Annotated in this window: 42 protein-coding genes, 1 tRNA gene and 1 other RNA gene; 26 read left to right on the plus strand and 18 right to left on the minus strand. The window is 66.1% G+C overall.

The window, feature by feature from the left end; translation table 11 throughout:
- From ACE039_RS23545 to ACE039_RS23570, 6 genes are all read right to left on the minus strand, one after another.
- The coding region (locus ACE039_RS23545) for a branched-chain amino acid ABC transporter permease (protein WP_485823468.1) at positions 1-968 on the minus strand (968 nt) is incomplete at its 3' end.
- Positions 965-1,843 carry a branched-chain amino acid ABC transporter permease gene (locus tag ACE039_RS23550; RefSeq protein WP_105559082.1) on the minus strand — a complete coding sequence of 293 codons (879 nt, stop codon included), beginning with the start codon at positions 1,841-1,843 and terminating at the stop codon, positions 965-967. The genes ACE039_RS23545 and ACE039_RS23550, both read right to left, overlap by 4 nt.
- Positions 1,844-1,868: 25 nt before the next feature.
- Positions 1,869-3,029, minus strand: coding sequence for an ABC transporter substrate-binding protein (locus tag ACE039_RS23555; RefSeq protein WP_105559081.1), 1,161 nt, complete (start codon positions 3,027-3,029; stop codon positions 1,869-1,871).
- A gap of 31 nt (positions 3,030-3,060) precedes the next feature.
- Entirely contained in the window at positions 3,061-3,906 is an 846-nt protein-coding gene (locus tag ACE039_RS23560) for an alpha/beta fold hydrolase (RefSeq protein ID WP_485823469.1), read from the minus strand.
- Positions 3,903-5,462 (minus strand): benzoate-CoA ligase family protein, encoded by a 1,560-nt coding sequence (locus ACE039_RS23565; protein ID WP_313462707.1) that lies wholly within the window; start codon positions 5,460-5,462, stop codon positions 3,903-3,905. Before ACE039_RS23565 ends, ACE039_RS23560 begins: the two co-directional genes overlap by 4 nt.
- A 106-nt stretch (positions 5,463-5,568) precedes the next feature.
- Positions 5,569-6,045 (minus strand): DUF4863 family protein, encoded by a 477-nt coding sequence (locus tag ACE039_RS23570; RefSeq protein WP_313462706.1) that lies wholly within the window; start codon positions 6,043-6,045, stop codon positions 5,569-5,571.
- A gap of 180 nt (positions 6,046-6,225) precedes the next feature.
- Here ACE039_RS23570 and ACE039_RS23575 point away from each other — a divergent pair, with 180 nt between their 5' ends.
- The 5 genes from ACE039_RS23575 (at position 6,226) to ACE039_RS23595 (ending at position 12,312) form a co-directional block, all read left to right on the plus strand.
- Entirely contained in the window at positions 6,226-7,134 is a 909-nt protein-coding gene (locus ACE039_RS23575; protein ID WP_310030857.1) for a helix-turn-helix transcriptional regulator, read from the plus strand.
- 234 nt (positions 7,135-7,368) lie between these two features.
- Positions 7,369-9,027 carry a 2,3-epoxybenzoyl-CoA dihydrolase gene (gene boxC / locus ACE039_RS23580; protein WP_310030855.1) on the plus strand — a complete coding sequence of 553 codons (1,659 nt, stop codon included), beginning with the start codon at positions 7,369-7,371 and terminating at the stop codon, positions 9,025-9,027.
- Positions 9,028-9,048: 21 nt separating this feature from the next.
- Positions 9,049-10,476, plus strand: coding sequence for a benzoyl-CoA 2,3-epoxidase subunit BoxB (gene boxB / locus ACE039_RS23585; RefSeq protein ID WP_485823470.1), 1,428 nt, complete (start codon positions 9,049-9,051; stop codon positions 10,474-10,476).
- 54 nt (positions 10,477-10,530) lie between these two features.
- Complete coding sequence (gene boxA / locus ACE039_RS23590) at positions 10,531-11,787, plus strand: benzoyl-CoA 2,3-epoxidase subunit BoxA (protein WP_485823471.1); 1,257 nt, start codon at positions 10,531-10,533, stop codon at positions 11,785-11,787.
- An 81-nt stretch (positions 11,788-11,868) separates the two neighbouring features.
- Positions 11,869-12,312 carry a MaoC family dehydratase gene (locus tag ACE039_RS23595; RefSeq protein WP_105559073.1) on the plus strand — a complete coding sequence of 148 codons (444 nt, stop codon included), beginning with the start codon at positions 11,869-11,871 and terminating at the stop codon, positions 12,310-12,312.
- Positions 12,313-12,380: 68 nt separating this feature from the next.
- Here the strand turns inward: ACE039_RS23595 and ACE039_RS23600 are convergent, their stop codons facing one another.
- The 3 genes from ACE039_RS23600 to ACE039_RS23610 form a co-directional block, all read right to left on the minus strand.
- Complete coding sequence (locus ACE039_RS23600) at positions 12,381-13,367, minus strand: TRAP transporter substrate-binding protein (RefSeq protein WP_485823472.1); 987 nt, start codon at positions 13,365-13,367, stop codon at positions 12,381-12,383.
- A gap of 165 nt (positions 13,368-13,532) precedes the next feature.
- Entirely contained in the window at positions 13,533-14,726 is a 1,194-nt protein-coding gene (locus tag ACE039_RS23605) for an acyl-CoA dehydrogenase (protein ID WP_485823473.1), read from the minus strand.
- Between the two features lie 129 nt (positions 14,727-14,855).
- Positions 14,856-16,538 carry a thiamine pyrophosphate-binding protein gene (locus ACE039_RS23610; RefSeq protein ID WP_310030846.1) on the minus strand — a complete coding sequence of 561 codons (1,683 nt, stop codon included), beginning with the start codon at positions 16,536-16,538 and terminating at the stop codon, positions 14,856-14,858.
- 170 nt (positions 16,539-16,708) lie between these two features.
- Here ACE039_RS23610 and ACE039_RS23615 point away from each other — a divergent pair, with 170 nt between their 5' ends.
- Genes ACE039_RS23615 through ybaK form a run of 3 tightly spaced genes read left to right on the plus strand, consistent with a single transcriptional unit; the run spans position 16,709 to position 19,151 of the window.
- A complete protein-coding gene (locus ACE039_RS23615) occupies positions 16,709-17,623 on the plus strand; it encodes a LysR substrate-binding domain-containing protein (RefSeq protein WP_105559069.1) in 915 nt (304 codons plus the stop codon).
- A gap of 5 nt (positions 17,624-17,628) precedes the next feature.
- Positions 17,629-18,609: a site-specific tyrosine recombinase XerD gene (gene xerD / locus ACE039_RS23620; protein WP_485823474.1), complete on the plus strand. Its 981-nt coding sequence runs from the start codon at positions 17,629-17,631 to the stop codon at positions 18,607-18,609.
- Positions 18,610-18,662: 53 nt separating this feature from the next.
- Complete coding sequence (ybaK, locus tag ACE039_RS23625; RefSeq protein ID WP_310030842.1) at positions 18,663-19,151, plus strand: Cys-tRNA(Pro) deacylase; 489 nt, start codon at positions 18,663-18,665, stop codon at positions 19,149-19,151.
- Positions 19,152-19,165: 14 nt separating this feature from the next.
- Here ybaK and ACE039_RS23630 read toward each other — a convergent pair whose 3' ends face one another.
- Positions 19,166-20,059 (minus strand): LysR family transcriptional regulator, encoded by an 894-nt coding sequence (locus ACE039_RS23630; RefSeq protein WP_485823475.1) that lies wholly within the window; start codon positions 20,057-20,059, stop codon positions 19,166-19,168.
- Positions 20,060-20,200: 141 nt separating this feature from the next.
- On the opposite strand from ACE039_RS23630, the gene ACE039_RS23635 reads away from it, so the two are divergent.
- The 4 genes from ACE039_RS23635 (at position 20,201) to ACE039_RS23650 (ending at position 23,701) form a co-directional block, all read left to right on the plus strand.
- Complete coding sequence (locus ACE039_RS23635) at positions 20,201-21,139, plus strand: dihydrodipicolinate synthase family protein (protein WP_448712215.1); 939 nt, start codon at positions 20,201-20,203, stop codon at positions 21,137-21,139.
- A gap of 98 nt (positions 21,140-21,237) precedes the next feature.
- Positions 21,238-22,218: a Bug family tripartite tricarboxylate transporter substrate binding protein gene (locus ACE039_RS23640; RefSeq protein WP_448712213.1), complete on the plus strand. Its 981-nt coding sequence runs from the start codon at positions 21,238-21,240 to the stop codon at positions 22,216-22,218.
- Positions 22,208-22,912: an SDR family NAD(P)-dependent oxidoreductase gene (locus ACE039_RS23645; protein ID WP_448712211.1), complete on the plus strand. Its 705-nt coding sequence runs from the start codon at positions 22,208-22,210 to the stop codon at positions 22,910-22,912. Before ACE039_RS23640 ends, ACE039_RS23645 begins: the two co-directional genes overlap by 11 nt.
- Before the next feature lie 210 nt (positions 22,913-23,122).
- Positions 23,123-23,701, plus strand: a complete 579-nt coding sequence (locus tag ACE039_RS23650) for a DJ-1/PfpI family protein (RefSeq protein ID WP_105559055.1) — start codon at positions 23,123-23,125, stop codon at positions 23,699-23,701.
- A 98-nt stretch (positions 23,702-23,799) separates the two neighbouring features.
- Here ACE039_RS23650 and adhP read toward each other — a convergent pair whose 3' ends face one another.
- The gene (adhP, locus tag ACE039_RS23655; RefSeq protein WP_310030831.1) at positions 23,800-24,825 is read right to left on the minus strand and encodes an alcohol dehydrogenase AdhP; all 1,026 of its coding nucleotides are present in this window, start codon (positions 24,823-24,825) and stop codon (positions 23,800-23,802) included.
- 261 nt (positions 24,826-25,086) lie between these two features.
- On the opposite strand from adhP, the gene ACE039_RS23660 reads away from it, so the two are divergent.
- Positions 25,087-25,476: a ribbon-helix-helix domain-containing protein gene (locus ACE039_RS23660; RefSeq protein WP_448712205.1), complete on the plus strand. Its 390-nt coding sequence runs from the start codon at positions 25,087-25,089 to the stop codon at positions 25,474-25,476.
- Positions 25,477-25,575: 99 nt separating this feature from the next.
- On the opposite strand, the gene pbpG is transcribed toward ACE039_RS23660, so the two are convergent.
- Together pbpG and ACE039_RS23670 are read right to left on the minus strand one after the other, a co-directional pair.
- Positions 25,576-26,787 (minus strand): D-alanyl-D-alanine endopeptidase, encoded by a 1,212-nt coding sequence (pbpG, locus tag ACE039_RS23665; protein WP_485823476.1) that lies wholly within the window; start codon positions 26,785-26,787, stop codon positions 25,576-25,578.
- Between the two features lie 310 nt (positions 26,788-27,097).
- Positions 27,098-27,172: transfer RNA gene (locus tag ACE039_RS23670), tRNA-Arg, on the minus strand.
- A gap of 295 nt (positions 27,173-27,467) precedes the next feature.
- On the opposite strand from ACE039_RS23670, the gene ACE039_RS23675 reads away from it, so the two are divergent.
- The 7 genes from ACE039_RS23675 (at position 27,468) to ACE039_RS23705 (ending at position 34,495) form a co-directional block, all read left to right on the plus strand.
- A complete protein-coding gene (locus ACE039_RS23675; RefSeq protein WP_485823477.1) occupies positions 27,468-28,238 on the plus strand; it encodes an enoyl-CoA hydratase/isomerase family protein in 771 nt (256 codons plus the stop codon).
- A complete protein-coding gene (locus ACE039_RS23680; RefSeq protein ID WP_485823478.1) occupies positions 28,235-29,866 on the plus strand; it encodes an AMP-binding protein in 1,632 nt (543 codons plus the stop codon). Before ACE039_RS23675 ends, ACE039_RS23680 begins: the two co-directional genes overlap by 4 nt.
- Entirely contained in the window at positions 29,863-30,819 is a 957-nt protein-coding gene (locus tag ACE039_RS23685) for a hydroxymethylglutaryl-CoA lyase (protein WP_485823479.1), read from the plus strand. Before ACE039_RS23680 ends, ACE039_RS23685 begins: the two co-directional genes overlap by 4 nt.
- Positions 30,820-30,907: 88 nt before the next feature.
- Entirely contained in the window at positions 30,908-31,444 is a 537-nt protein-coding gene (locus tag ACE039_RS23690) for a MarR family winged helix-turn-helix transcriptional regulator (protein WP_332007531.1), read from the plus strand.
- An 89-nt stretch (positions 31,445-31,533) separates the two neighbouring features.
- Positions 31,534-32,268, plus strand: a complete 735-nt coding sequence (locus tag ACE039_RS23695) for an enoyl-CoA hydratase/isomerase family protein (RefSeq protein ID WP_105559048.1) — start codon at positions 31,534-31,536, stop codon at positions 32,266-32,268.
- Entirely contained in the window at positions 32,265-33,461 is a 1,197-nt protein-coding gene (locus tag ACE039_RS23700; RefSeq protein WP_448712198.1) for a CaiB/BaiF CoA transferase family protein, read from the plus strand. Before ACE039_RS23695 ends, ACE039_RS23700 begins: the two co-directional genes overlap by 4 nt.
- Positions 33,462-33,508: 47 nt before the next feature.
- Positions 33,509-34,495, plus strand: coding sequence for a tripartite tricarboxylate transporter substrate binding protein (locus tag ACE039_RS23705; protein ID WP_485823480.1), 987 nt, complete (start codon positions 33,509-33,511; stop codon positions 34,493-34,495).
- A 55-nt stretch (positions 34,496-34,550) separates the two neighbouring features.
- On the opposite strand, the gene ACE039_RS23710 is transcribed toward ACE039_RS23705, so the two are convergent.
- From ACE039_RS23710 to ACE039_RS23730, 5 genes are all read right to left on the minus strand, one after another.
- Positions 34,551-35,504: an NAD(P)H-dependent flavin oxidoreductase gene (locus tag ACE039_RS23710; protein WP_310030818.1), complete on the minus strand. Its 954-nt coding sequence runs from the start codon at positions 35,502-35,504 to the stop codon at positions 34,551-34,553.
- Between the two features lie 107 nt (positions 35,505-35,611).
- Positions 35,612-36,253, minus strand: coding sequence for a response regulator (locus ACE039_RS23715; protein WP_448712195.1), 642 nt, complete (start codon positions 36,251-36,253; stop codon positions 35,612-35,614).
- Positions 36,254-36,259: 6 nt separating this feature from the next.
- Entirely contained in the window at positions 36,260-38,215 is a 1,956-nt protein-coding gene (acs, locus tag ACE039_RS23720; RefSeq protein WP_485823481.1) for an acetate--CoA ligase, read from the minus strand.
- A 19-nt stretch (positions 38,216-38,234) separates the two neighbouring features.
- Positions 38,235-39,911, minus strand: coding sequence for a cation/acetate symporter ActP (actP, locus tag ACE039_RS23725; protein ID WP_448712192.1), 1,677 nt, complete (start codon positions 39,909-39,911; stop codon positions 38,235-38,237).
- The gene (locus ACE039_RS23730; RefSeq protein ID WP_485823482.1) at positions 39,908-40,219 is read right to left on the minus strand and encodes a DUF485 domain-containing protein; all 312 of its coding nucleotides are present in this window, start codon (positions 40,217-40,219) and stop codon (positions 39,908-39,910) included. The genes actP and ACE039_RS23730 overlap by 4 nt, the downstream gene beginning before the upstream one ends.
- Positions 40,220-40,449: 230 nt before the next feature.
- On the opposite strand from ACE039_RS23730, the gene ACE039_RS23735 reads away from it, so the two are divergent.
- The 6 genes from ACE039_RS23735 to dnaX all read left to right on the plus strand — a co-directional run.
- Complete coding sequence (locus ACE039_RS23735; protein ID WP_310030816.1) at positions 40,450-41,661, plus strand: MFS transporter; 1,212 nt, start codon at positions 40,450-40,452, stop codon at positions 41,659-41,661.
- Between the two features lie 52 nt (positions 41,662-41,713).
- On the plus strand, positions 41,714-41,872 hold the full coding sequence (locus ACE039_RS23740) for a hypothetical protein (protein WP_199196901.1): 159 nt from the start codon (positions 41,714-41,716) through the stop codon (positions 41,870-41,872).
- A gap of 103 nt (positions 41,873-41,975) precedes the next feature.
- Positions 41,976-44,639, plus strand: a complete 2,664-nt coding sequence (locus tag ACE039_RS23745) for a PD-(D/E)XK nuclease family protein (RefSeq protein WP_485823483.1) — start codon at positions 41,976-41,978, stop codon at positions 44,637-44,639.
- Positions 44,640-44,642: 3 nt separating this feature from the next.
- Positions 44,643-48,089, plus strand: coding sequence for a UvrD-helicase domain-containing protein (locus ACE039_RS23750; RefSeq protein ID WP_485823484.1), 3,447 nt, complete (start codon positions 44,643-44,645; stop codon positions 48,087-48,089).
- A 189-nt stretch (positions 48,090-48,278) separates the two neighbouring features.
- Positions 48,279-48,376: signal recognition particle sRNA small type (gene ffs, locus ACE039_RS23755), an RNA gene on the plus strand.
- Positions 48,377-48,527: 151 nt separating this feature from the next.
- Positions 48,528-49,733 (plus strand): DNA polymerase III subunit gamma/tau (dnaX, locus tag ACE039_RS23760; RefSeq protein WP_485823485.1); only part of this gene is annotated, 1,206 nt, incomplete at its 3' end.

Raw genomic sequence — 49,733 nt, forward strand, 5'->3', positions numbered from 1 at the left:
CCGGCCGCCCGCGCTTCGCGGCGCTGGCGCCATTGCGCGGGCAGTCCGGCGATGCCGTCAGGCAACATCGCCACCAATGCGATGATGGCGATGCCTAGCGGCAGGTGCCAGTGACGGGCGTAGTCGCCGAACAGCGCCTGCGACTGGAACAGTTCCTGCATCAGCACCAGCGCCACGGTTCCCATCACGGCGCCGCCCAGGCTGGCCATGCCCCCCAGGATCACCATCAGCAGCACCAGCCCGGATTGTTCCCAGGCCAGCAGCTCGGGCGTGACGAAACCATCCTTCAGCGCGAACAGGAAGCCCGCCAGGCTGGCCAGCGTGGCGCCCACGACATACGCGGTCAGCTTGTAGGGATAGGTGGAATAGCCCGCCGCCCGCATGCGCTGTTCATTGATGCGGATGCCGGCCAGCGCCGCGCCGAATGGCGAGCGCCGCAGCAGCGCCAGGAACCCCCAGCAAAGCGCCAGGCAGGCCAGCACGAAGTAATAGAAGGTCGTTGCATTGCCCAGGTCGAACGGTACCCGGCCGGCGATCGACAGCTCGGGCCGGAAGTACAGGTAGATGCCGTCGCTGCCGCCGCCGATCTTCGTATCGTGGAACACGTAGTAGGCCATTTGCGCGAACGCCAGCGTCACCATGATGAAGTACACGCCGCGCGTGCGCAGCGCCAAGGCGCCGGTAACCGCGGCGTAGATTGCCGCCGCCAGCAAGGCGGCGGGCAGCAGCCACCAGAGGCTGGCCGCCTCGGATTCGGGCGACAGCAACGCCGCCGCATAGGCGCCTATGCCGAAGAAGGCCGCGTGCCCCAGGCTGACCAGCCCCGCGCCGCCGACCAGCAATTGCAGGCTCAGCGCGAAGATGGCGTAGATCATGACCTTGATCGCCAGGCCGGTGTAGTAGTCGCTGCCGCTCCAGGCGAAGGCGGCCAGCGCCAATAGCGTCGCGAAGGGAAGAAGTCTTGTCATGGCTTGAACAGCCCTTCGGGCTTGCAAAGAAGGATGAAGGCCATCAGCAGGTAGACGAGCACCCCCGCCGCCGACGGGAATAGCACCTGTCCGAAGGTCTCGACGAAGCCCACCAGCATCGCCGCCAGGAACGCGCCGCGAATGGATCCGATGCCGCCGATCACCACCACCACGAAGCAGATGATCAGCACGCCGTTGCCCATGCCGGGATACACCGACGACACGGGCGCGGCGATGGTGCCGGCTAGCGCGGCCAACGCCACGCCCGCCGCGAACACCAATCGGTACAGCTTGTTGACGTCGATGCCCAGCGATCCCGTCATTTCGCGGTTGCTGGCGCCCGCGCGCAGCATCATGCCCAGGCGTGTGCGTGAAATCACCCAGTACAGCAGCAGCGCCACCGCGATGCCTACCGCCGAGATGAACAGCCGATAGACGGGATACGTCATCACGCCGCCCAGCGAAAGGCTGCCTTGGAGCCAGGCGGGCAGCGGCACCCCGTGCACGTCGTTGCCGACCAGGATGCTGCGCAGTTCCTCGAACACCAGGATCAGGCCATAGGTCATCAGCACCTGCTGCAAGTGGTTGCGGTGGTACAGGTAGCTGAAGAATGCCGCTTCCAGGAAATAGCCCAACACGGCGGCCAGCGCCACGCAGACGACAAGCGTCGCGACAAAGCCGCCGCCCAGCCAGCGGTCAACCACCGGGCCCAGCGCGAACGCCATGTAGGCGCCAATCATGTAGAAGCTGCCATGGGCAAGATTGATGATGCCCATGATGCCGAAGATCAGCGTGAGTCCGCTGGCCACCAGGAACAGCAGCAAGCCGTACTGGAAAGCGTTCAGGCTTTGGATGAGCAGGATGCTGATGTCCATGGGGCCTCCTTGTGGCGACGTGGCGTCAGAGCTTGCAGCCGCGGGCCGGGTCGGCCAGTTTCTTGATGGCGACGTCGACGACCTTGTTCTCCAGCCCGTCCACGCGGCGCAGGTAGATGTCCTGCACCGGGTTGCCGGCCGCGGACAAGGTGAAGGGGCCGCGCGGGCTGTCCACCGTGGCGCCGCGCATGGCGGTGCGGAAGTCGGCCTTCTTGGCAAAGTCGCCCTTGACGGCGGACAGGCCAGACTGCATCAGCTGCGCGGCGTCATAGCCCTGCACGGCATACACGTCCGGCTGCGCGTTGTAGTTTTTGGCGTAGTCGGCGCGGAAGGCGTTGTCGCGCGGCGTATTCAGGCCGTCGGCATAGTGCAGCGTGGTCAGCAGGCCTTGCGCGGACGCGCCTTGCGCCTGCAACGTGCCGTCCGTCAGGAATCCCGACCCGTACAGCGGGATGGTCTTGCCCAGGCCGGCGGCGTGATAGTCCTGCACGAATTTCACCGCGCCGCCGCCCGCGAAGAAGGTGAACACCATGTCGGGCTTGGTGGCGGCGATCTCGGTCAGCAGCGACTGGAATTCCACGTTGGGGAACGGCAGGCTCAGCTCCTTGACCACCTTGCCGCCCGCCTTCTCGAAGCCTTCCTTGAAGCCCCCGATCGCCTCGTCGCCCGCGGCGTATTTCCAGGTGATGGTGACGGCCGTCTTGTGGCCCTTGGCGAAGGCGACGGGACCCATCGCATACGCGGGCTGCCAGTTGGTGAACGACGTGCGGAAAATGCCGGGGCCGCACAACGGGCCGGTGATGGCGTTGGCGCCGGCGTTCGTCACGATGAGCGTGGTGTCGCTGTCTTTGGCGGCTTTCGCCAGCGCCATCGCCACGCCCGAATGCACGGTGCCGATCAGCACGTCGACCTGGTCGCGTTTGATCAGGCGGTTGGCGTTTTCCGCGGCCTTGGCGGGGTTGGACTCGTCGTCCACCTTGAAGTATTCGATCTCGCGCCCGCCCAGCTTGCCGCCTTGCTCGGCGACGTACAGCTTGAAGCCGTTTTCGATGGCGTTGCCCAGCGCGGCGTAGGTGCCGCTATAGGGCAGCATGAATCCGACTTTAAGCTTGTCGGCGGCTTGCGCGCCGCTGGCGGCGAACGTCAGGGCCGCGGCAATCGCGGCCCGGGTCAGGGCGTGGTTCATGGTTTGTCTCCGTGCTTGTCATGGGCTGGCGTCAAGGCCGGCCGGGTTTGTCCAACGCGCCGATGAAATCGGCGACGGCCTGGATAACAATGGCGGGCTGGTCCTTGTGCGGCGAATGGCGGCAGTCGGGAATTTCCAGCAGCACGGTTTGCGGCGCATGGCGGCGGATGCCGCGTATCTGCGCCAGCGAACCGTACTCGTCGTCCACGCCCTGGATCGCCAGTACGGGGCAGACGATGCGGGGCAGATAGTCTTCGATGTTCCAGCGGCGGAAATCGGGGTTCAGCCAGATGTCGTTCCAGCCCCAGAACGCCGAATCCACGTCCGCGTGATAGCGGGCCAGCCGGCTGCGCAGGTCCGTGTCCAGATAGGCCTGGCGCGCCAGTGCGATGTTCGCGACCGTCACGTCTTCGACGAACGTGTGCGGCGCGGCCACCACCACCCCCGCGACGGCCTCCGGGTGCATGGCGGCATGCAGCAGGGCGATTGACCCGCCGTCGCTATGGCCGAACAGCACCGGCTTGTCGCGGCGCGCGTCCACGCCCAGGGCGGCGAACAAGGCCGGCAGCACGTCACGCGCCTCGCGGTGCATGAAGTCCACCGGCCACTTTTCCTGCGGCGGACGCGGCGTGGACTGCCCGTAGCCATAACGCGATACCGCCAGCCCGCGGCATCCGGCGGCTTCGCAGACCTGCGCCGGCCAGTCCTTCCACATCGCGACCGAACCCAGGCCTTCGTGCAGGAACACCAGCAACGGCGCCGTGGCGCGCTCGGGCGCGATCCACAGGCATTCCAGGCGCAGCGGCCGGCCGGCGGCGTCGACCTCCGCGAAGGCCGGGCGCAGGCTTGGCGTGCTGATGGCGGCCGCGCCGTTCACAGCGTCGCCTCTTCCAATTGGCGCAGACGGAACCGCTGGATCTTGCCCGTAGCGGTCTTGGGAAGCTCTTCGGTGAAATTGATCTGGCGCGGATACTTGAAGGGCGCAAGATGTTGCTTCACATAGTTTTGCAGCGCGGCGCCCGTGCTGGCGTCCGGTTCGAAACCGGGGCGCAGCACGACGTAGGCCTTGGTCTTGACCAGCCCGTCGTGGTCCGGCACGCCGATCACCGCGGCTTCCAGCACGGCCTCGTGCTGCACCAGGATGTTCTCGACTTCGACCGGCGACACGTACTGGCCGCTGACCTTGATCATGTCGTCGCTGCGGCCCGCATAGGTGTAGTAGCCGTCGGCATCGCAGGTGTATTTATCGCCGCTCTTGAGCCAATCGCCCAGGAAGCATTGGCGTGTCTTGTCGCGGTTGTTCCAGTACATCAGTGCGGCGCTGGGGCCTTTGATGTAGAGATCGCCGATGGCGCCGGGTTCGACCGGCGCGCCGTTCTCGTCGCGCAACTGCACTTCGTAGCCGGGCACGGGCTTGCCGGTGGTGCCGTAGCGCAACTGCCCGCTCTGGTTCGAAATAAAGATGTGCAGCATCTCGGTCGAGCCGATGCCGTCCAGGATTTCACAGCCGAAATGCCGCGTGAAACGTTCGCCGATGTCGCGCGGCAACGCTTCGCCTGCCGACGTGCAGACCCGCATTGCCACCTGCGAGCGCGGCGGCAGGTCGGGCGATGCCAGCATGCTGGCGTATAGCGTGGGCACGCCGTAGAACACGGTGGGGCGGTGCCTGGTCAGGCGCTGGAAGACGGCTTGCGGCGTGGGGCGTTCGCCCATCAGCACCACGGTAGCGCCGACCGACAGGGGGAACGTCAGGCCATTGCCCAGGCCATAGGCGAAGAACAGTTTGGCCGCCGAGAACACCACGTCGTCTTCGCGTATGCCCAATACCGGCTTGGCATACAGTTCGGCCGTGTGCCACAGGTTGCCGTGCGTGTGGACCACGCCTTTGGGCTTGCCCGTGGATCCCGAGGAATACAGCCAGAAGGCGATTTCGTCGGAAAGTGTACGGACGGCGGGCGCGATCGGCGCGGCAGCCAACAGCGCCTCGAACTCCTGGGCATGCACGGGCAGGGCGGCCGTGGGCTGAGACACCACGATGTGTTCGGCATCGGCCGGCGCCTGGGCCAGCGCCGTCTGCAAGACAGGCAATAGCGCGCCCGAGACGAACACGGCGCGCACCCGGCTGTGCGCCAGGATGTAGGCGTAGTCGTCCGCGGTCAGCAGGGTATTGACCGCCACGGGCACCACGCCGGCATGCAGCGCGCCCAGGAACACGACGGGCCAGTCGGCCGTGTCTTGCATCAGCAGCAAAATGCGTTCTTCGCGGCGCAGCCCCAATTGGCGCAGGGCGCCCGCCATGCGGGCGACCCGTTCGGCCAGTTCGCCGTAGCTCAACTGCCGGGTGTCGTCGATATAGGCGGCCTTGGCGGCCCGGGGCGCATTCAGCGCGGCCAGGTAACTGGCGAAATTGAGTTCGGCGGGGCAGGTGTTCACGGTTGTCTCCTGATGTCCTGGTGGGGGGCCATGGCGCTGTCTTTTTTCCGCTGCACCGTGTCAAGGCACGGCGCGCGGGGGTTATTGCGCGCGCGGGGGCGAGGGCCTAGCTGTCGGGCCGGGTGAATTCAATGGCGCCGCCGGGCAGCAGGTACAGCACCAGCGCGCGTCCTTGCGTGACAGTCGGGCGATGCGCGCTGCCTGGGCCGTAGACCAGCCAGCCGGCGCCATGCCCATCGAACCGCGCGTCGGCGGTCAGCGGCATGATCAAATCGATTTCACCGTTGGGATGGGCGTGGTGGGGGCCCGCCAGGTCGTCCATGTCGACGACGTCCACCGAACAGCCGGCCAGGTCTTCGGCGGGCTTGATCACGCGGCCATAGCGGATGCCGCCGCCTTCTCGATTGCACATCCAGCCGTCGGCCACGCCCTGTTTACAGGCGGCGAAGATGTTCTGGTACAGGGCGCTTTGCGGGCCGGCTTCGCGGTTCAGCCGCGCCGCCAGCCCATCGTCCAGCGGCTGGCCCGACAGCAGGCGCGTGGCCTCGCGCATCAGGGCATGGAATTGATCTGGCGTGCTCACCGGGACTCCTCCTTTACACTGTCGGCGCCTAAGACGCGGCATGAAATCAAGTGCTGCTTTTTTGCACACCTAGGCGGCTCGGAACTGCTTTGAGGAAAAATAGTGCTTCCATCGAATTGGGTCAAGCACTATAGTGCATAAAACTGGGCTTATCAGGGTATTTGCGGAGTCAGCCAAAACATGAATCAAGCGCTAGACGCGGCGCCATCCGAACCCAGGCGGGAAGCTTTCCTGGTGGCATTGGGCGAGCGGGTGCGCCGCCTGCGGGCCATACGCGGCATGACGCGCAAGGGCCTGTCCCAGGTCACCGGCGTGTCCGAGCGCCATCTGGCCAATCTCGAGCACGGCGTGGGCAACGCCTCGATCCTGGTGCTGCTGCAGATCGCCCGCGCATTCAACTGCGCGCTGGCCGAACTGGTCGGCGACGTCACCACGGAATCGCCCGACTGGCTGCTGATCCGGGAGTTGCTCAGTGGCCGCACGGAATCCGACCTGCAGCGGGCCCGCGAGGCCCTGACCCAGCTGTTCGGCGTGGGGGCGGGCGCGCAACGTCCCAACCGCACGCAACGGGTGGCGCTGATCGGGCTGCGCGGCGCCGGCAAATCCACGTTGGGCCAGATGCTGGCCGACGACCTGGGCTTCCCCTTTGTCGAGCTGAACCGCGAGATCGAACGCGTGGCCGGGTGCAGCATCCTGGAAATCCATAATCTCTACGGTCCCAATGCCTACCGCCGCTACGAACGCCGCGCGCTGGAAGAGGCCGTGCAGATCTATCCGGAAATGGTGCTGGCCACGCCCGGCGGACTGGTCTCGGAACCGGCCACGCTGAACCTGCTGCTGGCGCATTGCTATACGGTCTGGCTGCGCGCGACGCCCGAAGAACACATGGGCCGGGTGATGGCCCAGGGCGATTTCCGCCCCATGTCGGGCAACAACGAAGCGATGTCCGACCTGAAGCGCATCCTGGCGGGGCGCGAAGCGTTCTACGCCAAGGCGGACCTGACCTGGGTGACCAGCAACCTGGAGGTGCAGGAGAGCTTCGCCGGTTTGCGCACCCAGGTCCGCAAAGCCTGCGGCCTGCCGTTATAGCTGCTTGTAGCGGCGAAGCCGCCCTTGCCCGGCGGCCGCCGCACCCACGATGCCCATGAAGGCCGCCCGACGAGGCGGCCTTTTCACGTCCGGCGGCGGATTCGCACCCCGACAGTGAATCTGCACTTTTATGCATGTCTTGCTTGACGCGTATTTTTTCCTGCACTAATCTGCACAATAATTCATGTGATGCAGTATTTTTCCTGTCCAGCAGGGCGTACGAGGAGACACACCATGAGCAGCACCATCAACCGGGTCGATTTCCGGACGCAACCCGAGCGCTACCGCCATTGGCGCCTGACGTTCGACGGCCCGGTCGCCACGCTGGCCATGGATGTGGCCGAAGACGGCGGCCTGCGTCCGGGCTACAAGCTGAAGCTGAACTCCTACGACCTGGGCGTGGACATCGAACTGCACGACGCCTTGCAGCGCATCCGCTTCGAACATCCCGAAGTGCGCAGTGTGGTCGTGACCAGCATGAAAGACCGCATTTTCTGTTCCGGCGCCAATATCTTCATGCTGGGCCTGTCCTCGCACGCCTGGAAGGTCAACTTCTGCAAGTTCACCAATGAAACCCGCAACGGCATCGAAGACGCCAGCCGCCATAGCGGCCTGAAGTTCATCGCGGCGCTGAACGGCGCCTGCGCCGGCGGCGGGTATGAATTGGCGTTGGCCTGCGACGAGATCCTGCTGGTCGATGACCGCTCGTCTTCCGTGGCGCTGCCCGAAGTGCCGCTGCTGGGCGTGCTGCCCGGCACGGGGGGGCTGACCCGCGTGACCGACAAGCGCCGCGTGCGCCACGACCACGCCGACATCTTCTGCACGCTGGTCGAAGGCGTGCGCGGCCAGCGCGCCAAGGACTGGCGCCTGGTGGACGACGTGATCAAGCCCGCGCGCTTCGAGGCTGCCGTGCGGGAACGGGCGCTGGCGCTGGCCGAGGGTAGCGACCGTCAGCCCGGCGAGCAGGGCATTGCGTTGACGCCGCTGCAGCGCACCGAAAGCGCGGACCGTCTTTCATACCAATACGTCGACATCCAGCTGGATCGGGAAAAGCGCCAAGCCACCTGGACCGTGCGCGCCCCGCAAGGTCCCGTGGAATCCGAGTTGGCGGACATCATTGCCGCCGGGGCCGCCTGGTGGCCGCTGCAAATGGCGCGCGAACTGGACGACGCCATCCTGTCCATGCGCACCAATGAACTGGATATCGGCACCTGGGTCCTGAAGACGGAAGGCGATGCGCAGGCCGTGCTGGCCGCCGATGCCGCGCTGCAACGTCATGCCGGCCATTGGTTCGTGCGCGAAACCGCCGGCATGCTGCGCCGCACGCTGGCGCGCCTGGACGTGACGTCGCGCAGCCTGTTCGCCTTGATCGAGCCGGGTTCCTGCTTTGTCGGCACATTGCTGGAACTGGCGCTGGCGGCGGACCGCAGCTACATGCTGGACAGCGAAGACGAATCCGCGCCCGCGCAGATCGTGGTGGGCGAACGCAACTTCGGCGCGTATCCGCTGGTGAACGGCCAAAGCCGTCTGCAGCGCCGCTTTTATGAAGAGGCCGCGCCGCTGGAAGCCGTGCGTGCGCGCGCCGGGCAACGCCTGTCGGCCGCCGATGCGCTGGCCCTGGGTCTGGTGACCTTCGCGCCCGACAGCATCGACTGGGACGACGAGGTGCGGATGGTGCTGGAGGAACGGCGCGCGTTGTCGCCCGACGCCCTGACCGGCCTGGAGGCGAACCTGCGCTTCGGCGGCCACGAAACGATGGAAACCCGCATCTTCGGCCGCCTCACCGCGTGGCAGAACTGGATTTTCAACCGTCCCAATGCGGCCGGCGACAAGGGCGCGCTGAAGCTATACGGCAAGGGCGAACAGGCCGCGTTCGACTGGAACCGGGTCTGATAAAGAACAAGGAGCGAGACAATGTCTGGAATCAACTACACCGATAAGATCCCCAATAACGTCAACCTGTCCGGCGACCGCACCTTGCAACGCGCGTTGGAACATTGGCAGCCGAACTACCTGCAATGGTGGCAGGACATGGGGCCCGACGGCTCGCACGGCTTCGACGTCTACCTGCGCACCGCGGTCAGCGTCGAGCCCGATGGCTGGGCCAACTTCAACCACGTCCGCATGCCCGATTACCGCTGGGGCATCTTCCTGGCGCCGCAGGACGGACAGCGCAAGATCCATTTCGGCGAGAACATGGGACGCGACGTCTGGCAGGACGTGCCGGGCGAACACCGTGCCAACCTGCGCCGCATCATCGTCACGCAGGGCGACACCGAACCGGCTTCGATCGAACAGCAGCGCCACCTGGGACTGACTGCGCCGTCGCAGTACGACCTGCGCAACCTGTTCCAGATCAACGTCGAAGAAGGGCGCCACTTGTGGGCGATGGTGTACCTGCTGCACCGCTACTTCGGCCGCGACGGACGCGAAGAGGCCGATGCGCTCTTGCAGCGCAGTTCGGGCGATTCCGACAATCCGCGCATTCTTGGCGCGTTCAACGAGAAGACACCGGACTGGCTGGCCTTCTACATGTTCACCTACTTCACCGACCGCGACGGAAAATTCCAGCTGTGCGCGTTGGCCGAATCCAGTTTCGATCCCCTGGCCCGCACCACCAAATTCATGCTGACCGAAGAAGCGCACCACATGTTCGTGGGCGAATCGGGCATCTCGCGCGTGATCCAGCGCACCTGCGAAGTGATGAACCAACTGAAGATGGATGACCCGGAAAGCGTGCGCGCCGCTGGCGTGATCGACCTGCCGACCATCCAGCGCTACCTGAACTTCCACTACAGCGTCACCATCGACCTGTTTGGCGCGGACCAATCGTCCAACGCCGCGATCTTCTACGGGTCGGGGCTGAAGGGCCGTTACGAGGAATCCAAGCGCACCGACGACCACCAACTGAAGAACGACACCTATCGCGTGCTGACCGTGAACAACGGCAAGCTGAACGAGATTGAAGTGCCCATGCTGAACGCCTTGAACGAAGTGCTGCGCGATGACTTCATCCGCGATTCCGTGGCCGGCATCGGGCGCTGGAACAAGGTCATCGAGAAAAGCGGCATTCCGTTCCGTCTGCACGTGCCGCACAAGGCGTTCAACCGCCAGATCGGCACCTTGGCCGGCATCCGCATGTCGCCCGAAGGCGAGATCCTGTCGGAAGCCCAATGGCAGGCCAACAGCCACAAGTGGCTGCCCACGCCAGAGGACCGCGCGTTCGTCGCGTCGCTGATGGGACGCGTCACGGAGCCCGGCAAGTTCGCCAACTGGATCGCGCCCCCCGTCATGGGCATCAACCGCCAGCCCGTGAATTTCGATTACGTCCGTTTCAACTAAGGCGACAGGGCGGCGTGCTGGCATGCCGCCCGCCAGCGCATTGGGAAGACTGCGATGAACGCCCCACTACCCGTACAAGTGCTGAAGCAGCATCTGATCGATCCCGAGATCTGCATCCGCTGCAACACCTGTGAAGAGACCTGTCCGGTCGACGCCATCACCCACGACTCGAACAATTACGTGGTGGACCCTGATATCTGCAACGGCTGCATGGCCTGCGTGCCGCCATGCCCCACGGGGTCGATCGACAACTGGCGGCTGGTGCTGCGCGCCGACGCGTATTCGGTGCAAGATCAACTGAGCTGGGAGGAATTGCCTTTGGAAAAGGCGTTGCCGGCAACGCCCGAGACCGGTGGCGGCGTGGAACCCGCCGCGGCCGTGCCCGATGCCGCCGCCGTGTCATCTCTGGCGCCTGCCACTTCGTTTTCGCAGGCCGGCGCGTCGGTGCCGCCGTGGTCCGCGGCGCACCCCTACGTCAACCTGTACACGCACAAGACGCCGATGACGGCCACCGTCGTGGGTAACTACCGCGTGACTGGCGCCGACACCGAAAGCGATATCCATCACATCGTGCTGGATTTCGGTGAGCTGCCGTTTCCGGTGCTGGAAGGGCAATCCATCGGGATCCTGCCGCCGGGCGTCGATGCGCAGGGGCGGCCGCATCACGCGCGCCAGTATTCGCTGGCCAGTCCGCGCGATGGCGAACGCGCGGGCTACAACAACCTGTCGCTGACGGTGAAGCGTGTGACGGAAGACCATGGCGGCGTCGCCGCGCATGGGGTGTGTTCGAACTACCTGTGCGATCTGGCCAAGAACGACACCGTGCAGGTGATAGGCCCATTCGGCCATACGTTCCTGATGCCGAACCATCCCCGCGCCAATCTGATCATGATCTGCACGGGCACGGGCTCGGCGCCGATGCGCGCAATGACCGAACGCTACCGCCGCCGCATCGGCACCGGAGAAAACGGCCGTCTGATGCTGTTCTTCGGCGCCCGCACCGAACGCGAACTGCCGTATTTCGGCCCGTTGATGAAGCTGCCTCGCGACTTCATCGACATCAACCTGGCGCTCTCTCGCGAGCCGGGGCAACCCAAGCGCTACGTGCAGGACCTGATCCGCGAACGCGGCCCCCAAGTACGCGACCTTCTGTCAGACCGCAACACCTGCATTTACGTCTGTGGCCTGAAAGGCATGGAAGTCGGCGTGCTGGACGCCTTGCGCGACGTGACGGTGCAATCGGGGCAGGATTGGTCTATCCTGCATGATGTGCTGCGCCGCGAAGGGCGCCTGCATTTCGAGACGTACTGAATCCTATAACTTGAGCGTGACACACGTGAAAAACGGCGCGCCATGGCGCGCCGTTTGCGTTGGTCAGGGGGAAAACCAAAGATGAAGTTCGCCGATTTCAAGGACGGCATGTTGATCAAGGCTGGCCCGGTCACCATCACCGAGGCCGAAATCCTGGAGTTCGCACGCAAGTTCGATCCCCAATGGTTCCACACCGACCCCCAACGGGCCGCGGAAGGGCGTTGGGGCGGGCTGATCGCCAGTGGCTGGCATACCTGCGCGCTGGCCATGCGCATGGCAGTGGACGCCGCCCTGCATGATTCCGAATCGTTCGGGTCTCCTGGCCTGGGCGAAGTGCGCTGGCGCACCCCGGTGCGGCCAGGCGACACCTTGCGCCTGGAAGCGCGGGTCCAGGGCGCGCGCACGTCGTCCTCGCGTCCCGACCTGGGCATCATCACGTGGGCGTGGACCGTCATCAACCAGCACGACGAAGGCGTGCTGGAATTGGACGCGACGAGCCTGTTCGACTTGTCAGGCGAAAACTAAGCACCGGGGGGGCGCTTGTTCGCCCCGCCCGATCCGCGCCGCCCGCAACCGTAGCGCCTTCAGCGCTTTCAGCGCTTGGCGCCCCGCTTCAAAATGCTTGCCGCGTCGGGGCCGACCGCCGTCTTCCATGCCTGCACCGAATCCGCAGCGGCATCCCGCAGCGCACGGCGCACGGCGGACGGCACCGTGGTATTGATCGCGACGCCGTTCTTGCGCATGTTGGCGTAGTTCTGTTGCAGGCGGCCCTCGATGCGCTTCCATTGCTCGGTTTCCGTCTGCGCCGCGGCTTGGTCGATGGCGCGCCGTGACCGCTCGTCCAGCGCCTGATAAGCCTGCAGATTCATCGTTGCGACGGAAATCGGCATCGCATAGTTGATCTCGGCGAAGTGGGGCAGGTGTTCCCAGAGTTTTCGTCCGGCTCCCCCGTCGCCAGACGAGAGCACGGCGTTCACGTCGCCGGCAACGATGCGCGGCATGGCGTCGGCAAACGAAATGTTCTCCGCGCGGGCCCCGGCCTTTCGCATCACTTCCTGCGACGTCGCGTCATACGTGCGGATGCTCAGGCCCTTCAGCGCCGCCAGGCCATCGATCTTCTGTTTGGACCAGATGCCGGAAGCGGGCCACGGCGTGGTGTAGAGCAGTTTCTGTCCATGGGCCGCCAGCAACTTTTCGTAGGCGGGCCGCGCGGCCTTGTTCAGGTTGCGCGCCTTGGCCAGCGAGTCCGCCAGGAACGGCAGGGACGACACGCCGAACAAGGGATATTTCGTGGCCAGCGCGCCGGCGAACGCATCGCCGGCATCCACTTTTCGGGTTTCCACGGCGTCGATCATGTCGCCGGATTTAATGCCCTTGGACGCGTCGTAGGTGGCGTCGATGACCACGTTGCCTGCCGATTTCGCACGGACCAGCTCCGCGAAGGTAGACACGCCTTGCCCCGGCATGGACGTCGCCGGGTATTCAGTGGTCATCGTCAGGGTAGTGACGGCATAGGCGCCATGGCCGACAAAGGCCAGGGTAAGACCCGCCATCAGGCGGAGGGATGAGCGGACGTGCATTCGCGACTCCAGGTCGGGGAAAGTGCACAAAGCGTACGGCGTGTGCAAGCCCGCGCCTATACGGGCTAACGGCAATGCGCCCCGCGATGTATCGCCGTTCAGTTCATCGAAGGCAAAAAAAACCGCCCCAAGGGGCGGTTTTGTCGGCGATGGCCGGTCAGGCGATCAATAGAACGCCTGGATGCCGGTCTGCGCGCGGCCCAGGATCAGGGCGTGCACGTCATGGGTGCCTTCGTAGGTGTTGACCACTTCCAGGTTCACCAGGTGGCGGGCCACGCCGAACTCGTCGGAAATGCCGTTGCCGCCCAGCATGTCGCGGGCCAGGCGGGCGATGTCCAGCGCCTTGCCGCAAGAGTTGCGCTTCATGATCGACGTGATTTCGACGGCGGCGGTGCCTTCGTCCTTCATGCGGCCCAGACGCAGGCAGCCTTGCAGGGCCAGCGTGATTTCGGTCTGCATGTCGGCCAGCTTCTTCTGGATCAGCTGGTTGGCGGCGAGCGGGCGGCCGAACTGCTTGCGATCCAGCGTGTACTGGCGAGCCGTGTGCCAGCAGGCTTCAGCGGCGCCGACAGCGCCCCAGGCGATGCCGTAGCGGGCGGAATTCAGGCAGGTGAACGGACCTTTCAGGCCGGACACGCCAGGCATCATCTGGTCTTCCGAGATCTCGACTTCGTCCATGACGATTTCGCCGGTGATCGACGCGCGCAGGCCGACCTTGCCGTGGATGGCCGGGGCCGACAGGCCCTTCATGCCCTTTTCCAGGATGAAGCCGCGGATCTTGCCGTCGAACTCGCCGCCGACGCACTTGGCCCACACGACGAACACGTCGGCGATGGGGGAGTTGGTGATCCACATCTTGTTGCCGGAAACCTTGTAGCCGTCGGACGTCTTGACGGCGCGGGTTTCCATGCCGCCGGGGTCGGAACCGTGGTTGGGTTCGGTCAGGCCGAAGCAGCCGATCCATTCGCCGCGCGCCAGCTTGGGCAGGTACTTCTGCTTTTGTGCTTCGCTGCCGAATTCGTTGATCGGCACCATGACCAGCGACGACTGCACGCTCATCATCGAGCGGTAGCCGGAGTCGATGCGTTCGACTTCGCGGGCGATCAGGCCGTAGCTGACGTAGTTCATGCCAGCGCCGCCGTAGGCTTCAGGGATGGTGGCGCCCAACAGGCCGAGTTCGCCCATTTCCGAGAAGATTTCCGGATCGGTCTTCTCGTTGCGGAAGGCGTTCAGCACGCGGGGGGCAAGCTTGTCCTGCGAATAGGCATAGGCGGCGTCGCGCACCATGCGTTCTTCTTCGGTCAGTTGCTGGTCCAGCAACAGGGGATCTTGCCATTGAAAAGAAGGATTCGAGGACATGCTGGGTCTCCGCTATGGATTTCCGTATTCGGAATCTAGAAAGTTTAAACCTAAAATAATTCGGGCGGCAAGTTGGGGTTTGCACGGCAACGCGCAAGCGTGTTGCCGGCCGCGCCGCCCGGTCTGGTATCAGTGCTGGGCTTTGAGCGCCGCGTCGCGGATTTTTTCCAAGGTCGTCGACGGGGTGATGGTTTCCGGATCGATGAAGCAATGCAGAATCGCCGGTTTGCCGCTGGCCAGCGCCCGTTCGAAAGCCGGGCCGAATTGTTCGGTGGTTTCGACCCGTTCGCCGTGGCCGCCGAAGGCGCGCGCGTAATCGGCAAAGTCCGGGTTCTTCAGTTCGGTCGCGGACACGCGGCCGGGGTAGTGCTTTTCCTGGTGCATGCGGATGGTGCCGTACATGCCGTTGTCGACCAGCACCACGATGATGGGCAGGTCGTACTGAACGGCCGTGGCGAATTCCTGGCCGTGCATCAGGAAGCAGCCGTCGCCGGCAAAGCAGACGACGGTCTTGTCGGGCCACACGCGCTTGGCGCCAACCGCCGCCGGCAGGCCGTAGCCCATCGAGCCCGACGTGGGCGCCAGTTGCGTGCCGAAACGGGTGAAGCGGTGGAAGCGGTGCAGCCACGTGGCGTAGTTGCCAGCGCCGTTGGTCATGATGGCGTCGGCCGGCAGCGTCTTTTCCAGATAGGCCATGACCTGGCCCATTTGCAGCGCGCCCGGCGTGGTGATGGCGTCCGGGTTGCTCCATTTCAGGTACGACTCGCGCATGGCTTGCGTGCCTTCGGCCCACACGGGCTTGGCCGGCGCCTTCAGGCCGGCCAGCGACGCGGCGAACGAGGCGGGCGACGTGTTGATGGCCAGGTTGGCGCGGTACACGCGGCCCAGTTCGGCGGTGTCGGGATGCACGTGCACGAGCTTTTGCTTCGGCACCGGGATGTCCAGCAGCGTATAGGCCTGGCTGGGGTTTTCCGACATGCGGCCCCCCACCAGCAGAATCAGGTCGGCGTCGGCCACGCGCTTGAGCAGCGCCGGGTTGATGCCCAGGCCCACGTCGCCGATGAAGCAGGGGTGGTCGGCCGGGAACAGCATCTGGCGGCGGAAAGACACCGCCGTGGGCAACGCATGGCGCTGCGCGAAGTCGGCAAACTGCTGCACCGCGCGGGCATCCCAGCGCGTGCCGCCCAGGATGGCGACCGGATTCTTGGCGCCAGCCAGCAGTTTTTCCAGATCGGCCAATTGGCCGGCCGTGGGGGCGGATTCAATCAATTCGTAACGCGGGGCGTCGGCCACCTTGGCGGCTTCGACCAGCATGTCTTCGGGCAGCGCGATCACGACGGGACCGGGGCGGCCCGACGTGGCAATATGGAAGGCGCGCGAGATCAGTTCGGGAATGCGTTCGACCTGGTCGATCTCGGTGACCCACTTGGCCTGCGTGCCGAACACGGCGCGGTAGTCCATTTCCTGGAAGGCTTCGCGTTCGCGCATGCCGCGTTCGATCTGGCCCACGAACAGGATCAGGGGGGTGGAGTCCTGCTTGGCGATGTGCACGCCGGCCAGCGCGTTGGACGCGCCCGGGCCACGGGTCACCATGCAGATGCCGGGTTCGCCGGTCAGCTTGCCGTGCGCGTCGGCCATCATGGCCGCGCCGCCTTCCTGACGGCACACCGTCACTTTGATATCCGCGTCATGCAGGCCGTCCAGCACCGCCAGGTAGCTCTCGCCGGGAACGCAGAAAACGTGTTTGACGCCCTGGGCGACCAGTTGGTCGACCAGAATGTGACCGCCAAGGCGGGAATCTTGCTGGAGCATGGTGGGGTGTCGTGGGTAGCCGAGGATAAGACTCCCGAGGATATGTGCCCTGGCCGCACAACGCAATTGATAAAATTGCACAATCTATTGATCCCCCGGCACGTAGTGCCCTGTTGCGCCGCCGCAAGCGGCGCGCCCGGCCCAGGCCGGTTTCAGGCTGTCCCCGCCCCATGAGAAACGGCATTCCCAATCTGAGCGCGCTACAGGCGTTCGAAGCATCGGCCCGGCTGGGCAGTTTTTCCCGCGCCGCCGAGGAACTGTCCCTGACGCATAGCGCCGTCTACCGGCAGGTGGCCAGCCTGGAATCCCGGTTGGGGGTGCAGCTGTTCACCCGGGTGCGGCGGCGGATCGTGCTGACGGACCATGGGGCGGAATACGCCGGCCGGATCCGTCACCATCTGGACCAGATCGAAAAAGACACGTTCGGGCTGGTCAGCCGCACCGGCATGGGCCGCAGCATCCATATCGCGGTGGTGCCCACGCTGGCCACCACGTGGCTGATCCCGCGGCTGGCGGATTTCCAGCGGGAACACGCGGACATCACCGTCAGCTTGTCGGTGCGCACCTTGCCGTTCCAGTTCAAGGATCAGCCGTTTGACGGCGCGCTCTACCATGGCGACGGCCTGTGGCCCGGCACCCAGGGCGGGCTGCTGTTTCCCGAACGCGAATTGGTGCCGGTATGCGCGCCCGAGCTTGCGGCCCGGGCGGCGTTGGCGGCGGACACCGGTGTCAGCGCGCTGGCGGGCATGACCCACCTGCATCTGGCGTCGCGGCCGGACGCCTGGCGGCAGTGGTACGGCGCCAACAGTCATCTATATGGTCCGCAGGCGGCGGGCGGGCCCCGCTACGAACTCTTCACGATGGTGATGGCGGCAGTGCAGGCCGGGCTGGGCGTCGGCTTGATGCCGCGCTTCCTGGCGCAACCGGCTCTGGACCAGGGCACGCTCAAGATGCCGGTGCCCCAGTCGTTGACGGTCAGCCAGGGTTACTACTTTGGTTATCCGCAGCGCAGCGAGCGTTCCGACGCGCTCAAGCTCTTCGAAAGCTGGCTGAAGTCCGCCGCCGCGGGCGTTGGGGAAAGGTGAACCGCATGTCAGACGCCCGTCCACCGCTGGCTTCCCAAGCCGATATTGATGCTTTCATCGACGCTGTCTGGCTGGAGGATGGCCTGTCGGCGAACACGCTGGCCGCCTATCGCCGCGACCTGACCGGGTTTGCGCGCTGGCTGGAAGACCCGCAGGCCTACGCCCGTGAAATGGCCGACCGCTACGGCGACGCCGGCAACGCCCTGCCTGCCGCGGGGCCGGCCAAACCTCTGAACGAGGCCCAGAAGGCCGACATCGAAGCCTGGTTTGCTTTCCGCCACGAAGAAACCCGCCCCACCACGGCCAACCGCCGGCTGGCCGCGCTACGCCGCTTTTACGCCTGGGCCTTGCGCGAACATCGCGCCGACCGCGACCCCTGCCTGACGCTCATCGCCGCCAAACAGCCGCCGCGCCTGCCCAAGACCTTGTCTGAACAGCAGGTGGATGCCTTGCTGCGGGCGCCTGATCTGGGCCAGCCGCGCGGCGTACGCGATCGTGCCATGCTGGAAACGCTGTATGCCACCGGCCTGCGGGTCTCGGAACTGGTAAGCGTGCGCGCGCTGGATGTCAGCCTGAACGAAGGCGTGGTGCGCGTCGTGCTGGGCAAGGGCGGCAAGGACCGCCTGGTGCCGCTGGGCGCCGAAGCGGCGCATTGGATCGACCAGTACCTGAAGACCGCCCGCCCCGAGCTGGCGGCCGGGCGTCAAAGCGATGCGCTGTTCATCACCGGCCGCGCCGAAGCGATGTCGCGCCAGGCCTTCTGGCAACTGGTGAAGAAATATGCGCTGCTGGCCGACATCCACGCGCCGCTTTCGCCGCATGTGCTGCGTCATGCGTTCGCCACCCACTTGTTGAATCACGGCGCCGACCTGCGCGTGGTGCAGATGCTGCTGGGCCATGCCGACATTTCCACCACGCAGATCTACACCCATGTGGCGCGCGAACGCCTGAAGGCGCTGCACGCCGCGCATCACCCGCGCGGCTAGCCGCGTTCGCCCGCTGCCTTACACTTTTCGTTTTTTCCGATTGACGCCGACCCATGAGCAAAGCCCGCCACGTTTCTGAAACGCCCGCCACCCAGTTGCTGAAGCAGAACAAGGTGGCCTACACGGAACACACCTACGACTACGTGGACCACGGCGGCGCCGGCGAAGCGGCGCGGCAGCTGGGCCTGGATCCGCATGCGGTGGTCAAGACGCTGGTGATGGAAGACGAATCCGCCAAGCCGCTGATCGTGGTCATGCACGGCGACCGCGAGGTCTCCACCAAGAACCTGGCGCGTCAGGCGGGCTTGAAAAAGGTCGAGCCGTGCAAGCCCGAGGTGGCGCAGCGGCATTCCGGTTACCAGGTCGGCGGCACGTCGCCGTTCGGCACGCGCAAGAAAATGCCGGTGTGGGTCGAAGCCGACGTGCTGACCTACCCCGTGGTCTATATCAACGGCGGCCGGCGGGGTTACCTGATCGGCATCGACCCCAACGTGCTGGTCACGGTGCTGGGCGCAAAGCCGGTGTCGGTGGCGCTGGAATAAAGCGGGCGTGCGGCTCAGGCGCTGACCAGCGCCCACAACGTTTCGGCAACCGGCGCCATGTCGCTCGGTTGCCTGAACAGGCAGATCTCAAGCGGGATGTCCCATTCCGGTCCACCGGCGCGAACCAGCTTGCCGTCTTGCAAGTCTTCATGCACCAGCATGTCCGGAAGCCAAGCGATGCCGCGGCCCTGGATCGCCATGGACCGCAGCAGCGTGGCGTGCGGTCCGACAAAGCCGGTCTGGATGCGATCGGCGTGCATCGGCTTGTATCGCAATTGGCTGGCCACGATGCGGCCCAGCCCGGACGTCGACCCATAGGCCAGGAACGGCACGGCGTCGTCGCCATCCAGGCGATGCGCCGGTTCGCCCCGGGCGTCCAAGGCCGGCGCGCTGACGGGCACCAGCACGTCGGCGCCCAGGCACACCTTGGGATAGGCGAATTCATCCAGTCGGCTGGCGACCTGAGGATGACGGTGGCACAGCAGGAACTGCACGCGACGCTGCGCCATCAAGTCTTCGCAAGCCTGGAAATTGTCGGACATCATCTGGATGGCGCCGACTTCCATGCTGGTTTCCAGCTGCGTCAGCCATTTCGGAAAGAACGACAACGCCAGCAGATGCGTCGCGGCAAAGCGCAGGCTGGCGCCATGCTGCGCGTGGGCGGCCATGGCCTTGATGCGCGCGGCTTCCAGGTCGGCCATCACCTGCTTGAGCAGCGGCAGGAATTTCTGGCCCGCCGCGGTCAGCTCAGTGGGGTGGGTGCTGCGGTCGAACAGGTCGGCGCCCACCCATTCCTCCAGCGCGCGGATGTGCCGGCTGAATGCCGGCTGCGCGATGGCGCGCGCTTCCGCCGCGCGCGAAAAGCTGCCTGTCTCGGCCAGGGCGCAAAAGTCCTCCAGCCAATTCATGTCCAAAGGTCGATTTCCGGGTCCCATGAGGTGTGTGCGCCGCAGCAAAAATAATTCTATGCAATTCGAGTATTGGACGGCCGCAAGGGGCTACCGCGATCATAAAGCCATTCCCCCACGCACAAGACACGGAGACGCAGCATGCCTTCCATCTCGAATTACCGGGGCATCATCCCGGCAATTTCCTGCCCCTTCACCGCCGACCACCGCATCGACGAGCCGGCGCTTCGCCGCGTGGCGTCGTGGCTGGCCGGCCATGATGGCGTGGTTGCCGTCATGACCAATGGCCACACCGGCGAGGTGTTTTCCCTGACTCCGTCCGAACGCACGCAGGTCACCCGTATCGTGGCCGACGAGCTGCGCGGCAAGCTGCCGGTGATTTCGTCGATTGTGTGCGAAGGCATCGCCGAGGCCACGGAACATGCCCGCGCCGCGCGCGAAGCGGGCGCCGCCGCGCTGGACGTCATGCCGCCCCATCATTGGCTGCGCTTTGGTTTCACGCCGGGGCATGCGCTGGATTATTTCGACGCCATTCACCGCGCCGCGCCCGACCTGGATCTGGTGTGCCACGTGTATCCCGCGTGGACGCGCGCCTCGTATTCGTCGCAACTGCTGGCTGACCTGGCCCGCCTGCCTTACGTGCAGGCGTTCAAGGTGGGCCAGCGCGACATGAACAAGTATGCCCGCGACATCCAGGCGCTGCGCGACGCCGATGCGTCCAAGGCCATCCTGACCTGCCACGACGAATACCTGCTGGCCTCGATGGTGCAGGGCGTGGACGGCGCGCTGGTCGGCTTCGCCACCTTCATCCCGCAACTCATCATTGACCTGTGGGAGGCCGTCAAGGCGGGCGACCTGAAACGCGCCCAGCAGGTGCAGGCGCTGATCACGCCGCTGAAAGACGCGGTCTACGGCGGCGGCGAGCCCACCGGCGAAGCGCATGCCCGCATGAAGGCCGGCATGTACCTGGCCGGGGTGCTGGACAACGCCACCGTGCGGCCGCCCACCGAGGCGCCCGGAGATGCGGACATGGACGCACTGCGCGCGGCGCTGTCGAACGCGAAGTTGCTGGCGCGCTAGCACCGATTGCGCGCGTGGCGGCACGCAAGCAGGCGGATGGCCCCGCGCCATACCGCCGCACGATGCCGCAACGGATAATCAATAAGAGGAGACAAGTCATGCAAAAAAGAACCATGTTGCGCGGCCTGGTTGCGCTGTGCGTTGGTCTTGCCGGCGGCGGGGTGCAGGGTCTGGCCCAGGCCCAGGACAGCTATCCGTCGCACCAGGTCCGGTTTGTGATTCCCTTTCCGCCGGGCGGCACGCTGGACATGCTGGGCCGCGATCTGGCCCAGAAGCTCAGCGAACAGACGGGGCAAACGTTCATCGTGGAAAACCGCTCGGGCGGCAACGGCATCATCGGCGCCGACGTGGTGGCCAAGTCGCCGGCCGATGGCTACACCCTGCTGTTCAACGCGTCGACCTTCACCACCGCGCCGATGACGATGAAGTCGGTGCCTTACGACGTCGACAAGAACTTTGTGCCGGTGGCCATGGCGGGCAAGGCGCCGTTGTCCTTGTCCGTGAAAAAAGACCTGCCCGTGACGGACCTGGCCGGCCTGCTGACGTATGCCAAGCAGAACCCTGGCAGCCTGACTTTTGCCGTGGGTTCGATCGGGTCGGCCGGCCATCTGGCCACGGAACTGCTCAAGCGCCAAGGCGGTCTGGATTACACGGTGATCCCGTATCGCGGCACATCGCCCGCGCTGCAAGACCTGGTGGGCGGGCGTATCGACGGCTTCATCGACCCGGTGCTGGGCGCGGTGTCGTACTACAAAAGCGGCATGCTGAAGATACTGGCCGTGACGTCCGAAGCGCGCTTGCCCAACTTGCCTGACGTGCCCACGGTCAGCGAAATCTTGCCGGGGTATCAGTTCTATAGCTGGTACGGGCTGTGGGCGCCGGCCGGCACGCCCCCGGCCGTTGTCGAGAAGTTGAACGCCGAGGTCAACAAGGCCTTGTCCTCGGGCATGACGGCCAAGTACGAACAGCTGGGGGTGACGTTGACGCCGGGCTCCGCCGGTGCGTTCGCGCAATTCCAGAAAGACGACATGGCGCGCTCGCGGAAGATCGTGCAAGAGGGGCGCATCCATGTCGAATGAGCACAGCGCTGGCCTGGCCGTGGTCACCGGCGCCACGGGCGGCATCGGCCTTGCCATCGTGCAGCATCTGCTGAAGGCGGGGTGGCAGGTGGCGGGCCTGGATATCGGGGCAGCCGTGGCGCGGCACGATGCCTATCGCCACATCACGGTTGATCTGTGCGACGAAGCGGCCACGCGGCGCGCGCTGGACACGCTGAAGGATGCGCGCGCGCTGGTTCATGCCGCGGGCATATTGCGGGTCGGACCCTTGGCGCGGATGGCCCCGGCAGATGGCGAGCGCATGTGGAAGCTGCACGTGGATGTTGCCGTTCGCCTGGCGCAGATCCTGGCGCCCGAGATGGCCGCGCGCGGCGACGGCCGCGTGGTGCTGATCGGCAGCCGCGTGGCGCAGGGCATGCCGGGTCGCAGCCAGTACGCCGCGTCCAAGGCCGCGCTGGTGGCATTGGCGCGCAGCTGGGCCGCCGAGCTGGCGCCCCAGGGCGTGACGGTGAACGTGGTGTCGCCGGCGGCCACGCAGACGGCCATGCTGGATGATCCGGCGCGCGCGGCCAGCGCGCCGCGCATGCCGCCGATCGGCCGGCTGATCCAGCCCGGGGAAATCGCGGCGCTGGTGCAATTCCTGATGTCGCGCGAGGCGGCAGCGATCACCGGGCAGGACATCGCGATCTGTGGCGGCGCATCATTGCCGCACTGAATGCGATGGCGGGGGCGCGCATGCCTGCACGGCCTGCCGGGCGCGGCAACATTTGTCGCACTCGCCCCGTTTCCCGCCTGTTCCCCGCGTGGTATCCCATTACCACCATCCGTCTCCCGGGCCCGGGCACAATGGCCGCTAGAACATCAAGAACCGGGGCCCACGACGCTGGGCGCGCAACCGGCCGCCCCTCATCCCAAGGAGATACTCATGAGCAAAAGACTGTTGATGCTGGTCGGCGATTACGCCGAAGACTACGAAACCATGGTGCCGTTCCAGACGCTGCTTGCCGTGGGGCACACGGTGCACGCGGTCTGCCCGGATAAGAAGGCCGGCGACACCATCGCCACCGCCATCCACGATTTCGAGGGCGCACAGACCTATAGCGAAAAACGCGGTCACAATTTTTCGTTGAATTTCGACTTCGACCGCGTGGAGCCTTCGTCTTACGACGGCTTGGTGATCCCGGGCGGCCGCGCGCCGGAATACCTGCGCTTGAATGAAAAAGTGCTGGATATCGTGCGGTATTTCGATCAGGCCGGCAAGCCGATCGCCGCCGTGTGCCATGGCGCGCAGTTGCTGGCTGCCGCCGGTATCCTGAAGGGCCGCACGTGCTCGGCGTATCCGGCCTGCGCGCCGGAAGTGCGCCTGGCCGGCGGCACCTACGCCGAGATCGGCATCGACCAGGCCTACACCGACGGCAATCTGGTGACGGCGCCGGCATGGCCCGCGCATCCCGCATGGCTGTCGCAATTCCTGGCAGTGCTGGGCACGAAGATCACGCCCTGATGGCGATGGCGGTTTCAGGGGTATGAATGACGCAAGGGCCTGGGGCGGTTGCCGCCCCAGGCCCTTGTGGTTGTGGTGCCGTGGCGCCTGTTGGCGGGTCAGGCGAAATCAAGCACGATGCGGCCTTCGATCTGGCCTTGCTTCATGCGGTCGAACACGCTGTTGATGTTCTCCAGGCTTTCCGTGGCGACGGTGGCGTGCACCTTGCCTTCTTCGGCGAACTGCAGGGACTCTTGCAAGTCCAGCCGCGACCCGACGATGGAGCCTCGCACGGTGATGCCGTTCAGCACCATGTCGAAGATCGACAGCGGAAAATCGCCGGGCGGAAGCCCGTTCAATGCGACGGTTCCGCCGCGGCGCACCATGCCCAGCGCCTGCTCGAACGCCTTGGGCGACACGGCCGTGATCAGCGCGCCATGGGCGCCGCCGATTTCGCGTTTCAGGTAAGCGGCGGGATCGGTGGTCCTGGCGTTGACGGTAACTTCCGCGCCCAAGCGGCGGGCAAAGTCCAGTTTGGCATCGTCGATGTCGACCGCGGCCACGTTCAGGCCCATTGCCTTGGCATACTGCACCGCCATGTGGCCCAATCCGCCGATGCCCGAAATCACCACCCAGTTGCCCGGGCGCGTGTCGGTCATCTTCAGGCCCTTGTAGACCGTGACGCCCGCGCACAGCACGGGGGCGATGTCGACGAAGCCGACGCTCTTGGGCAGGAGCCCGACGTAATCAGCGGCCGCCAGTGCGTATTCCGCAAAGCCGCCGTTCACGGAGTAGCCCGCGTTCTGCTGTTGTTCGCACAGGGTTTCCCAGCCGCCCAGGCAATGCTCGCAATGGCCGCAGGCGGAATACAGCCACGGAATGCCGACGCGGTCGCCTTCCTTCACGTGGGTGACGCCCGCGCCAACCGCCACGACGTAACCGACGCCTTCGTGGCCAGGTATGAACGGAGGGTTGGGCTTGACGGGCCAGTCGCCTTCCACGGCATGTAGATCGGTGTGGCAGACGCCGCACGCCTCGATCTTCACCAGCAGTTCGCCAGCACCGGGGCGGGGCACCGCGACTTCTTCGATTACCAGCGGCTTGCCGAATGCCCGTGCAACTGCGGCCTTCATGGTCTTGTTCATCGCATCCTCCGAAGTCTGTTCAGATTCACCATGCTCGAACGTGCGCGCATTCGGCACCATGATTTATATCAACCTGGGCGGAGTGCGGCAGCGGCGGGAAACGTGTGGTTGCAGAATGGCCAGCCCCAAAAGGGCCGGATCGGAGCGGCGTAGCGTGCGACGGGGCCATCCGGTGCCTTGCGGGCGGCGCGCCAAACGTCGTACAGTGGGCCTGGCGTGCCTGCCCAGGCGGACGCCTTGCCCCTTGGCACCGGAGCTCCCATGTGTGAAATCTTCATCCGCGCGAGCGAACAGTCCTACGCGCCTGAAACCCGTTCGTTGCGCTTGCATGGCGTGGCGACCAGCTTGCGGCTCGAGCAATTGTTCTGGCAAGTGCTGGAAGAGATCGCCGGCCGCGACGGCATGCGCGTCACGCAACTGATCGAACGCCTGTACGACGAGCTGGTCGAATATCGTGGCGAGGCCGCCAACTTCACGTCGTTCTTGCGAGTGTGCTGCCTGCGCTACCAACTGCTGCAGGCCGAAGGCAGGATTCCGCGGGATGCCGCGGTGCCGATCCGTTCATTGAATCCGCAAGCCGTGCTGGAAGGGCTGCCCGCGTCGCTCTACGACGTGAAGCCGTTGCGCGCGAAGCGGCCGGTCGCGGCCTAGCGCTTAGGGGGCACCCACCGAGGGTCTGGCGCACGGCAATAAAAAAAAGCCCGATCAGGTTCACCGATCGGGCTTTTTCATTGGCGGGGCGTCGGCTATTCAACCGCCCGGCTGGATCGACGCCAGCGCCACTTCGTTTTGCACGATGCGGCGGATGCGCACGGCATCGCCGATGCGCGACAGCTTGCCTTGCGAGTCCAGCAGCACGATGGCCAGATCGCGGCCATTGATGCGGGCCAGCATGACCAGGCATTCGCCGGCTTCATTGATGTAGCCCGTCTTGGATACCTTGATGTCCCAGTCAGGCTTGCGCACCAGCAGGTTGGTGTTGCGGAAGGTCTGCGTGCGGTTGTTGATCTCGACTTCGTACTCGGTATCGGTCGAGTAGCGGTGGATCAGCGGGCGTTGCGAAGCCGCGCGCAGCAGTCGCGCCAGATCATGCGGCGACGACACGTTGTTGCTGGACAGGCCCGTGGGCTCGATGAAGTGCGTGCTGCTCATGCCCAGCGACAGCGCCTTGGCGTTCATGGCGGCCACGAACGCCGGCAGGCCGCCCGGATAGTGACGGCCCAGCGCGTTGGCGGCACGGTTTTCGGACGACATCAAGGCCAGATGCAGCATGTCGCCGCGCGACAGCTTGGTGCCTACGCGCAGGCGCGACGTGGTGTGCTTGAGGCCGTCGACATCTTCGTCGGTGATCTCAAGCATTTCGTCCATCGGCAGGTTCGCGTCGACCACCACGACCGCGGTCATCAGCTTCGAGATGGACGCGATGGGGCGCACGACATTTTCGTTCTTGGCGAACAGGACGGTCGACGTTTCCAGGTCTTGCACATAGGCGGTGCTGGACCGCAGCGCGGCGGCTTCGGCGCGCACGGACACGGCGGGCGGCGGCATGGCGGCGGAGGCCGCCGCAACCGCGGCGCGTTGCCCGCGCGACGATTTCGGCGTGCCATTCTTGCCGGCCGCACCCTTTTTGGGCGGCGTGCCCTTGGCCGCCACCTGCCTGCCGCTTTTGGGCGGTGCTTTCTTCGCGGTGGACGAGGATTTAGGCGTGGCCTTCTTGGCTGCCGGCGCGGCTTTCTTGGCGGCCGGAGCGGCTTGCTTGCCTGCCGCGGTCTTGCCCGAGCCGGATTTCGCGGCAGGGGTCTTCTTTGCTTGTTGCGCCTTGCAGGCCGCCGACTTGGCGTTCGTCTTGCAAGGGTCGGAATTTTTCGCGGCCAGCGCGGCCGGCGGGAGCAGGAGCGCGCACATCGCCAGCGCCGCTGGCGCTACCGCGTTCGCAATTGCACGTTTCCAGGTAAATGCCATGGTTTGAGCAGGCTTGTCAGTCTGTGAAGAAGTGTTTCTTAAGCCGGCGTGTCGTCGGGTCAGAAAAAATCCAGAGGAATTAGGGGCTTACGCGTCGAATTTAAACAGCACATCAAGTTGTGCGCAAGGCGATTCGCTATCATCGCCGAAAAAAATATGGGTGACATATTGACGTCGCGTCAATTCGTCACAAGACGCGACATGAGACGCTAACGGCGCAACGCGCGTGAGCGTAGCCCGGATTAACCCTCATCCGGCTGAACGTGCGGTGTTTCGGGGAAGGTGCGGCGTCGGAATCGAGGCCGGGGGATGGCCTCGCCGGGTGGAATCGAACCACCAATTGACCCTTAGGAGGGGCCGGTTATATCCATTTAACTACGGCGAGACGGTCAAAACCTGGGTGTCGAAGCGGTCGCGCAGGGGCGAATTTCTTCTCTAGTGCCTTGATATTGCAGGAAAACACCCGGGCGGAGTGTATCACTATTCAAGGCAAATCCTGGCGGCTGACAGGGCGCAAGTCTAGCAGAGGCGCCCGGGGCTTGGGCCCAAAGCGGTGAATGTGCCGCGTCGTCGCTCAGGGGCGGCGCTTCCGGCTACCGCCTTGCTTCGGAAAAATAGTGGATTAAATCAACTATATGCCGTAAAGTTGATTTCAAGACCCAGAACCTTCAGGAGCAGGCATGACCCCGACTTTTCACACGATCTTGCTGGACGTGCAGGACCGTGTCGCCACGGTGACGCTAAACCGACCCGACAGCCGCAATGCGCTGAACGCCCAGATGTGCGCCGAACTGGTGCAGGTGATGGGATTGCTGGCCCTGGATGCCGGGGTGCACGTGGTGCTGATCCGGGCAGCCGGCGTGGCATTCTGCGCCGGCGCGGACCTGAAAGAGCGCAAGACCATGAGCACCTCGGAGATGACCGCAAGACGGGTGCAGGGTTTTGCCGCTTACGGCGCCATCGAACGCATGCCGCAGCCGGTGATCGCCGTGGTGCAGGGGCCGGCATTCGGGTCGGGCTGCGAAATCGCGGCGGCGTGCGACTTCGTGCTGGCCTCGTCCGACGCCATCTTCTGCTACCCCGAAGTGGGGTGGGGCACGGTGGGCGCCACGCAACGGCTGCCGCGGATCGCTGGCGCGCGCAAGGCCAAGGAACTGCTGTTCACGGGCCGCCGCTTCGATGCGGCCGAGGCGTGCGAGATCGGTCTGGTGAATCAAGTGCATGCGCCGGAGGCGTTGCCGGCCGAGGCGCTTGAGATGGCGACGAAGATCGCTGCCGCGTCGCCGTTGACGGTCAGGCTGACCAAACGCAGCATCGATCAAGGCCTGGCCACAACACGCGAAGGCGCCATGGCGATCGAGTTGTTGGCCATCGAAGAAAACTTGCGCGGCACGGATTGGCGGCAGGCGATCGCCGGGTTCGGCGCGCCGGATCAAGGGGGCCGCGCATGATCGCCATGCCGATTACGTTGTCCGAGGCCTTGGAGCGAGTGGCGCTTGAACGCCCGCAAGCCCAGGCGTTCGTCGCGCCGGGCGAACGCCATGACTGGCACACCATGCGCGGGCAGGCGCAGCGTATCGCGCGCGCCCTTCATGCCGCCGGCGTGCGGCACGGCGACCACGTCGGCGTGCTGTTGGGTAATAGCGGCGTGTGGGTGCAGATTTTCTACGCCTGCGCGATGCTGGGCGCCGTGACGGTCCCGGTCAATACGCGCTTCAAGGCGGAAGAGCTGGAATTCTGTTTGAAGCAGGCGGACGTCAAGCTGCTGCTGACCGCGGACACGTTCCTGGGCATCGATTTCCTGGCATTGCTGACGCAAGTGGAACCGGCGCTGGATCGTGCAGGCGGCTTGCCTGGTGAACGCTTGCCGTGCCTGCGCCAGGTGGTCGTGCTGGGTGACCGCTGCCCCTTGGGCGCAACGCCTTGGCATGACTTTCTGGCGGCCGGTGAAACGGTGGACCAGGACAGCTTGCAGGCGTGCCTGCAGGCCGTCGTGCCCGATGACGTGCTGCTGATCCAGTACACATCCGGCACCACCTCGTTTCCCAAGGGCGTGATGCTGACGCACGCCAACATGCTGACCAACGCGTGGGCTGCCGCGCAGCGCATCGGCGTGACGGCCGACGACCGTTACTTCAGCATCCGTCCGTACTTCCATGTGGCGGGCACCACCTTGTCGATCCTGGTCAGCCTGGTGACGGGTTGCTGCCTGCTGACGCTGCCCAAGTTTGATGTGGCGGACGCCTTGCGGATGCTGGATGCCGAACGCTGCACGCTTACGTCCGGCAACGACACGATCTTCCTCATGCTGATGGGCCATCCCGATTTCGACCGTGCACGCATCCATTTGCGCGGCGGCTGGGCGGCGGCGGGGCCGCAGGTCATGCAGAAGATCCGCGATGTCATGGGCGTGCCAGGCATGTGCAATGCGTACGGCCAATCCGAAGCCTCTCCCAACATTACGCTTTCGTCCCACGACGATCCTTTTTCGCTGCGTGCGGCGGGCTGGGCATTGCCGCATCCGGGCATGGAGGTGCGGGTGGTGGACCCCGGCACCGGCAAGCCGGTGGCCGTGGGCGAGGCGGGTGAAATCCAGGCGCGCGGCTGGAGCGTCATGAAGGGCTACTACAAGATGCCCGAGGCAACCGCGCGCGCGCTGGGCGCCGACGGCTGGCTCAGCACGGGCGATCTGGGCGAAATGGATGCCGAAGGGCGGCTGCGCATGGTCGGCAGATTGAAAGACATGTTCCGTGTCGGCGGCGAAAACGTCGCGCCCGCCGAGGTGGAGGAAGTGCTGCACGCACACCCTGCGGTGCGCATGGCCCAAGTGGTGGGCGTGCCCGACGCGCGTCTGGGAGAAGTGCCCGCCGCGTTTGTGCTGCTTAAGGACGGGCAGGATTGCTCGGCAGAGGAATTGACGGCCTGGTGCAAGAGCCGCTGCGCCAACTACAAGGTGCCGCGCCATGTGGCCGTGGTTGATAGCTTTGAACACATCGGCATGACGGGCAGTTCGAAGGTGCAGAAGAACAAGCTGCGCGCGCACGCGATCGCGTTGTTCGGTCTGGAGCAGGCGGCATGAGGGCGCGCGACGTTGTGTTGTGCGAGTGCTTCGCCCGGGACGGCCTGCAACACGAGCCCGACTTTATCGGCACCTCGGTCAAGGCGGACCTGATCGACCGCTTTGCGCGATTGGGCTTCGAACGGGTGGAGGCGACGTCGTATTCCAACCCCAAGGTGGTGCCGCAGTTTGCCGATGCCAGTGAACTGCTTGCGGCGCTGCCGCGCCGCGCGGGCGTCTGGTACAAGGCGACCTGCGCCAATGCCCGCGCCGTGCAGCGCGCGCTGGCGGATCAGGATGCCGGTATCGGTGCCAACGAGATCAGCCTGCTGGTGTCGGCCAGCGCCTCGCATTCGCTGCGCAACCTGAAGCGCGAGCGTGCCGCGCAATGGGACAACATCGCGGAAATGGCCGCTTTGGCCAGCGGCCGTCTTCGGATGGTGGGCACGATTTCCGTGGCTTTCGGATGCCCGTTCGAAGGTGTCGTGGATCCGGATTCGGTGATGGACGATGTGGAACGGTTTGCGCGATTGGGGGTGGGCATCGTCACGCTTGGCGACACCACGGGCATGGCGACGCCGGCTGCCGTGCGCGAGCTGTACGGCCGCATGGCGCGCGAATTTCCACAGTTGACGCCGGTTGCGCATTTTCACGACACGCGGGGCACCGGCCTGGTGAACTACGTGTCGGCGCTGGAAACGGGCGTGCGGCATTTCGACTGCGCGTTCGGCGGTGTCGGCGGACATCCGGCCAAGGTCCGTTATGGCGGCGGCCACACGGGTAACGTCGCCACCGAAGACCTGGTCAGCCTGTTCGAATCGATGGGCGTGTGCACGGGGCTGGACCTGAATGCGTTGGACGAGGTCTCGGGCCTGTGTCAGCAAACGCTGGGCCGGCCGCTGCATAGCCGGGTCGCGCTAAGCGGCATGAATCCGTTGATTCCAGGCGTGCGCCAGGCGCCGGCCGCGCCATGACAAGGGGCCGGCGCATTTGTATATCATGCGGCCAGGGGGGCGCCCGGCGCGCCCGTACGCTTTTTCCTTATCTTTGCAGAGTCCAGCCATGGCATCCCTGAACGCACACAAGCCAGCCTCTCCCGCGCGCGACCAGCCGACTGCCCTGAAAGAGCTGTTCTCGTATCGCCTGAATCGCCTGGCCTACGTCTCCAGCCGCATCGCGGCGGGTCTGAACGAAAGCCGTTACGGCGTGGGGCCCCGGGAATGGCGGATCATCGCGTTGCTGGGGGCGGCGCCCGACATGTCGCTGAACGCGGTGGCGCGCGAGGCGAACATCGACAAGAGCCAGGCAAGCCGGACGGTGTCCGAGCTGATTGAACGCGGATTGATACACCGCAGCGCGGACAGCCAGGACGGCCGCGGCGTGAGCCTGGACCTGACGCGGGCGGGGCGTGCGCTGTACGACGAAATGTTCCCTGCCGCCGTGCAGCGCAACGACGCCATGCTTGCCGTGCTGTCGGCGAAGGAGCGCGATGATATGGAACGCATGCTGGACAAGCTCACGGCCCATGCGCTGGAAATGCTGAACGAATTCAAAGCCGAGGTGCCGGCCCGCCGGGGCCGTGGCGTGCAACCCCGATAAACGGATGGCGCCTGCCCGGCGCCTTTTTTTACCCATATTGTTGATTAAATCAATCAAATGCCTGATCACTATTCAAGAGGACTTGCGCCATGCCGGAACTGATCGTCGAGAACCAGGGCGCCGTGCGCCTGCTGCGCCTGAACCGCCCGGAAAAGCACAATGCGCTGAATACGGCGCTGACCACGGCATTGCTGGACGCGCTGTCGCAAGCAGAGCGAGAGGCGACCGTGCGCGCCGTGGTGCTGACCGGCAACGGCAAGTCGTTTTGCGCGGGGGCGGACACCACCGAGTTTTCCGGTTTGACCATGGAGCAGCCCGAGGCGGTCCTTGCCCGCGCCGATCTGACGACCGACCTGCATCTGGTGTTCTCGCGCATGACCAAGCCGGTCGTGGGCGCGGTGCACGGCAATGCGCTGGGCGGCGGCGCGGGGCTGGCGCTGGCATGCGACCTGACCGTCATGGCCGAGGACGTGCGCTTCGGCTATCCCGAATTGCGCCATGGCATCGTGGCCGCCGTCGTGATGGCGAACCTGGTGCGGCAGGTGGGCCGCAAGCACGCGTTCGAGCTGGTGGCGATGGCCGAACCCATCGACGGCGCGCGCGCGCTGGCGCTGGGCATCGCCAATCGCATCGCGCCAGCCGCCGGCGTGCTGGACGCGGCGCTGGCAATGGCCGGGCGCCTGGCGGGCTGGGAGCCTGCCGCCATGGGATTGACCAAGCGCGCCTTCCATCGCGCGGCGGACCTGGGCCTGGCCGAAGCGCTGGGCGTCGGGCGCGACGCCAACGTGATCATGCGCGGCTTTCGCCAGGGGACGCCGCGATGAGGCCGCTGGATGGCGTGACCATCCTGGACCTCTCGCGCGTGCTGGCGTGCCCGTTCGCATCGATGATCCTGGCCGAGCTCGGTGCCACCGTGATCAAGGTGGAGCAACCCGGCGCGGGCGATGAAACCCGGGGATTCGAGCCGCAGGTGCAGGGCGAGGGCGGAACGGAGTCCGCCTATTACCTGGCCTTCAATCGCAGCAAGCAGTCCATCACCGTCAACTTCCGCAAGCCGGCGGGCCAGGCGCTGATCCGCCGGCTGGCCGAGACCAGCGACGTGGTGGTGGAGAATTTCCCGGTGGGGACGCTGGCCAAGTATGGCCTGGACCGCGACAGCATCGCACCCGGCAATCCCGGTTTGATCTATTTCTCGTGCACGGGCTTTGGCATGACCGGACCCTACGCGCCCCGCAAGGGATACGACACCGTGTTTCAAGCCATGGGCGGCATCATGAGCCTGACGGGGGAACGGGGGGGTGGCCCCGTCAAACCGGGCCTGCCCGTGGCGGACCTGACATCGGGGCTGTGGGCGGCGATTGGAATCCTGTCCGCGCTGGTGGGCAGGGCGCGGTCGGGGCAGGGCTGCCACATTGACTTCTCGATGCTGGACGGGCAGGTCGGCCTGTTGTCGTTGGCGGCGGCGCGCTACTTCGCGCTGGGTGAAGTGCCGCAACGGCTGGGCACCGAACATCCGGGGCGCGTGCCCTCGGCCGCGTTCGAGTGCGGCGATGGGCGCTGGGTGCAGATCACGGGCAGCGACCAGCACTGGAAGCCCTTGTGCGATGCGCTGGAATTGCCGCAATGGGCGGACGACCCGGAACTGGCGCGCAATGCCGTGCGGGTTGCGCGGCGCGACGAAGTCATGGCGGGCCTGGCGGCCGCCGCGCGACGGCTGACGCGCGACGAGCTTTGCCGGCGCTGCGATGCCGTGGGCGTGCCCGCCGGCCCGATCCTGGACGTGGAAGAAATCATGCACGACGAACATGTGCTGGCGCGCGGCATGGTGGCCAGCTACGAGCATCCTTCCATCGGCCGCTTTGGCGCCGTGCCGGTGCCATTCAAGTTCAAGGGCTACGAGGACCCGCGCCTGGAGCGTCCGCCGCTGCTGGGCGAGCACACCGATAGCGTGCTGAAGGCGACGCTGGGCCTGTCCGATACGGAAATCCAGGCGTTGCGCGCAGAGGGCGCGATCTAAGCCATTCATCACCCCATCAAAAAAAAGACATGACAGGAGACAAACCCATGATGACCCCTAAGCGTCTGCTTACCCTCAAGCGCCTGCTGTGCGGCCTGGCCACCGGCGCGTTCTGCGCGGCTGCCGCTGCCGCCGGCTCCTATCCATCCCAGCCCATCACGCTGGTCAATCCCTATGCCGCCGGCGGTCCCGCCGACGTGCTGGGCCGCGCGCTGGCGCGCGAACTGGAAAAGCAGCTGGGCAAGCCCGTGATCGTGGAGAACAAGGCGGGTGGCGGGGCCGCGATCGGGGCGAACTTCGTGGCGCGGGCCAAGCCCGACGGCTACACCTTGCTGCTGGGCACGTCGGCCGCGCATGTGGTGACGCCGCTGATGCAGCGCACGCCCTACGACGGCATCAAGGATTTCGCCTTCGTGTCCATCGTGGCCAATCAGCCGAACATGCTGGTGGCGCGCCCTACGCTGAATGCCGCCAGCGTGGCCGATCTGGTGGCGCTGGCGCGCAAGGAACCCGGCAAGATCAATTACGCCTCGGCCGGCCCGGGCAGTTCGCCGCATCTGGGCGCCGAGCTCTTCCGGCAACGGGCGGGCGTGGACATCGTGCACATACCGTATAGCGGCGCGGCACCGGCCATCAACGACCTGGTGGGCGGGCAGGTGGATATCGCCGTACTCAATCTGGCGGCCAGCCTGCCCTTCATTCGCAGCGGAAGGCTGAAAGCGCTGGCCTACGCCAATGGCAAGCGTTCACCGCTATTGCCGGACGTGCCCACGTTGGCCGAGTCGGGCGTGGCGGGCGCCGAGTCCGCGTCGTGGTACAGCCTGGCGGCGCCCAAGGGGACGCCGGCCGACGTGCTGCAACGGCTGAACGAGGCGATGGGCCGCGTGAACGCGGACGCCGAATACGGCAAGCTGATGCAGGCGCAGGGCGTCGATTTGTGGAACATGACGCCCGCCGAAGCCACGGCTTTTGTGGAAAAAGACCAGCTTGCAATGAAGAAGCTGGTGGAATCCGCAGGGCTGATGAAAAAGTAGGCGCCACGCCGGGGGCGTGCGCCATCGAAGCCGCCCTTGGGCGGCTTCCTTGTTTTCAGCCGGCCAGCGCTGCGGCGCGCGCCAGGGCGTCGCGCGTCTCGTCCACCAGTTGCTGCACCAGTTCGCCTGCGGGCTGCAGACGGTCGATCAATCCCGCACTTTGTCCGGCTTCGACCTTGCCGCCTTCGACGTCGCCGTCATGGGCCGCTTGTTTCAGCGAACTGACCGCGAACAGCGCATCCAGCGCGGCGTCGTCGCTGCCGCGTTCGGACGCCAGATACTGGCGGGCGAACGTGTTGCGCAGCATCCGAACCGGCGACCGTCCGCGGCCGACCAGCGTGGTGTCGGCCACGCCGGCGGCCAGCACGGCGGTTTTGTAGTCTGCGTGCACGCCGGCTTCGGGCGTCAGCAAAAAACGGGTGCCCAATTGCGCACCCGCCGCGCCCAGGCACAGCGCGGCGGCGATCCCGGCGCCATCGGCAATGCCACCCGCGGCCACGACCGGCAACGACACGCGGCGCACCGTGGCGCGCACCAGCACCTGCAGACCGATTTCGTCTGGCCCCGGGTGGCCGCCGGCTTCCAGGCCCACGGCGATGACGGCGTCGACCCCCGCGGCCTGTGCTTTCTCGGCATGCAGCGGGCTTGCCACCACTTGCAGCCATTTGATGCCCGCGTCGCGCGCGCGGCCGATGTGCTTTTGAGGCCCGCCCTGTGACGCGATGATCACCGGCACGCCTTCCGCGATGGCAATGTCCATGTGTTCCTGGGCGCGCTTGTTGTACAGCGGGATGTTGACGGCGAACGGCGCGTCGGTGCCGCGGCGCACCTCGCGCACGGCGGCCAGCAGCGCCTCGGGGTACATCGGGCCGGCGGCGATGACGCCCAGTCCGCCCGCGCGGGATACTGCCAGCGCCAGCGCTGCGTTGGACGATGCCCAGCTCATGCCGCCCTGGATGATCGGATAGCGCGTGCCCAGCAATCGGGTCAGCGGAGTTTGCAGAATCATGGCCTACCTGCCGTGGGGAAAAGCCCATTTTCGGCCAAGTAGTTGATAATATCAACTATATTCGGAGGCGAGAATTTCGGGGCAGCCGGTTGCGGTTCCGATATGGCCTAGCGCCAGGCGCCCAATCCCAGGCGTCCCGCAATCACCACCGCCTGCGTCCGGTTGGTCACGCAGAGTTTTCGCATGACGGCGGTCATGTGGGTTTTGACCGTGGCTTCCGCCACGTTCAGCTCATGCGCGATCTGCTTGTTCAGCAGGCCCGCGCCCACCATCTGCAGCACCCGGTACTGTTGCGGCGTCAGTTCGCGCAGGTTGGCCGCCAGCTGCCTGTCTTCGGGGCCGGCAAAACCGGCTGGCCCGTCATCGAAGGGCAGCCAGACGCCGCCGCGCAACACGTGGCGCAAGGCTTGGCCGATGGTGCCGGCGTTGGCCGACTTCGGGATGAAGCCCGTCGCGCCATGATCGATCGCGCGGCGCATCAACTGCGGATCGTCATGCGCCGATACGATGGCGACGGGCAGCCGCGGCCGCAGGCGAAGCACGTGCGTCAAGGTGTCAAAGCCCGTGGCGCCGGGCATGTCCAGGTCCAGCAACAGCAGATCGGCGTGGGGATGGGCCTGGACAAGATCGTAGAGCGCGCTGACCTGTTCGGCGGCGCGGATCACCGCGTCCGGGAACAGGCGGCCGATGAGCCCGCGCAGGGCTTCGATGTAGAGCGGGTGGTCATCGGCGATCAGGATAACGGGCATGGCCGATCATGCCACACGCCGTTCCTGCACCAGCGCCTGTACGACCGTGGGATCGGCCAGCGTGGTGATGTCGCCCAGGTCGTCGACGCTGTTCTCGGCGATCTTGCGCAGGATGCGGCGCATGATCTTGCCCGAACGCGTCTTGGGCAAGGCGGGCGCCCATTGCAGATGGTCCGGCGTCGCGATGGGGCCGATCTGGCGGCGGACGTGGGCCACCAGTTCCTGGCGCAGCGTGTCGGAGGTTTCCAGGCCCGCTTTCAGCGTGACATACACGTAGATGCCCTGACCCTTGATGTCATGGGCGAAGCCGACCGCCGCCGCCTCGGCGACCTTTGGATGCGATACCAGCGCGCTTTCGAGTTCTGCGGTCCCGATGCGGTGTCCGCTGACGTTCAGCACGTCGTCCACGCGGCCGGTGATCCAGTAGTCGCCGTCGGCGTCGCGGCGGCAACTGTCGCCGGTGAAGTACATGCCGGGGTAGTCCTTGAAGCAACCTTCCACATAGCGGCGGTCGTCGCCGTAGACGGCGCGCGCCTGGCCCGGCCAGGAGTCCCGGATGAACAGGTTGCCTTCGCCGGGGCCTTCGATCAGCTCGCCTGTCCGCACATCGACCAGCTCGGGCCGGATGCCGAAGAAGGGCATGCTGGCGGATCCGGGCTTGCAGGCCTTGGCGCCGGGCAAGGGCGCGATCAGGATGCCGCCGGTTTCCGTCTGCCACCAGGTGTCCACGATCGGGCAGCGGCCCGCGCCCACGATGTCGTGATACCAGCGCCAGGCTTCGGGGTTGATGGATTCGCCCACCGTGCCCAGCAGGCGCAGCGATTTCCGCGAGGTGCGCTGGACGGGCGCGGGACCCTCGCGCATCAAGGCGCGGATGGCGGTGGGCGCGGTGTAGAAGATGGTGACCTCGTGTTTGTCGATGACGTCCCAGAAGCGCGAGGCGTCCGGGTAGCTGGGCACGCCTTCAAAGACGACAGTCGTGGCGCCATTGGCCAAGGGGCCATAGACGATGTAGCTGTGGCCCGTGATCCAGCCCACATCCGCCGTGCACCAGAACACGTCGCTGTCGCGGATGTCGAAGATGGCGGCATGCGTGTAGGCGGCATAGACGAGATAGCCGCCGGTCGTGTGCAGCATGCCTTTGGGTTTGCCGGTGCTGCCCGAGGTATAGAGGATGAACAGCGGGTCTTCGGCGTTCATGCGTTCAGGGACGCATTCGTCGGTTTCCCGGTCCATCAGGCGGTCCAGCCAATAGTCGCGTTCGGCCGTCATGTCGACGGGTGCGCCCGTATGCCTGACCACCAGCACCGTGCGTACCCCTTCCATTCCCGGCATGCGCATCGCGGCATCCACGTTGGCTTTCAGCGCAATGGCGCGACCCGCCCGGCGGCCTTCGTCGGCGGTGATGATCGCCCGGGCGCCGCAGTCGCGCACGCGGTCGGCGATGGAGGCCGGCGCGAACCCGCCGAACACCACGTTGTGCACGGCGCCGATGCGCGCGCAGGCCAGCATGGCGACCACGGTGTCCACGATCATCGGCATATAGATGGTGACGCGGTCGCCGCGGCCGATGCCCACGCGGCGCAGCGCATTGCCCATCTTGCAGACCATGGCGTGGAGTTCGCGGTAGCTGATGCGCCGCGAGGGGGTGCCAGGGGCGTCCGGTTCCCAGATCAGGGCGGCCTTGTCGCCATGGGTCTCTAGGTGGCGATCCAGGCAGTTGACGCTGACGTTCAATTCCCCGTCGGCATACCAGCGGATCCGGAAGTCTTCGGCGGCGAAGCTGACGTCCCGGATCTGCGTGGGCTCGCGGTCCCACTGCACGCGTTGCGCGGCGCGCGCCCAGAAGGCGTCGGGATCGCCAAGCGATGCCGCGTACTGTTCTTCATACTGTTCCTGCGTGATCGTCTGCGGGCTGGCAAAGCCTTCGGGCACGGGATAGAGATCGCGGATGGGTTCCATGGAAGCTTCCTCTGAACGGTTAGTGGCCGACGGCAGTGGTGGCGCCGATGCCGGTCTGGCTGCGGACGGTCAAGGCGTCGAAGGCTGCGGCTTCTTGTCGGGCTCGCGGGCTGCGGTCCAGTGTCGAGAACAGCCAGATCGAGAAGAACGCCAGCGGGATGGACAGGATGCCGGGATTGGGAAAGGGCGTGATGGGCGACGAAAAACCGAAGACGTCTACCCACACGGTCTGGCTCAGCACGACCCAGATCGTGGCGCTGGCCAGGCCCAGGAATCCGCCGATGGTCGCGCCGCGCGTGGTGCAGCCGCGCCAAGAGATCGACAGCACCAGCACGGGGAAATTGGCGCTGGCGGCGATGGCGAAGGCCAGCCCCACCATGAACGCCACGTTCTGGTTCTCGAACACGATGCCCAGCAGAATGGCCATGACGCCCAAGGCGATGGTGGACAGGCGTGAAATTCGCATCTGCTGGTGTTCGGTGGCGCGGCCGCGGGCAATGACGTTGGCGTACAGGTCATGCGAAATGGCTGCGGCGCCGGCCAGCGCCAGCCCGGCCACCACCGCCACGATGGTGGCGAAAGTGACGGCCGCCAGGAAGCCCAGCAGCAGATTTCCGCCCACGGCGTTGGCCAGGTGCACCGCGACCATGTTGGTGCCGCCGATCAGGCTTTTCATCATGTCGAAGCTGCCGTCCGGGCCGGCCGCGAAGTACTCGGGGTGGCGCACCAGCAATGCGACCGCGCCAAAACCGATGATGAAGGTAAGCAGATAGAAATAGCCGATGAAGGAGCTGGCGTAGATCACGGACTTGCGCGCCTCTTTGGCGTTCGAGACGGTGAAGAAGCGCATCAGGATGTGCGGCAGTCCGGCGGTGCCGAAGGCCAGCGCGATGCCCAGCGACAGGGCGTTCAGCGGATTGCTGCTGACCTGCGCGCCGGGCGCCATCAGTTCCAGGCCGGACGGATGCACGCGGGCGGCTTCGGCCAGCAGCGCGTCAGGGCTGTAGTCGAAGGCGGCCAGCACCAGGATGGTCATGAGCGTGGCGCCCACGAGCATCAGCACGGCCTTGATGATCTGCACCCAGGTCGTGGCGGTCATGCCGCCGAAGGCCACGTAGATCATCATCAGCGACCCGACGATCAGCACGGCGACGTTGTAGTCCAGGCCGAACAGCAACACGATCAGCTTGCCGGCGCCGACCATCTGCGCGATCAGGTACAGCGCGATGATCAGCAGCGACGCGCTGGCCGCCAGCACCCGCATGGGGGTTTGCGCCAGCCGGAACGAGGTCACGTCCGCGAAGTTGTAGCGGCCCAGGTTGCGCAGCCGTTCGGCGATCAGGAACATGACTACCGGCCAACCGAACAGGAAGCCGATGGCGTAGATCATGCCGTCGAAGCCGCTGACGTAGACCATGCCCGCGATGCCCAGGAAGGACGCGGCGGACAGGTAGTCGCCCGCGATCGCCAGGCCGTTCTGGAAGCCGGACAGCCCGCCGCCCGCCGTGTAGAAGTCCGACGTGGTGCGGGTGCGTTTGGCGGCCCAGTACGTGATGCCCATCGTGCCGGCGATGAAGGTCAGGAACATGACGATGGCGGAGGTGCTGGCTTGCCCGGTGGCGGCCGCCCGGGCCGACCCTGCCAGCGCGCCGCCCAGCACGAGGATCAACGTGGCGATCGCGGTCTTGCGCTTCATGAGACGTCCTTGATGATGGCGGCCAGCAGCGGGTCGAAAACCGTGTTGGAAAGATGGACGTAGGCGGAAATCAGCACCACCGCGCTGCACACGACGAGGATGCCGGTCAGGACGCCGATGCTCATCGTCATGCCGGGCAGCGGGCGGGCGAAGAATGCGGGGTCGAAGGCCAGGGTCAGGATGAAGCCTGCGTAGATGAGGCCGGTGACGGCGAAGAACAGCAGGCTGGTGCGGCTGCGGCGGCGCAGCAATTCCTGATATTTGGGATGCCGCATGATTGCGGCAACCACGCCATGGGGCGAAGTCATAGGGAGCGTCTCCTTGTTGTTATTGGCGAACGGGCCTCCGCCCAATATAGAGACGCATCAACGCGCGGGACACGCGACCTTAGTCGTAGGGGGAAGGCCCGAGTGACGGATGGCTAAAGTGCGATGCGGCAGCAGGGCTATTGCGGTTGCGTGGCGAGGGAGTTGTATATGATGCGAGGGTCGTCCCGAGGAGGGGGCGCAAACCCATACAACAACGAGACACGGGTTTCATGTCTAGTCAAACCGATACGATTTCCACCCGCACCATCATCCTGGGCACCTTGGTGGTGCTGCTTGCCATGGGCGTGCGCGCGACCTTTGGCCTGTTCATGCAGCCGATGGGGCTGGCGCACGGCTGGGGCCGCGAAGTGTTTTCGATGGCCTTCGCTCTGCAGAACCTGGTGTGGGGCGTGGCCTGCATCTTCATGGGCATCCTGGCCGACCGCTACGGGTCCGGACGCACCATCGCGCTAGGCGCCGTGCTGTACATGCTGGGCATGATCGGCACGCGCTTCGCCACCGACGAGACCACGCTTTACCTGACCGCCGGCGTGCTGGTGGGGCTGGGCCAGGCGGGCACCACCTTTCCGGTGATCCTGCCGGTCGTGGCGCGCGCCGTGCCGCCGGCCTACCGCAGCACGGCGATGGGTATTGCCAGCGCCGGGGGTTCGCTGGGCCAGTTCGCCGTGGTGCCCACCGGGCAGGCCTTGATCACCGGCATGGACTGGTCGGGTGCGCTGTGGGTGCTGTCGCTGTTCGTGGCTTGCGCCGCGCCGCTGGCCTATTTTTTGCGCGGCCGTCCGCAAGCGCAGACGGGGCCGCAGCAGTCGCTGGCCTCGGCCGTGCGGCAGGCGGTACGCCACCCCTCGTTCCACTTCCTGTTCTGGAGCTACTTTGTCTGCGGCTTCCACACCGCCTTCATCACGCTGCACCTGCCGGCCTATGTGACCGACGGCGGCCTGACCGCGGGGCAGGGCGCGACCGCAGTGGCGTTGATCGGCCTGTTCAACGTGCTGGGCTCGTTCTATGCGGGCAAGCTGGGTGGCAAATACAGCAAGAAGCGCCTGCTGGCGGTGGTGTACTTCATGCGCGCCTTCGGCATCTTGCTGCTGTTGGCCATGCCCCTGTCCGCGTGGGTCCTTTATGCCTTTGCGGCGTGGATGGGCCTGTTCTGGCTGGGCACGGTGCCGCTCACGCAGGGCCTGATCGGGCAGATCTACGGACTGCGCTATGCCGCCACCTTGTCGGGCATCGTCTTCCTGGGACACCAGTTGGGCAGCTTCATCGGTGTCTGGCTGGGCGGTTACGCCTACGCCAAGACGGGCAACTACGATATGGTCTGGTGGCTGGGCGTGGTGCTGGCCGTGGTGGCGGCGCTGCTCTGCCTGCCCGTGCGTGAACAACCGGTGACGCCGGTGGCGCCGCGCCCCGCGTCGGCATGAGGCCGGCGCGTCTGGCCCGCCCGCCTCGAACCCGCTTTTCGGAGACCCGCCCATGACCTCGGTAGATCCTCCCGCCGTCCGCCGCCATCGGGCCTGGCGCGCCGTGGGTGTGCTGGCGCTGGCGGCGGTGCTGGGTCTGGCGTTCTGGGGCTACACCACGCCCGAGATGCAAATTCACTGGGAAAACCTGGCGGCCCTCTGCGGCTTTTAGGCACTTGCGGCTGCTCGGCTCGCGGTATCCTACGACGGAGTTTCCTCCGTCTTTTTTTTTGTTGCCCGCGCCTGCCGTTCCGGCACGCGCTTTGTAGGTGCCCATGCAGGACGCATCGCTTTCCTATCCTGATCTATCGCTACCAGACATCGGCGCCATGCCGGCCGCCGGCACGCTGGTGTTGACCGTGAACAACCGCTTGTCGCGCCGCTTGACGCTTGAATTGGCCGGCCTGCTGCGCCAGGAGCGCCAGGTCAGCGAACTGCCGCGCATCCTGCCGTTGTCGGCCTGGCTGGCGGAATCCGCCAACGAGTTGGCCTTCGAGGCGGACGACGATGTGCCCGCCTATCGGCTGGACAGTTTCGCCACGCAGCTGGTGTGGACGGAAGCCATCCGCGCGGAAGAGGCCGAACGCGTGCTGCTGGATGCCAGCCAGGCAGCGCGCCTGTCCATGGACGCCGATCTGCTGATGGACGAATGGGATCTGCATGTGCCGTCTGGAGCAGACACCGACGAGTACCGAGGCTTCGCCCGGTGGCGTGCGCGCTATCGCGAAGCGCTGGCCGCCATCGACGCCGAGGACGCGAACCAGGGCTATGCCCGCGTGCTGCGCGCCCTGGAGGACGGCCGGTTGGCCACGCCCGCCCAACTGGTGCTGGCCGGATTCACCGATGTGTCGCCGCGCTTTCGCCGCTTGCTCCTGGCTTTCGAAGCGCAAGGCACCGAGGTTGGGCAGTGGCGCGACGCGCAACGCGTCGAAACGGTGGCGCGGCGGTTCGAGGCCGCGGACCAGGGGGCGGAATGGCGCGCAGCGGCGGCGTGGGCGGCCAGCCATCTGAAGGCGAATCCGCAGGGGCGCTATGCCATCGTGTCGCCGCAACTGGAAGCCGAATCGCCCTTCGCGCGGCGGGTGTTGAGCCAGGCGCTGGCGGGCCGGGACGGTGCGCCAGCCTACGCGTTCAACGTGGCGGTAGGCCGGCCGTTGAATGAATGGCCAATGGCGCGCGCGGCGCTGGCCTGGTTGCGCGCGCTGGCCGAATGCGCCGCCGGCAAGGGTTGCGGCGTCGAGGTGCTGGGCGCCGCCTTGCTGGCCGGGCATTGCGCGGGCGACGTGCGCGACGGCGCGCGCCTGGCCGCGATCGACGCGCGCTGGCGCCGGCAGGCCGTGCGGCATGTCGGTCCGCACGACTGGAAGAAGCAGTTGGCCGATACGCCGGCCTTGGCGCAAGCCTGGAATCAGGCGATGGAGATCTGGACCCAGGGCGGCCGCCAAGCCACCTGCGATGTCTGGATGCTGCGCATGAAAGCCGCGTTGACGGCATTGGGTTTTCCGGGCGAAGCGGTGCTGGACAGCGTGGACTACCAGGTGATGGGCGCGCTGGGCGACGCGCTGGGCAGTTTTTCGGCGTTGGCGCCGGCCGCTGGCCGTCTGGGCGGCGTGGCGGCGGTCAATCTGCTGCAGAGCGTGGCGCGGTCGGCGTCGTTCCAGCCGCAACGCGATCCGCTGGCGCGCCTGGACGTGCTGGGTTTGCTGGAAGCCGAAGGCGGCTATTGGGATGGTGTCTGGATGCTGGGTTTGACCGACGATGTGTTGCCCGCGTCGCCAAAGCCCAACCCGCTATTGCCGTTGGCCGTGTTGCGCCAGGCGAAAGCGCCGCGCGCCACGCCCGAGCGCGAACGCGAATGGGCCGAAGGCATGTACGCCGCGCTGTGCCGATGCGCGCCCGAACTCATCGTCAGCCATGCCCATATGGATGGCGAGCGCGAACTGCGCCCGTCGCCGCTGATTGCCGGCGCCGCCTTGACGGACTGGGCGCCGGCCGAGGCCGATGCAGTGGCGGCGTTGCCCCAGGAATCGCTGGACGACAATCAGGGCCCGCCGCTGGCTCCCGGAAACCGCGGGGGCGGCGGCCTGGATGTTCTGGACACGCAGGCGCGCAATCCGCTGTGGGCGTTTGTGCGCCACCGGTTGGGCGGACGCGAGCTGGCGCCTTATGCCGACATGGCCACGGTGAACGTGCGCGGCCAGTTCCTGCACAAGGCGCTGGAGTTGGTCTGGGGCATGATGCCCGACCAAGAGGCCTTGCACGAGGTCCTGGCCACGGGCCGGCTTGCCGCGCTGCTGGAGCAGGCGGTGGCCCAGGCCGCCGACGACGAACTCAAGGACTATGCGCCCGCGCTGAAAGCGCTGGAGTGCCAGCGCGCCCGGGCGGTGCTGGCCTCGTGGCTGGACATGGAGGCCCAGCGGCTGCCGTTCGCCGTCGCCCAGGTCGAAAAGAGCCACCAGTGGCAGCGTGGGGCGCTGAACCTGAAACTGCGGCTGGACCGCATCGATAGCCTGGCCGACGGCCGCAATGTCATCGTTGACTACAAGACCGGCGTGGCCGCCGCCAAGCCGGAACCCGATTGGTCGCGCAGCCGGCCGGTAAACGTGCAACTGCCGTTCTACGCGTCGGTGCTGGCGGACGCCGCGGGCGGCGAGGTGGCCGGCCTGGTGCTGGCGCAGATCCACGCACGCCAGGTGGCCGCGCAAGGTCTGGCCGACGAAGACCTGGGCGTGCCTGGCGTCACGCTTGCCGAAGACAGCAAGTACTTCGATGGCCTGTCGTGGCCCGAGATCCGGCAGCGCTGGCGCGTGGCGATCGAAGCGCTGGCCGACGAATACGTCGCCGGGGTGGCCGCCAATGTGGCCTACCGGCGGGATGATTTGAAATACTGCGATGCACTGCCGTTCCTGCGTTTGCATCTGGACGACGAGGACGCATGAGCCATGGCTGAACAAGAACGCCTACCGCAGGATCACGCCGCACGCACCGACGCGCTGGACCCGACCCGTTCATTCCTGGTGCAGGCGCCGGCCGGATCCGGCAAGACCGAACTGCTGACCGACCGCATCCTGGCCTTGCTGGCCACGGTGAACCGTCCGGAAGAGATCGTGGCCATCACCTTCACGCGCAAGGCGGCCTCGGAAATGCACGCGCGCGTGCTGAGCAAGCTGCGGCGCGGGCTGGACGGCCCGCCCGAGGCCATGCACGAACGCCGCAGCTGGGAACTGGCCCGCGCCGCGTTGGCGCGCAACGAAGAGCAGGGCTGGCATCTGCTGGACCATCCGGCGCGCCTGGCCATCCGCACCATCGACTCATTCTGCGCGGGTCTGGTGCGCAGCATGCCGTGGCTGTCCGAGCTGGGGGGCATGCCTGAGATCACCGATGACGCCCGCGCAAACTACGAAGCGGCGGCGCGGGCCACGCTGGACCTGGCCGACGAATACGACGCCGTGCGCGTCCTGCTGCAGCATCTGGACGTGGACGTGCAGGCGGCCAAGGACGCCATTGCCGACATGCTGGGCCAGCGCGATCAATGGTTGCCGCTGCTGCGCCACGGATCTGACCGCGCGGGCATGGAGGCCATGCTGGCCGAGGCAATCGGCGAAGACCTGGATGCGCTCTGCGAAGCCATGCCTTACGGCTGGGCCGACGCGCTGTGCGGCCCGGCCCGGCTGGCCGCGACCCATCTGCAGGACGGCGATGACGACAACAAGCTGCTGCCGCTGCTGGACTGGGCGGAGGAGTTGCCGCCGGATGCCGACGTGCTGGACCAGTGGCGCGCAGTGGCGCACCTGCTGCTCACCGGCACCGGCAGCTTGCGCAAGACGGTCAACAAAAACCTGGGTTTCCCTGCCAAGTGTGCGCACAAGGAACCCTTCGTGGCGTGGCTGGAAGCGGCCGACGCCCAGGCCCCCTGGGTGCGCCGCCTGAATGCCGTGCGCGACATCCCCGAGCCGCGTTTCACTGATGCGCAATGGGAAGTGCTGGGCGCCCAACTGATGACGCTGGCGCTGGCGGTGGCGCAGTTGCGCCTGCGTTTCGCGGATACGGGCGAGGTCGATTTCATCGAGATCGCGCAACGCGCCGCCTCGGCGTTGGGTAGCGCCGACGACCCAGGCGAATTGCTGTTGAAGCTGGATGCGTCCATCCGCCATTTGCTGATCGACGAATTCCAGGACACCAGCCAGACGCAGCTGGACCTGCTGCGCACGCTGACCTCGGGCTGGCAGCAGGGCGACGGACGCACCCTGTTCCTGGTGGGCGACCCGATGCAGTCCATCTATCGATTCCGCAAAGCCGAAGTGGGGCTGTTCCTGGAAGTGGCGGACATCGGCGTGGGTGAACTGCGCCCCGATTTCCTGAACCTGACCGACAACTTCCGCTCGCAAGCGGGCATCGTGGATTGGGTGAACCAGTCTTTCGTGTCGTTGCTGCCCAAACGCAGCGACGCCGCCGCGGGCGCCATCGCGTACAGCCCGTCCACCGCCTTCCACGACGCGTTGCCCGAGCCTGCCGTGCGCTTTCATCCGGTCTGGTCGCGCGCCGGCGCGACGCCTGCCGACGCGCAGGCCGAAGACATCGCGGTCGGGCTGGTGCGCCAGGCGCTGGCCGATCACAAGGGCGCCAAGCATCCGGTCGCCGTGCTGGTGCGCGCCCGCAGCCACTTGGGCAACCTGACGCGCCGGCTGGCGCAAGAGGGCATCCGTTGCCGCGCCGTGGACCTGGTGCCGCTGGCCCTGCGTCCGGTGGTGGCCGACCTGGTGCAACTCGTCCGCGCGCTATCGCATCCGGGCGACCGGCTGGCGTGGCTCTCGGTGTTGCGCGCGCCATACTGCGGCCTGACCTTGACGTCCCTGCAGCGTCTGTTCGGCGATGATCACATCACCCCGGTGCCGGTGCTGCTGGAACGTGCGCTGCGCATGGCGCGGCCGACGTTGCCCGCCGCGCCCGATACGGCGCCGCAAGGCTCCCTGTTCGACGCGGCGCCCGCCGTGCCCGAATCGCCGTCGGCGCAGGCGCTGCTCAGCGCCGACGAATTCGCGCGGCTGCGCCAGGTCGCGTCCATCTTGCTGGATAAGCGCAATGATTCGGGCGCAATGCCGTTCGCGGCCTGGGTCGAATCGTTGTGGCGTCGCCTGGGCGGCCCGGCGCTGTATGCCGGCCTGTCGGTGGCCAACGACTCGGAAAGCCTGTTCCAGTTGGTCGAGCGCCTGGCGCCGCACGGCGGCATCGACCCCGCGGCGCTGGACGCCGGCATCTCGCGCCTGTTTGCCTCGCCCGACGCGGCGGACGAAGACGATGGCGCGGTCGAAATCATGACCATGCACAAGTCCAAGGGCTTGCAGTTCGAAACCGTGATCCTGTACGGCCTGCACCGCGCCCCGCGCGGCGACCAGGCGCCGCTGGTGCGCTTCGAGCAAAGCGGCCGCCGCGTGCTGTTCGGCCCGGTCAAGCCGCGCGCGGAAACCGAAGCGGATCCGGTGTCGCGCTATCTGGGCGCGCGCGAGGCGCGCCGTGCGTCCTATGAAATCGACCGCCTGCTGTACGTCGCCGCCACGCGGGCACGCAAGCGCCTGCATCTGGTGGGACACGTGTCGCTGGACGAGGCCACCGGCCAGGTCAAGCCTCCCCCGTCGGCCAGCCTGCTGGGCCGCTTGTGGCCGTGCCTGGAAACGCCGGTCCCGCCGTCGATGCAGGGCGAGCCCGAACCCGACGCGGTCGACGGCCCGGAATGGCAAGGCGAACCTTTGCGTCGGGTGGCCAGCGAAGGCCTGGCGCAATTGGCGCGCTTGTCCGACATCACGGTCAGCCCCGGCTTCGGCGCGGCCGCTCGAGGCGCCTGGGGCGACGGCAGCGAACATCCCGCCTGGCAACTGGAAGCCGGCTACGACGCCGCCATCGGCACCCTGGCGCACGCCTGGCTGGCCCGCATCGGGCAGGATGGCGTGCACGCGTGGCCGCCCGAGGCCCTGGCGGACCGCCTCCCCGCGATGCGCCGCCAGCTGACAAGAGCCGGCATCCCCGCCAGCCAGGCCGACGCCGCTGCCGAAGCCGTGCTGGACACCCTGCAAGCCACGCTGGCGGACGACCGCGGTTTGTGGCTGCTATCCCAATCCGGCGCCCGCCGCGAATGGCCCCTGATCGACGCCGCCGGCAAAGTTTCCGTCATCGACCTGGCGCTAAGCACCGAAGACGGCTGGCTGATCGTCGACTACAAAACCGGCCGCCCCCACCCCGGCGAACCCCCCGCCGCCTTCGCCACCCGCATGCGCCAACGCCACGGCGAACAACTGCTGCGCTACTGCACCCAGGTCACCGCGCTAGACGGCCGCACAGCCAGAGCCGCCCTATACTTCCCAAGAGCCAAAGCCTGGATCGACCTAAAATAAAAAAAGCGCCCCACGCAATAAACAAACCAAGCAGGCGAGCAAGAGCAAGCAAGGCGAGTGAGAGCAAGCAAGGCGAGTGAGAGCAAGCAAGGCGAAGCGAGCAAGGCAAAGCGAAGCGAGCCAAAAATGGCAAGCGAAGCAAAGCCATCTCCCCCTCCCCCTCGGGGGGAGGGCCGGGGAGGGGGCAACATACCGCCCCTCCGCATGGTTCGACGGTGAACCTGGTCAGGTCGGGAACGAAGCAGCCATAGTCGTTTAGGGTCAGTGCCGGAGTAAGGCTCGCCAACCGGATTCTTCAAAGCAAAGGGTCATGATTTCATTTCATGGCCCTTCGCTTTCAAGGGGGACGGGGTTATTTTCCAGGGATTCGTTCCACGGGAATAAGCCCGTCCCCTTTGCATTTCAGCCAGCACGCGAAACAGGCTCTACAATCCAGCCATGACTTATCTGGTACTGGCCCGCAAGTGGCGGCCGCGATCGTTCGATACCCTCGTGGGACAGGATCACGTGGTGCGCGCATTGACTCATGCGCTCGACACCCAACGCCTGCACCATGCCTGGCTGTTCACCGGCACCCGGGGCGTGGGCAAGACCACCCTGTCCCGGATCCTGGCCAAATCGCTCAACTGTGAAACCGGCATCACGTCCAAGCCGTGCGGCGTCTGCCGCGCGTGCACGGAAATCGACGCCGGGCGCTTTGTCGACTACCTGGAACTGGACGCGGCCTCGAACCGAGGCGTCGAGGAAATGACGCAACTGCTGGAGCAGGCGGTGTATTCGCCGGGCGCCGGGCGCTTCAAGGTCTACATGATCGACGAAGTGCACATGCTGACGGGCCACGCCTTCAACGCCATGTTGAAGACGCTGGAAGAGCCGCCGCCCCATGTCAAATTCATCCTGGCCACGACCGATCCGCAGAAAATCCCGGTCACGGTGCTGTCGCGCTGCCTCCAGTTCAACCTGAAGCAGATGCCGGCCGACTCCATCGTCGGGCATTTGCAGGCGGTGCTGGGCCAGGAAGAAGTCGCTTTCGAAGTGCCGGCATTGCGCCTGATCGGCCAGGCAGCCCAGGGCTCGATGCGCGACGCGCTCTCCCTGACCGACCAGGCCATCGCCTATAGCGCGGGCAACATGACCGAGGACGCCGTGCGCGGCATGCTCGGTACGATTGATCAACGCCACCTGGTGCGCCTGCTGGATGCCTTGTCCGCCGGCGATGCCAAGGGCGTGCTGGCGGTTGCCGACGAGCTGGCCATTCGCGGCCTGTCCTACGCTGGCGCGCTGGCCGATCTGGCCGTGCTGCTGTCCCGCGTGGCAATCGAACAGCGGGTCACCGGCGTCACGCCGGCCGAAGATCCGCTGGCTGCCGACATCGCGCGGCTGGCGCTGAGCCTGCATCCGGATGCGGTGCAGTTGTTCTATTCGGTGGCGGTGCACAGCCGCAGCGAACTGACGCTGGCGCCCGACGAGTACGCAGGCTTCATCATGGCGTGCCTGCGCATGCTGGCATTGAACGGCGACGCCGGTCCGCAAACCGCATTGGAAGCGCCTGCCGCGCCCGCCCGACAAACGGCCGACCCCGCCGTTGCCGTCGCCGAGCCGGCGGCAACCCCGGCCGCCGTGGCCGCGCCCGTGGCGGTTGCC

It is taken from the genome of Achromobacter maghribensis (assembly GCF_057334215.1).

Excerpts from the sequence above, each read along its gene's own strand:
- ACE039_RS23640 (WP_448712213.1), top strand. The coding sequence starts at position 21,238 with ATGCAAAAAAGAACCATGTTGCGCGGCCTGGTTGCGCTGTGCGTTGGT.
- ACE039_RS23645 (WP_448712211.1), top strand. The coding sequence starts at position 22,208 with ATGTCGAATGAGCACAGCGCTGGCCTGGCCGTGGTCACCGGCGCCACG.
- adhP (WP_310030831.1), bottom strand. The coding sequence starts at position 24,825 with ATGAACAAGACCATGAAGGCCGCAGTTGCACGGGCATTCGGCAAGCCG.
- ACE039_RS23650 (WP_105559055.1), top strand. The coding sequence starts at position 23,123 with ATGAGCAAAAGACTGTTGATGCTGGTCGGCGATTACGCCGAAGACTAC.
- ACE039_RS23575 (WP_310030857.1), top strand. The coding sequence starts at position 6,226 with ATGAATCAAGCGCTAGACGCGGCGCCATCCGAACCCAGGCGGGAAGCT.
- actP (WP_448712192.1), bottom strand. The coding sequence starts at position 39,911 with ATGAAGCGCAAGACCGCGATCGCCACGTTGATCCTCGTGCTGGGCGGC.
- ACE039_RS23680 (WP_485823478.1), top strand. The coding sequence starts at position 28,235 with ATGATCGCCATGCCGATTACGTTGTCCGAGGCCTTGGAGCGAGTGGCG.
- ACE039_RS23745 (WP_485823483.1), top strand. The coding sequence starts at position 41,976 with ATGCAGGACGCATCGCTTTCCTATCCTGATCTATCGCTACCAGACATC.
- boxA (WP_485823471.1), top strand. The coding sequence starts at position 10,531 with ATGAACGCCCCACTACCCGTACAAGTGCTGAAGCAGCATCTGATCGAT.
- ACE039_RS23595 (WP_105559073.1), top strand. The coding sequence starts at position 11,869 with ATGAAGTTCGCCGATTTCAAGGACGGCATGTTGATCAAGGCTGGCCCG.
- ACE039_RS23550 (WP_105559082.1), bottom strand. The coding sequence starts at position 1,843 with ATGGACATCAGCATCCTGCTCATCCAAAGCCTGAACGCTTTCCAGTAC.
- boxC (WP_310030855.1), top strand. The coding sequence starts at position 7,369 with ATGAGCAGCACCATCAACCGGGTCGATTTCCGGACGCAACCCGAGCGC.
- ACE039_RS23710 (WP_310030818.1), bottom strand. The coding sequence starts at position 35,504 with ATGATTCTGCAAACTCCGCTGACCCGATTGCTGGGCACGCGCTATCCG.
- ACE039_RS23695 (WP_105559048.1), top strand. The coding sequence starts at position 31,534 with ATGCCGGAACTGATCGTCGAGAACCAGGGCGCCGTGCGCCTGCTGCGC.
- ACE039_RS23750 (WP_485823484.1), top strand. The coding sequence starts at position 44,643 with ATGGCTGAACAAGAACGCCTACCGCAGGATCACGCCGCACGCACCGAC.
- ybaK (WP_310030842.1), top strand. The coding sequence starts at position 18,663 with ATGAGCAAAGCCCGCCACGTTTCTGAAACGCCCGCCACCCAGTTGCTG.
- ACE039_RS23675 (WP_485823477.1), top strand. The coding sequence starts at position 27,468 with ATGACCCCGACTTTTCACACGATCTTGCTGGACGTGCAGGACCGTGTC.
- ACE039_RS23630 (WP_485823475.1), bottom strand. The coding sequence starts at position 20,059 with ATGAATTGGCTGGAGGACTTTTGCGCCCTGGCCGAGACAGGCAGCTTT.
- pbpG (WP_485823476.1), bottom strand. The coding sequence starts at position 26,787 with ATGGCATTTACCTGGAAACGTGCAATTGCGAACGCGGTAGCGCCAGCG.
- ACE039_RS23605 (WP_485823473.1), bottom strand. The coding sequence starts at position 14,726 with ATGTCCTCGAATCCTTCTTTTCAATGGCAAGATCCCCTGTTGCTGGAC.
- acs (WP_485823481.1), bottom strand. The coding sequence starts at position 38,215 with ATGGAACCCATCCGCGATCTCTATCCCGTGCCCGAAGGCTTTGCCAGC.
- ACE039_RS23660 (WP_448712205.1), top strand. The coding sequence starts at position 25,087 with ATGTGTGAAATCTTCATCCGCGCGAGCGAACAGTCCTACGCGCCTGAA.
- ACE039_RS23735 (WP_310030816.1), top strand. The coding sequence starts at position 40,450 with ATGTCTAGTCAAACCGATACGATTTCCACCCGCACCATCATCCTGGGC.
- ACE039_RS23730 (WP_485823482.1), bottom strand. The coding sequence starts at position 40,219 with ATGACTTCGCCCCATGGCGTGGTTGCCGCAATCATGCGGCATCCCAAA.
- ACE039_RS23635 (WP_448712215.1), top strand. The coding sequence starts at position 20,201 with ATGCCTTCCATCTCGAATTACCGGGGCATCATCCCGGCAATTTCCTGC.
- ACE039_RS23610 (WP_310030846.1), bottom strand. The coding sequence starts at position 16,538 with ATGCTCCAGCAAGATTCCCGCCTTGGCGGTCACATTCTGGTCGACCAA.
- ACE039_RS23685 (WP_485823479.1), top strand. The coding sequence starts at position 29,863 with ATGAGGGCGCGCGACGTTGTGTTGTGCGAGTGCTTCGCCCGGGACGGC.
- ACE039_RS23615 (WP_105559069.1), top strand. The coding sequence starts at position 16,709 with ATGAGAAACGGCATTCCCAATCTGAGCGCGCTACAGGCGTTCGAAGCA.
- boxB (WP_485823470.1), top strand. The coding sequence starts at position 9,049 with ATGTCTGGAATCAACTACACCGATAAGATCCCCAATAACGTCAACCTG.
- ACE039_RS23555 (WP_105559081.1), bottom strand. The coding sequence starts at position 3,029 with ATGAACCACGCCCTGACCCGGGCCGCGATTGCCGCGGCCCTGACGTTC.
- ACE039_RS23700 (WP_448712198.1), top strand. The coding sequence starts at position 32,265 with ATGAGGCCGCTGGATGGCGTGACCATCCTGGACCTCTCGCGCGTGCTG.
- ACE039_RS23705 (WP_485823480.1), top strand. The coding sequence starts at position 33,509 with ATGATGACCCCTAAGCGTCTGCTTACCCTCAAGCGCCTGCTGTGCGGC.
- ACE039_RS23715 (WP_448712195.1), bottom strand. The coding sequence starts at position 36,253 with ATGCCCGTTATCCTGATCGCCGATGACCACCCGCTCTACATCGAAGCC.
- ACE039_RS23690 (WP_332007531.1), top strand. The coding sequence starts at position 30,908 with ATGGCATCCCTGAACGCACACAAGCCAGCCTCTCCCGCGCGCGACCAG.
- ACE039_RS23600 (WP_485823472.1), bottom strand. The coding sequence starts at position 13,367 with ATGCACGTCCGCTCATCCCTCCGCCTGATGGCGGGTCTTACCCTGGCC.
- xerD (WP_485823474.1), top strand. The coding sequence starts at position 17,629 with ATGTCAGACGCCCGTCCACCGCTGGCTTCCCAAGCCGATATTGATGCT.
- ACE039_RS23740 (WP_199196901.1), top strand. The coding sequence starts at position 41,714 with ATGACCTCGGTAGATCCTCCCGCCGTCCGCCGCCATCGGGCCTGGCGC.